The 40406-nt window shown below is 40.1% G+C and carries 35 protein-coding genes, 1 rRNA gene and 2 pseudogenes; 10 read left to right on the plus strand and 28 right to left on the minus strand.

From position 1 onward, the window contains the following. A 16S ribosomal RNA gene (locus tag BUB11_RS24735) occupies positions 1 to 159 on the minus strand; the annotation flags it as partial. A gap of 584 nt (positions 160 to 743) precedes the next feature. Here BUB11_RS24735 and BUB11_RS24740 point away from each other — a divergent pair. Then, the gene (locus BUB11_RS24740) at positions 744 to 1244 is read left to right on the plus strand and encodes a hypothetical protein (protein ID WP_073033118.1); all 501 of its coding nucleotides are present in this window, start codon (positions 744 to 746) and stop codon (positions 1242 to 1244) included. Between the two features lie 123 nt (positions 1245 to 1367). Here the strand turns inward: BUB11_RS24740 and BUB11_RS24745 are convergent, their stop codons facing one another. Both BUB11_RS24745 and BUB11_RS24750 read right to left on the minus strand, forming a co-directional pair. Further along, positions 1368 to 2123: a sulfite exporter TauE/SafE family protein gene (locus BUB11_RS24745; protein WP_073033120.1), complete on the minus strand. Its 756-nt coding sequence runs from the start codon at positions 2121 to 2123 to the stop codon at positions 1368 to 1370. Positions 2124 to 2157: 34 nt separating this feature from the next. Next, the gene (locus tag BUB11_RS24750) at positions 2158 to 3186 is read right to left on the minus strand and encodes a 3-deoxy-7-phosphoheptulonate synthase (protein ID WP_073033122.1); all 1029 of its coding nucleotides are present in this window, start codon (positions 3184 to 3186) and stop codon (positions 2158 to 2160) included. A gap of 237 nt (positions 3187 to 3423) precedes the next feature. On the opposite strand from BUB11_RS24750, the gene BUB11_RS24755 reads away from it, so the two are divergent. Next, positions 3424 to 3810: a nitrite reductase gene (locus tag BUB11_RS24755; RefSeq protein WP_073033124.1), complete on the plus strand. Its 387-nt coding sequence runs from the start codon at positions 3424 to 3426 to the stop codon at positions 3808 to 3810. Positions 3811 to 4265: 455 nt separating this feature from the next. Here the strand turns inward: BUB11_RS24755 and BUB11_RS24760 are convergent, their stop codons facing one another. Then, positions 4266 to 5183: a ketopantoate reductase family protein gene (locus BUB11_RS24760; RefSeq protein WP_073033126.1), complete on the minus strand. Its 918-nt coding sequence runs from the start codon at positions 5181 to 5183 to the stop codon at positions 4266 to 4268. Positions 5184 to 5428: 245 nt separating this feature from the next. Next, a pseudogene (locus BUB11_RS24765) lies at positions 5429 to 5902 on the minus strand (isochorismatase family protein). Between the two features lie 572 nt (positions 5903 to 6474). Between BUB11_RS24765 and BUB11_RS24770 the strand changes: the two are divergent. After that, complete coding sequence (locus BUB11_RS24770; protein ID WP_073033128.1) at positions 6475 to 7020, plus strand: GNAT family N-acetyltransferase; 546 nt, start codon at positions 6475 to 6477, stop codon at positions 7018 to 7020. A gap of 286 nt (positions 7021 to 7306) precedes the next feature. Here the strand turns inward: BUB11_RS24770 and BUB11_RS24775 are convergent, their stop codons facing one another. Then, positions 7307 to 7519 carry a hypothetical protein gene (locus BUB11_RS24775; RefSeq protein WP_073033130.1) on the minus strand — a complete coding sequence of 71 codons (213 nt, stop codon included), beginning with the start codon at positions 7517 to 7519 and terminating at the stop codon, positions 7307 to 7309. 502 nt (positions 7520 to 8021) lie between these two features. On the opposite strand from BUB11_RS24775, the gene BUB11_RS24780 reads away from it, so the two are divergent. After that, a complete protein-coding gene (locus BUB11_RS24780; RefSeq protein ID WP_073033132.1) occupies positions 8022 to 8498 on the plus strand; it encodes a YsnF/AvaK domain-containing protein in 477 nt (158 codons plus the stop codon). A 92-nt stretch (positions 8499 to 8590) separates the two neighbouring features. Further along, the gene (locus tag BUB11_RS24785) at positions 8591 to 9001 is read left to right on the plus strand and encodes a YsnF/AvaK domain-containing protein (protein WP_073033134.1); all 411 of its coding nucleotides are present in this window, start codon (positions 8591 to 8593) and stop codon (positions 8999 to 9001) included. 156 nt (positions 9002 to 9157) lie between these two features. Here BUB11_RS24785 and BUB11_RS24790 read toward each other — a convergent pair whose 3' ends face one another. The 4 genes from BUB11_RS24790 to BUB11_RS24805 form a co-directional block, all read right to left on the minus strand. Continuing rightward, complete coding sequence (locus BUB11_RS24790) at positions 9158 to 10093, minus strand: DMT family transporter (protein WP_073033135.1); 936 nt, start codon at positions 10091 to 10093, stop codon at positions 9158 to 9160. An 83-nt stretch (positions 10094 to 10176) separates the two neighbouring features. After that, positions 10177 to 10974, minus strand: a complete 798-nt coding sequence (locus tag BUB11_RS24795) for an AraC family transcriptional regulator (protein WP_073033136.1) — start codon at positions 10972 to 10974, stop codon at positions 10177 to 10179. A 344-nt stretch (positions 10975 to 11318) separates the two neighbouring features. Beyond that, the gene (locus BUB11_RS24800) at positions 11319 to 12671 is read right to left on the minus strand and encodes an APC family permease (protein WP_073033137.1); all 1353 of its coding nucleotides are present in this window, start codon (positions 12669 to 12671) and stop codon (positions 11319 to 11321) included. Between the two features lie 290 nt (positions 12672 to 12961). Continuing rightward, on the minus strand, positions 12962 to 13780 hold the full coding sequence (locus tag BUB11_RS24805; RefSeq protein WP_073033138.1) for a TIM barrel protein: 819 nt from the start codon (positions 13778 to 13780) through the stop codon (positions 12962 to 12964). Between the two features lie 305 nt (positions 13781 to 14085). On the opposite strand from BUB11_RS24805, the gene BUB11_RS24810 reads away from it, so the two are divergent. Then, on the plus strand, positions 14086 to 14301 hold the full coding sequence (locus tag BUB11_RS24810; RefSeq protein WP_073033139.1) for a helix-turn-helix transcriptional regulator: 216 nt from the start codon (positions 14086 to 14088) through the stop codon (positions 14299 to 14301). Further along, positions 14288 to 14746 carry a hypothetical protein gene (locus tag BUB11_RS24815; RefSeq protein WP_073033140.1) on the plus strand — a complete coding sequence of 153 codons (459 nt, stop codon included), beginning with the start codon at positions 14288 to 14290 and terminating at the stop codon, positions 14744 to 14746. The genes BUB11_RS24810 and BUB11_RS24815 overlap by 14 nt, the downstream gene beginning before the upstream one ends. A 236-nt stretch (positions 14747 to 14982) precedes the next feature. Here the strand turns inward: BUB11_RS24815 and glmS are convergent, their stop codons facing one another. From glmS to BUB11_RS24855, 8 genes are all read right to left on the minus strand, one after another. Then, a complete protein-coding gene (gene glmS, locus BUB11_RS24820) occupies positions 14983 to 16806 on the minus strand; it encodes a glutamine--fructose-6-phosphate transaminase (isomerizing) (protein WP_073033141.1) in 1824 nt (607 codons plus the stop codon). Positions 16807 to 17437: 631 nt separating this feature from the next. Beyond that, the gene (glmM, locus tag BUB11_RS24825; RefSeq protein WP_073033143.1) at positions 17438 to 18775 is read right to left on the minus strand and encodes a phosphoglucosamine mutase; all 1338 of its coding nucleotides are present in this window, start codon (positions 18773 to 18775) and stop codon (positions 17438 to 17440) included. A 99-nt stretch (positions 18776 to 18874) separates the two neighbouring features. After that, positions 18875 to 20476, minus strand: coding sequence for an NAD(P)/FAD-dependent oxidoreductase (locus tag BUB11_RS24830; RefSeq protein WP_073033145.1), 1602 nt, complete (start codon positions 20474 to 20476; stop codon positions 18875 to 18877). Beyond that, a complete protein-coding gene (locus tag BUB11_RS24835; protein WP_084110554.1) occupies positions 20452 to 21717 on the minus strand; it encodes a CdaR family protein in 1266 nt (421 codons plus the stop codon). Before BUB11_RS24835 ends, BUB11_RS24830 begins: the two co-directional genes overlap by 25 nt. Positions 21718 to 21719: 2 nt before the next feature. Next, a complete protein-coding gene (gene cdaA / locus BUB11_RS24840) occupies positions 21720 to 22532 on the minus strand; it encodes a diadenylate cyclase CdaA (protein ID WP_073033147.1) in 813 nt (270 codons plus the stop codon). Positions 22533 to 22637: 105 nt separating this feature from the next. After that, positions 22638 to 23663, minus strand: a complete 1026-nt coding sequence (locus BUB11_RS24845) for a DUF1786 domain-containing protein (RefSeq protein WP_073033149.1) — start codon at positions 23661 to 23663, stop codon at positions 22638 to 22640. A 78-nt stretch (positions 23664 to 23741) separates the two neighbouring features. After that, positions 23742 to 24890, minus strand: a complete 1149-nt coding sequence (locus BUB11_RS24850) for a DUF362 domain-containing protein (protein ID WP_073033151.1) — start codon at positions 24888 to 24890, stop codon at positions 23742 to 23744. Then, entirely contained in the window at positions 24891 to 25622 is a 732-nt protein-coding gene (locus BUB11_RS24855) for a PIG-L deacetylase family protein (RefSeq protein ID WP_073033153.1), read from the minus strand. A gap of 250 nt (positions 25623 to 25872) precedes the next feature. Between BUB11_RS24855 and BUB11_RS24860 the strand changes: the two genes are divergently transcribed. Continuing rightward, positions 25873 to 26757: a CAP domain-containing protein gene (locus BUB11_RS24860; RefSeq protein WP_073033154.1), complete on the plus strand. Its 885-nt coding sequence runs from the start codon at positions 25873 to 25875 to the stop codon at positions 26755 to 26757. Between the two features lie 158 nt (positions 26758 to 26915). Here BUB11_RS24860 and BUB11_RS24865 read toward each other — a convergent pair whose 3' ends face one another. From BUB11_RS24865 to BUB11_RS24900, 8 genes are all read right to left on the minus strand, one after another. Next, positions 26916 to 27122 carry an aspartyl-phosphate phosphatase Spo0E family protein gene (locus BUB11_RS24865; protein WP_073033156.1) on the minus strand — a complete coding sequence of 69 codons (207 nt, stop codon included), beginning with the start codon at positions 27120 to 27122 and terminating at the stop codon, positions 26916 to 26918. 264 nt (positions 27123 to 27386) lie between these two features. Beyond that, positions 27387 to 27797: an Hpt domain-containing protein gene (locus BUB11_RS24870; protein WP_073033157.1), complete on the minus strand. Its 411-nt coding sequence runs from the start codon at positions 27795 to 27797 to the stop codon at positions 27387 to 27389. Positions 27798 to 27802: 5 nt separating this feature from the next. Beyond that, on the minus strand, positions 27803 to 31078 hold the full coding sequence (locus BUB11_RS24875) for a PAS domain S-box protein (protein WP_073033158.1): 3276 nt from the start codon (positions 31076 to 31078) through the stop codon (positions 27803 to 27805). Positions 31079 to 31337: 259 nt separating this feature from the next. Next, the gene (wecB, locus tag BUB11_RS24880; protein WP_073033159.1) at positions 31338 to 32414 is read right to left on the minus strand and encodes a non-hydrolyzing UDP-N-acetylglucosamine 2-epimerase; all 1077 of its coding nucleotides are present in this window, start codon (positions 32412 to 32414) and stop codon (positions 31338 to 31340) included. 80 nt (positions 32415 to 32494) lie between these two features. Further along, on the minus strand, positions 32495 to 33364 hold the full coding sequence (locus BUB11_RS24885) for a YncE family protein (protein WP_073033160.1): 870 nt from the start codon (positions 33362 to 33364) through the stop codon (positions 32495 to 32497). Between the two features lie 317 nt (positions 33365 to 33681). After that, on the minus strand, positions 33682 to 34386 hold the full coding sequence (locus BUB11_RS24890; protein WP_073033161.1) for a glycosyltransferase: 705 nt from the start codon (positions 34384 to 34386) through the stop codon (positions 33682 to 33684). A 119-nt stretch (positions 34387 to 34505) separates the two neighbouring features. Further along, positions 34506 to 35432, minus strand: a complete 927-nt coding sequence (locus tag BUB11_RS24895; protein WP_073033162.1) for an NAD-dependent epimerase/dehydratase family protein — start codon at positions 35430 to 35432, stop codon at positions 34506 to 34508. Between the two features lie 79 nt (positions 35433 to 35511). Next, a complete protein-coding gene (locus BUB11_RS24900) occupies positions 35512 to 36576 on the minus strand; it encodes an NAD-binding protein (protein WP_073033163.1) in 1065 nt (354 codons plus the stop codon). A gap of 185 nt (positions 36577 to 36761) precedes the next feature. On the opposite strand from BUB11_RS24900, the gene BUB11_RS24905 reads away from it, so the two are divergent. After that, positions 36762 to 37757, plus strand: a complete 996-nt coding sequence (locus tag BUB11_RS24905; RefSeq protein WP_073033165.1) for a glycosyltransferase family 4 protein — start codon at positions 36762 to 36764, stop codon at positions 37755 to 37757. A 30-nt stretch (positions 37758 to 37787) separates the two neighbouring features. Here the strand turns inward: BUB11_RS24905 and BUB11_RS24910 are convergent, their stop codons facing one another. Continuing rightward, on the minus strand, positions 37788 to 38363 hold the full coding sequence (locus BUB11_RS24910) for a class I SAM-dependent methyltransferase (RefSeq protein WP_073033167.1): 576 nt from the start codon (positions 38361 to 38363) through the stop codon (positions 37788 to 37790). 135 nt (positions 38364 to 38498) lie between these two features. On the opposite strand from BUB11_RS24910, the gene BUB11_RS24915 reads away from it, so the two are divergent. Then, the gene (locus tag BUB11_RS24915; RefSeq protein WP_073033168.1) at positions 38499 to 39488 is read left to right on the plus strand and encodes a glycosyltransferase family 4 protein; all 990 of its coding nucleotides are present in this window, start codon (positions 38499 to 38501) and stop codon (positions 39486 to 39488) included. Between the two features lie 394 nt (positions 39489 to 39882). Here BUB11_RS24915 and BUB11_RS27935 read toward each other — a convergent pair. Then, a pseudogene (locus tag BUB11_RS27935) lies at positions 39883 to 40406 on the minus strand (DNRLRE domain-containing protein); the annotation flags it as partial.

The raw sequence follows: 40406 nt of genomic DNA on the forward strand, positions 1-40406 counted from the left end.
AGGGTTGTCCCGGCTTTATGGGTAGGTTACCCACGCGTTACTCACCCGTCCGCCACTAAAAACTTCTCTAAGTAAACTTATTGAAATTCTCCGTTCGACTTGCATGTGTTAGGCACGCCGCCAGCGTTCGTCCTGAGCCAGGATCAAACTCTCCAAAAAAAGTTATCTCACTTCAATGAAGAAGATGATTCGCTCATGATTTCTTTTGAAACTCTTTCGAGTCTCTCTCATTGGCTGTCCTTGTTGTTTAGTTTTCAAAGACCATCATTTTCTTTGGCTGTTTAAGGCCGGAATTGTATCTTAGCATTTCCAACTCTCGTTGTCAATAGCTAATTTAACTTTGTTTGGTTAAAAAGTTCAAAGATTTTTAATCTCTTAGCTTTTCAATCCCCTGTGCGTCGTTTTGACGCTTTGTTAGAATATCATCTTTAGAGCGTGCTGTCTACTGTTATTTTTATCCAGGCCAAACGTTTCGTAGAGAGTAGATACCTTTGTCCCCATAAGGCCTCCCCATTGTTTCCGAGGAGCTTAAAAAGAAAATGATGTTCCTTGGATTTAGTTTATTATACATAAACAAACAAAACATGCCAGCCTACATGTTGGGCACTTGGATATATTAAATTACATAGTTTGAGTGAACTCAGTTGAGATACAGGCTTATAATTCATATGAAGGATTATTGTAATGATCAGTGATTACATCTTGCCTGATTTGTCAAAAATAATGGCAGGAGGTTAACATAATTGAAACAAACACAACTAACTATAATGCCGTCAGCCGATCCAGACACCCAACAAATCAATGAAATTCTCCAGCTTTACCGGAATCGCATTTCACTTAATCTATCCCTAGAAGATAAAGAGGGATTGCGGGAGCTCTATTACCAACTGAAAAGCCGACAAATAGATGCCTACGATTATCTAAACGATGCCATAAGTGTATTCGCCAAAAAAAGTAAAGACAAACAACACTTAAGCTATCTCATAGGAATGGTTCGCCATTGGGCCATACTGGGTAAATGGAGTATGCCCACAACCGAAGACCAACAGTTATTGGAAGTATTTAAACAAGAAACAGGAATTGAGCCAAGTGTAGAAACAAGGCAGATCATCATGAGAATGGTCAGTAAATACGGTTCAATAAAACTATCTCAATATATGACCAAGGCATTTAATGACAAAAACGAAATAGATATTTCAAGAATCCTTATACAACGGGTAATCAATCGACTCGAAAAACATTAAAGAAGAAGAGCACCCCACCTACTTAAGGGGTGCTCTTAAGTGAGAACAGGTATCCTCCACGTCATTTCCTACTCAAACTATCATGATTCATTTTCATGACACGAATACATCTTGATGCTTCGTTCACATAAAAAGCCTTATTGATGCAATAGCTGTTATAGCTATTACAATATATCGAAAAATTTTATCGTTGAGCTTTTTTATAATAACCACTCCCACCAAAGCACCTATTGCGATAGCGGGTATCAAACCACAGGCAAGCAGAATATTTTTTATTGAAATATTTTGCCACACAAAAATTTGTAGAGGAAGCTTAGTTAAATTTATAATTAAAAAGAACCAAGCAGTAGTACCCATGAAACTTTCTTTCTTAAAATCTAACGCCAGCAGATAAATGGTTAAAATTGAACCAGCAGCGTTACCAATCATCGATGTAAAACCGACTAGAATTCCGGTTAGCGCATAAAACCACAACTTCTTCGGAACATTCAAGCTGTCCCCCTTTTTTTCGGTATAAACCAAGCTAATTAGACATATTAGAACTATTATAGCTATGAGGGTTTTAAATTGTGAATCATTGATAAATTCCCCCACAATTAAACCCAATACAAGTCCAACTAAAGTCCAAAGCAATAGTTTTTTTATGTCCTTCCACTCGGCATGCTGATGGTAATACCATACCGCAATCAAATCGCCCACTATGAGCATAGGCAAAATAACACCCGTTGATTCCTTTCCTCCAAATACAACGGCCAATATAGGAATGACAAGCATTAACAATCCACTTATTCCGGTTTTTGAAAACCCTATCAGGAATGCCGCAACGAAGATCCAAGTCCACTGGGTAATAGTTAAATTAAACGTCTGTAAAAATTCCAAAGTATGAATCAACTCCACTTAGAATTAATTGAATTTAAACATTTTCAGCAATATTGTAAATTAATTTTTCTGTGCTCTCCCATCCAAGACATGCATCTGTTATCGATTTTCCATAAATATTTTCACCGATACCTTGCTTACCTTCTTCTAGATAGCTTTCAATCATGAGGCCTTTGATCATTTTCTTAAGCAGAGTGTCATATTTTCTACTCATCAAAACTTCTCTTGCTATTCTAGGCTGTTCTGAATAACATTTCATAGAATTTGCGTGGTTTGTATCAACGATAATTGACGGATTTAAAAGTTGTAGTTTTTCATAATCTTGAGCAATACGAATTAAATCTTCATAATGGTAATTTGGAATATTTCTGCCATTAGAATCGACAGCCCCTCTTAAAATTGCATGAGTAAGCTGATTGCCTGTTGTTTCAACTTCCCATCCGGAATATGTAAAAGTATGGCCCTGCTGCGCTGCTATAATAGAATTTAGCATTACAGACAGGTCGCCGCTTGTAGGATTTTTCATACCAACAGGTGCATTAACTCCACTTACAGCTAGCCTGTGTTGCTGATTTTCCACCGAACGAGCACCAATTGCAATATATCCCAAAACGTCTGAAAGATAGGTATAATTTTCCGGATAGAGCATTTCATCGGCTGCAGGCATGTAGTATTCAGATAATGCTCTTAAATGCATTTTTCTTATCGCTTTTATACCTTCAAATAAATCCGGTTTTTTACTCGGGTCTGGTTGGTGGGCCATGCCTTTATAACCTTCACCAGTCGTTCGAGGCTTATTTGTATAGATTCGAGGTATAATCAAAATTGAATCTTTTACTTGTTCCTGAACTTGGGCAAGCTTCCCAATATATTCGCAGACAGAATCTTCATTATCCGCTGAACATGGGCCTATTATAAGGATAAACCTTTCATCCTTATTCTCGAGAATATTTCTTATATCCTTATCCCTGGTTTCTTTAATATCTTTAATGTGATTTGGTAAAGGTATCTCCTCTATTATTTCATCGGCAGTAGGTATTCGTTTAATGAACTTCATACTCATATCATATTCTCCTTTTGCTTTTTGCCTAAGAACAACTACATTCTTCAGTATAGTTTTTTTATACAAGACTAGCAATGATTGTCAGCACAAAAAATCTCCAAATAGCCGTCTCATTATTGAACTGCCCCCTTTCATTAAACATTCTTCCTATTGAAAACTTTCATAATAAACCATAAAGTTCATTTTTTCACTATATCATAGTATAATTAAACAAAAATCATTTCAGAGGTGTTAAAAATGTCCTTAGAGATTGAAGATATAGAAGGAATGATTAAAACCTGTCAAGCTATCTTGGAATCTTGCGAAGAACCTTTTGTCTGGGAAGAAGAAGGTACATATAAATATGGCAACTATAAAAAGCCTTTTAATGTTATTCTACCGCATCCACAGATAGATAACGAGTTGAATAATCTATTTGAAACATTCTCAGGCTCTAGCTATTTGTACGATCAGATTAAAGCGACCTGTACACTTGATGAGGAATGGGTTGAGTCTGGAACTTACGGCTTAGATAGGGATTTTAGTTGTTACTTCAGTAAATTCTCCCTAAAACCGGAATATGTTGAGCAAGTCAAAACCTATTTTAATAATCGTCTTAGCGAATTACAGAAGAGCAAAGGATAGAATCGTAAATCACACAAATAATATATCGATTAATGTTCAATCGATATATTATTTGTGTGATTATTTATTAGTGGATAAGCAAAAACTCTTTAAATAGAACTTCCAAGTTAAGGAATTAGTGTAATCATCAAAAAAACCATATCCCTACAAGTGCATAACTCCGCCGGATAGCTAAACCTGTATTTAACGAGCGATGTATACCCCTTTTTTGCGAGACAGGAGAGTTAGTATAGTTAGTCGAAAGTATTTTGCATAAATAAATCAAAGGCAACCGCTAATCGATCCAGCGGTTGCCTTTGATTTATTTATCTGATTAGTGCAAATCGCGCCTCTGATACATCAAAAATGTGATGCAACAGGATGCTATATCCTAAAAATAGACAACCTGACAATTCCGCCTCTATTGATCTCTGGTAGAAAGTAACGCTAAACACCCATTAGAATATCTTGATTTTCTAAAAGTCCTTTTCCATCTCTAATACTTTATGATACAGCCAATCATTTATTGGTGTTGGTACGTGATATTGCCTTCCCAATTCGATAACTGTTCCTGAAAAAAGCTCTACCTCAGTTTTAGTGTTTACTGCCATATCTTGACGCATAGACGGCATCCCCAGAGGATTTAAGTTGGCTAGGACATTTAACCAATACGTTAAATCTGATTCATCTAAATTTATACCCACCTTGCAAGAGAGGGCGATAACTTCCCTCATTGCAGCTATCATAACATTCCTAGGCTCACCCTCAACTTGAATACCGCCATAATTTGTGGAAAACACTGCTACGGTCTGATTAACTCCTGTATTTAACATGAATTTCCCCCACAAACGATGATTCATATTTATCGGCACCTCATAAGGAAAATCAATACTATTGAAAAATTCTGCAACAATAGTTACTTTCTCAGACCAGACTGTATTCTCTTTCTCACCAAAGCATATCATTCCCATGTTTCTATATGTCAACTTGTTTTCAATTTTTACTGCATCCATCCCTTGAGCAACGCAATAAAGCATTTTTTCCATTCCAAAAGTTTTTCCAATAATTTCTTCACTGGAAATTCCATTAAGTGCCGAAAGAATGATTGTATGCTCTCCCACTTGATGCCTGGCGTCCTCAATCGCTTGTTGCAATTGATTGAATTTCACACAGAAAATCAATAAGTCTGCAGGCTTTTGCTTGCTTTCAGGTAAAACATAATTAAAATTATAACGCTCACCATTACAAAAGATTCCATTCCTCTCATATTTCTGAATGCGGCTTTGATTTGCAATAACACGCACATCATTTTTGGGTAAATTACCGGAAAAATGCTTTGCAAACATTATCCCTAAAGCACCTAAGCCTATAATCGAAACTGTTTTGATCGTCATCTTCCAAGCTCGCCCCTTGCCTATAAGTGTCTTATGCCCCTATACATTCTGTTATAATTCAATTGCTCTTAAGCGATTATGTGTACCATCGAGTAGGCTTCTAATACTCTCCATCTTCAGATGAACTTCCTTATGTTTGATTTTCCGATTGTAATCTTTATTTGTGCACTTAGATAGTATTCATAACATCCCATATGGTTAAAATAGTCACTATTGAATATGACTCGTATGTACCCGAAACAACCCTATTTTATCAGTTTGGAAAGTTCCTTGAATAGAGGCGTTCCCGCTTGCTTAATAAAATCGAAGAATATTGTTTCTGCATTAGTAACTACTGCTCCCATAGACGACATAAGAGATAACCCGTTCAGGTAATTTCTCTTAGTTCGTGAACACACTGCATCACCTACTGCGAAAACCTGGTAACCGTTGGCAAGTAAATCCCTTACCGTTTGAAAAACACAAACATGGGTTTCCATTCCAGTAATAATAAATCTTCTTTCGTCCTAGTCTTTTAGTGCGGAAGTTACTTCACTTGTGCAACCTGAAAAGGTAGTCTTTTCGAAGGTTAACGCTCCCTCGACATTGTTACTTACATCTGAAACAGTTTTGCCTAGGCCTTTAGGGTATTGTTCTGTGACAATTATTGGTACCCCTAATTTTTTGGCAACAGAGACTATCGTATTGGTGTTTTGAATAACTTGTTCTCCATATTTCATAACAGGAACTAATCTGTCTGAATATCGATAATCAATAGAACGGCTTCTTCCAATGTTAAAACGTATTTGTCCAATGTTCACTCTCCTCCTCTTAAACTTATTAGCTTAGACCTCGCATTGAATTCAATCCTTATGCTTTTGCATAGTACGATAAATAGAGTAAATATTATAATTAACAAATATTGTGAGGTGATAAAAATGACTTTTAAAACATCATTTTCTAAAATGCTATCCTATTTTGCCAAGTGTGATCCCTACTCATATTATGTCCCTTATCCTACGGAAGAGAGCGAAAATCAAGCAAATGCTAAAAACGACACCAGGAGTTAGATTAAAACTAAAGGAGAGCCGCCCTCTGGGTAGCTCTTTTTAGTTACTCATTATAGCATAATGTTTACCCAATAACCCTGCAGGTTGGCAATTTTCAATAGAATTAATCCAAAAATAAGTATGTTAGTCGGTAAATAATTATCCAAATATTCTGTTATATATTTTATTTCATTCATATGATATAACATAAAGATTCTTCATCTGAGAGGAGTGGATTATATGTTGTTCAAGAATTGCGTTGTTTGTGGGGAAGAATCAAATCTCATAAAACCAAGCATGGGGTAAATGAATTAACATTCTCAGATTATTGCTTTCCCAACGATCTAAAAGATACTGGGATTTTCGTTTATGAGCCGCCAGCGCTTACGTCGAGAGAGCCAGATATGCTTTTGTTCTACGAGAACGCTCAACTCAAGCTAGAATTTTTAAAAGACGCTTTAAATATAAACTACCAACTTCAATTCGAGATAATGCATTACGGGACTGATATTGTGGTTTTAGATGATCCAAACGAAGAAGACTTTACTCAATTCTGGTTTCATTTTTGCAACGCTAAACAAGGCATTTACGTAGACCTGTTAACATTACCTTCGCAGCTTCTAAGAAAGGGGATTGGAACTTTCTGTATCAAATGGCTTAAAGATTTTGCTAGTGATTTGGGCTTCAAGTACATCGTTCTTGGATCTGTTGCTAAGGCTCGTGCATTTTGGACTAAAATGGGATTTAGACTCCTTAAACCCGAAGAATTACACAACTTCCCAGGTTACCAAGGCCGCTACAGTCGCTAGCGAATACCCTCGCCTTAATTACCAGCGAAATCAGTCATAGTCAGATTACGCTGGTTTATTTTTGACGTTATTCTTCCTTTTCCATTTTGTGTCAAGTAAGGAGGGGAAGAATATTATGTAATATACTGGAAAAGGAGGATGTGCCGATGTTAATATGTTGTGCAGGTATTGGTATCATAGTTATTTCAATTCTTATGCTTATTGCAATGGGTATTGTATTCTAATCGGAGACCTTTTCTATGCTACAAATACCCAACCCTCCCTTTTTTGTGGAGGGTTGTTTTGTTTAACAATGGTCAATGAATTCATACTCAGGCAAATTACTTTGATGATATAACTTTGCCAGTTTTGGATCAGTAAAACTCAACCACCCGCCATCTCGTTTCAAGTTTCCTATTCCTTTATTGTCGGTCTCACTTTTCTTTAGTAAGTAGGTACAACTACTATTCATGTGTAAGGTACACTTCTTAGTTGGTCTATCAACATTGAGCCAAACCATAATAAGTTCCCCCTTCTCCGCTTGACTTGATTAAGTCTAAGTTCAACATGAAGAGTCAGCCAAAATTTACCACTCACTTCAATATTCTTCATCTGTTTCTAAATTCCTCCATAGAATATGCAAGAACGAAAAAAGACGCTGATTCAGCGTCGAAAACATTCATCTTCAAATTCGATGACCATTTTCTGTATGTGATACATTATAATCTAACCCAAACGATCAACACGATATGTTTCCTAACTCTGGCGATAACTCCTTTTTCGTTACATATACAAACGATGTCATTCTCCCTTATCCATCTCAATAAACCAAGCGGAACGGGTATTTATCTGTCCTTATTTTCAATAATAGGACATGGATATATCATACTGCTGTAATTTTATATTTTCACCCACGTTGAGCCACAACAAATGTAACATGCAATTGATTCCACATTACTCGGATAATAGACTTTTTTGAAGGGTATTATATAAATGGATAGAAAGAAGGAGGTATTTAATAAATGGGTATATTGGATGATATTTTTGGAAACGGCGATGCGAAAGATGTGAAAAACGAAGTTGATGAGAACGAAACAAGGACTGAGGAAGCAAAGCTTCTTCTCCGTCAAGAGGAGCTTGATATTAGCAAAAGTAGAGTGCAAACAGGTGAAGTAGAGTTTGGTAAAGAAATTATTGAAGAACAAAAGATTATGGATGTTCCTGTATTACGTGAAGAAATAGTGATCGAAAGAAGAACCTTAAACAATGAACAGAGTGATTCACCTATAACCTCCGAAGAAACCATTCGAATTCCTGTCAGTCAAGAGAAAGTTGATGTAGGTAAACGCACTGTAATAACAGGGGAAGTAATAGCGCATAAACATGATATCGAAGAGACAAAGCATATAGATGAGACCCTTAAACGAGAGGAAGCTCGGATTAAAGAATTTGGTAACCCCGATGTCATTGATAATGTATCCGATCAACAATATCATTAATTAATCATTAAAATAACGCAGAAAACACCTCACCAATTCTCATCCGTGATTGGTGAGGTGTTTTTCCCAATGATTGGAGAGAAAGATATTTAATGGACATACCAATTGACAGAGAAAGTTCCACTATTGATGTGACGCTGCAGCTTAAAGAAGAACAGCTTGTTTTAGCAAAAAAGTGGATACAAACAGGTGAAGTTAAGATTTATAGGGAATCCTTCACCGAGGAAAAAAACTTTACTTTGACTGTAGAATACGAGGAGCTCGTTATAGAGAAGAAACTCCCTTTTTCGGCCACTCCTGAACAAAATGAACCTCCGGATGTTATCCGTATTCGTCTTAGTGAAGAACAGGTTGAGTTTACTAAACGCATGGTTTCTTTAGAGGATGTCTCTATCTATAAGCAACAAATAGAAGAAATACAACATATTGAAGAGACCTTGAGGAGGGAGGAGTCTGCCATTAAAATTCTTGGGTCCCCAATACTCAGAGACGATCAAAATTAGCATATAAATCCGTTTTGATATTTCATAATGACTTCCGTAAGTACAACACTCAGATGTATCTTCCGCTAAGATTATATCAACTAAAATTGCTGTTTCCTAACAATCATCTGCCCGGCTAAAGTCTTACGATGATTTCTAGATCTGCTTACCACATTACTAAGATTGCTTTGATAGGTCATCCGTTTTTTTGACCACAAGCTCATATAACCATTCTGCTTTAAAACCGTATTCAGATATGTATACACCGGTGAGAATTAAGAAACCGCCCGCCACTGCCAAATTTGTAACCTTTTCATTCAATACGAGAATCGAAGTGACCATTGAGATCAGCGGAACTAGATAGATATAGTTACTTGCCTTGATTGTACCAATTATCTCAACAGCTCTGTTCCAGGTAACAAAACATAGAGCTGAAGCGATCAGGCCGAGGAATCCAATATTTAAACTAAACTGAAGGGAAGCTATTTTCTCCGGTATAAAATTCGCATCTTGAAAAATCATGATTGGAATCACTGTAAGAAGTCCATAAAAAAACGTCTTTCTGGTTACAAAAATAGGATTGTAACTATGGTCTACTTTTTTCAACAAAATTGAGTAGAAAGCCCAGGCTAATGGTGCCATCAGTGCCAGAAAATCTCCCAAGGGATTCAAATTCAATACAACCTGGGCGTTAAAAATTACCATGGCCGTTCCAGCGAAGGCCACTAAGAAACCCCAAACGAGCTTTCTGCTAAACCTTTCATCAGTTGTAAAAAAATGTGACACAATTGCCGTCAGAATAGGTACTGTCCCTGATAGAAGCCCTACATTGGCAGCTAGTGTGAATTGCAAAGCTGTGTTTTCTAATAGAAAATATAATGAAACTCCGGATAGTCCCAATCCAAAAAACAATAGTTCTTCTTTCAGTCCTTTTGTCTTGTGGGTCCTCGGGTAAAGCAAAAATAGTGCGCAATACCCTATTAGAAATCGATAAAATAGTATTTCAACTGGGGTTGAATTATCTAGTAAAATTTTCGTGAAAACAAAGGTTGTTCCCCAGATAAATACTGTAAGCAACGCAATCAAATGCCCGTATAACGTTCTCCCGCTCATCCGCTGTCCTCCTTAGCCGTTTTATCATATTTTACGGCCTATATAAAGAAAGAATATAGGAAAAAATTGTTCCAATGTTCTAGTTAAGCCCTTCTATAATAATCCGGTGTAATACCTAAATACTGTTTGAATGTTTTAGAAAAATGGCTCTGATCATAAAATCCTACATTAGCCGCTACTTCAGCAATAGAAATATTTTTAAGCAACTCCTTTTTGGCATGGTTAATCCGCAGCATCGTTAAATATCCATGTGGAGAGATACCACACATTTTGTTGAATAGTCTTATAAGATGATATTTACTTAGTCCAGAGACGTTGGCTAGGTTGTCCAGAGTGATTCTGTCTAAATAATTGTCCTCCATATACTCACGGGAGAGTTTAAGCGCCCTAATATTGTGATTATCGAAGGATTCTTGGTCCCCTTCAAGGAGAAATCCAAAACTAAGCAGTCTGGGTAACTCCCGAATTAGACAACTTTCTTTCTGTATCGTTGGCAACTTACTTAGTAATATTCGAAACAGATTTGTAGTTTGCTTCAAATTATTCTTATCCAACATCTTTACCGTTGAAATATAATCTATGGTTTGTAAGCCGAACGCTACCTTTAGCCATGAAGGACGTATGTATAACATCTTAAATTGCCAACACCCATAACTCTGAGGTGAACACTTATGAATGACTTCCGGAGGAATTATAACCAGATAACCCGGACTTGCTTCAAACATTTGGCCCTCGTACTCATTTACGCTAATCCCTTTTTCAACCAGACCTATTGAAAGCTCTTCATGAGCATGTTTTTTGGAGGAATGAACTGAATCACTACAAGATTTTATTTCTATATCAGGAAATTCACTATCTCGAAAATACCAAACACCAGTCATGAATACCTCCATTAATGATTTTTCTTTCGACCGCATTGTCTGTTTTTATTGTATCAAAATTCACAAATCCTCGCCTTAATGCAAACGTCAAACAGTTTCTACGTTGCCATTTTCCCTTCTACTTATAAATCTATACAAATATCAGGGAGATTTCAAGTGTTGCTTCTATAAAGACCTGTGACTTTGAAAGACCCCCCCGACCTTCTTCCTTCCCCCGCTAAGGAAAGAAACGTTTTTCTTCAAACAAAAAGTTTCCTCAGAACATTCCGTCCAAGGAAACACAAAAGACACTATAACGTACTAAAAATATTACTGTGTTATCTCCTCCATATTCAACCCCAACTTTATTTCTTTTTAGGGGTTATAATCATCCCAAATGCCATAATTACGATGAAAATAATAAGGTAGTAGAACACTGCCTTGCTGTGAGCATAGAATGCAGCGATCACCATGAAGACACAGGCGCAGATCGCAAGTGACGGCATGAGGAAACGTTTAAAAAAGTTCAGAGACTTCTCTTTAACCATCATCATAATGAAAATGGGGATATACATGGCATAGATGGTAACAATGGGGAGTTCAGAACTATCAAAACTAAACGGGCCAAACCAAGGAGCAGGTGTCAGATTTGAACCGAAGAAGTACAACAGCCAAACGCCGCTTAGCAGAAGCCCTAAAATTGAGGAGTTAGTCGGCATATTGGTGTTTACGTCGATGCATTTAAAAACTTTTGGTTCAGGACCCATATCTCGAGCCGCTAAAGAGTAGAAACCGCGGGTGCAACCCATCATCAAACCATTTAACGTTCCTAAGCAAGAAATTACTACGAATACGAAGAGAACTGTACCTCCCATGTTAGAGAATACAGTGGAAAATGCCAGCTTTGCTCCCGTTTCGCCACCTTGCATCATAACGCTGTTGCTAACAGCCCCGGCTAGTCCTGTGTAATACAGGATGTAAATCAAAGCAACAAACATTGTCCCAAAGGTAAGTGCCCGAGGGAGGTTTTTCTTTGCATCCTTTAATTCAGCATTGATACTAGTTGCAATAATCCAGCCTTCATAGGCGAAAGCGGTAGCAACAACAGCAGTAAACAGCGGGTATTCGGTAGTCACATTAGCAATGACCCCACTAGTGAAGTTACTAACCAAAATGCCGTTTCCTAGACCGACAATTATCCCTACAACTGCCATCAAAGCAAGAGGTACAATCTTGATCATGGTAGTGGAGACCTGGAACTTACCAGCAAGCTTTGGAGAAAGTGCATTTAATGCAAAACTTCCAACCAGGTAAAAACCAGAAATGGCCATCGCTTCAGCCCCTACTATATCCCATCCTAGCAAAACACACGTGTATCTGGCAGAGACCCATGCAAGTACAGAGGTTAGAGTTGGGTAATAGATAGCCGCCATGAACCAACCAATAAAATAAGCGTACTTACCGCCAAGAGCAGCTTCAGCGTAATCAACAACACCATTCACTTTCTCATATCTAGTGGCCAGCGTTGCAAAAACATAGGCACAGACAATCATTATTATTCCGCCGATGATCCAGGCCAAGATACCCTGGGGAAGATTGCCACCGGTAGCGGTTAAAACCTTCTCTGCTTTGAAAAATACACCGCTGCCGATTACAATACCAATAACCATCGCTATAGCAGTCATAAGACCGTACTTTTTTTCTAGTCCGTGTTCCATAATTAATCTCCTCATTACCAAATATTTTGTAGGAAAAAATTATATTTGCAATTTAATTACTGTAACATAAAGTCTCAAAAAAATAAATGCTAGTCTCTAATCATTTTTACGAAAGCGCCTTTTATAACCGCTAGTTCAAACATTCTTAGAATACCCAGTGCATTCTCAGCGACAAATCCGCAAACCCTTCGATCACTACGCTCAATTGTATATTCTGCGCAAAAGTGCGAACCCCTAAACAAAAAGTTTTCTCAGAACATTCATCCACCAACGTGCGACGGAACCAACAATCAAAGCCTTTCGAAGGTTTCTTTTAGTAACAGTGCATCTTTTTCCACCATAGGACCTTCAGCTATTATGCAACCTTTTACGTTAAAGTACTTTATAGCCTTTAGGCAATCCACATAATTGAAGTCACTTTCTAACAACGGGAGATGGTTCCGCTCACCTTTTTCATTGTAATTTACGCCTCCCATATGAATATGCAAGTCTTCCAAAGCCGATTTTCCGAGTTCATCAAAGACATACTGAAGTATTATCGCAAAATCATTAAACCCTTTTAGTTTGCCATTGTATCTTGCGTGTATATGTGAAAAATCAATACATAGTTTACACGAGCTAATTTCTTTACACAAAGACACTAGTTCCTCAAGTGTGCCGAATTGCGTTCCCTTTCCAGTTGTCTCTAATCTATAATCCACCCCGGTTAGGGGAAGGCGTAATAAATTGTCCCTTATGGTCTTATACGCATCCTCTTTGGGGACTCCCAAGTAAAAGCCTGGATGAAAGATTAAACTCCTCCCTCCAACTTTGGCCAGACCTTCCAGAGCCTTTAAGATCCTTTCTATGGATTGTTCCTGTCTATCCGATTCATTGGCATTTAAATTTATGTAGTGGGAGCCGTGTGCTGATAAATAAAAATCATTTTTTAACTTAGCTTGTAATATAAGGCCCTTATTGTTATCCGTAACATTAACGTTTCTGACAAAAAGGAGCTCCATTGCATCAAGCCCTATTGACTTAGCATAGTCTATCCCACTAGCATAACTAAATTTGGTGTAACCGTTTCCTAACGGAAGACCAGATATGCCAAATAAAAGTGTATCCATTATAATCATCCTTTTTGACCTCAAGGCGAATCAATTTAACATAATATACAATAAAAGGAGGTTTCAGGCTAATATCTATGTTTACCCAGTTTGTCAAAGCTTATAATCTTAATTATATCTGGATTAACTAGAGGAGCGGGAAAATTTAGAACTCCCTGCAAATACGATTAACCTTGGACCCAATTCAAAGATTTTTATTAAGCTGGACAAGAGCAATTCTCTTGACAATATATTATGTTTACAACTATAATGCGAAGTGTACTTCACGCGAAACACACTTCACATTATAGAAAGTTGGTAAATCGTTGAAAAATAAAATTAAGGAGTTTCGAATTAGTAAAAATATGACGCAGCAACAATTGGCTGATTTGGTTTTCGTTTCAAATAGAACTATTATTTCACTTGAAAAAGAGAAGTACAATCCATCTATAATGTTGGCATATAAAATCGCTTTAGTTTTTAATACTACGATTGAAACATTATATAGCTTGGAGGAAAATCTAAAAAATGAAAATATATAATAAAAAAGGCTTTTGGAGTGGTGTATCCTTTCTGCTAGTAGCAGTTGCTTATTTTATACTTTTAATAAATGATCCGGATGATTTGAATACTGTAAGCAATGTTAAAAGTATCTTCTTCACTATTTTATGTGTACTATTTGGTGTCAGTCAGGTATATAGAGGTCTGAATAGTAAGCGTACTAAAGAAGATGAGCAAAATGCCGATGAAAGAAGAAAATTAGTTACCCTCAAGGCTGAAAGCAGTGCTTTTAAAATCACCTTTAATTTATTTCTTGTACTGACTGCGTTATTGATGGTTGCCATAGGAGTCATAAAATATAATGGCTTAACGGATGCAACAATATATAATGGCTTACTAGGGATTTTTGTTGGAGTGGCAATTGTACCTTCTATTATGGTTGTTGCTTCTATAGGTGCTAATATTTATCATGATAAACGCACTTAACTATATATTGAGACGCTTAACCCTTCAATTTAATCTTAAGGGGTAAGCGTCTTATTATATGACCTTATTACTTTATCAAACTATTCGACGTTTTTCTCAAACTTTTTGATTTCTCACATTCCAGGTGCATATTTATTCATAATTTTAGTCACAGTATTTAGCATCCAGTTACAACATTTATTTTGTAGATACAGTATTTTTTTTGCACCACAACACCAATATAACCCCACAAAACCCTACTCCACCGTCACGCTCTTCGCCAAATTCCTCGGTTTATCGACATCGCACCCTCTAGCAACGGATACATAGTACGATAAAAGTTGTAGCGGTATAACTGTAAGAATCGGTGAAAGCTCATCCATGGTCTCCGGAATATAGATCACATGATCAACTGATTTTGCCATGCTGGTATTTCCTGCGTAGGTTAAGCCGATTACTTTAGCATCCCGGGCTTTTACCTCTTTGACATTGGAGATAGTCTTTTCATACACATCCCGTTGGGTAGCTAACGCAATTACGGGTGTATTCTCCGTGATCAAGGCTAATGTGCCGTGTTTCAACTCGCCTGCCGCATAAGCTTCGGCGTGGATATAGGAGATTTCCTTCAGTTTTAGAGACCCTTCCATGGCGACGGCCCAGTCTAATGAACGACCAATGAAGAAGGTATTCTCTACTTTAGCAAACGACTTTGCTAATTCTTCAATTAGACCAGCCTGATCCAAAAGCTCCTGAACCTGAGCTGGAATTCTCTTCAGAGCAGTGATAATCTCCCCGATCTTCTCAGTGGGCAACGTTCCTTTGACCTGAGCGAGATAGAGTCCCAGTAAAACCATTCCTTCCAACTGGGTTGTATAGGCTTTCGTCGAAGCTACTGCAATCTCTGGGCCGGCCCAAGTAAAGATCACATCATGAGCTTCACGGGATACTGTGCTGCCTACAACGTTCGTGACCGCAACTACACGTGCACCGCGGTTTTTAGCTTCACGCAGGGCCGCTAAGGTATCGGCTGTTTCGCCAGACTGGCTCACGACCACAACCAGGGTATGCTTATCCACAAGGGGGGAACGATAGCGAAATTCAGAAGCAATATCTACTTCAACAGGAAGATGTGCCCACCGTTCTATCAATGTCTTGCCAACCAATCCTGCATGCCAGGCTGTACCGCAAGCAACGATATAAACCTTATTAATTTGGGCTAATTCTTCAAGCGTTAAATCTACTTCCTGAAGAATAACCTTATCTTCTTCCAAGCGTCCTAACATCGTGTCTTTTAGGGCTTTAGGTTGTTCATGGATTTCCTTGAGCATGAAGTGCTCATATCCGCCCTTCTCAGCAGCCACCGCATCCCACTTTACGTCGTAGACTTCTTTCGTACGAGAGTTACCTTCGAAGTCTGATACCTTAACCCCATCTTCTGTAATAACTACCATTTCGCCATCATCTAAAATATAGACTTTACGAGTATAGTTTAAAATCGCTGTGATATCGCTAGCTACAAAAAACTCTCCGTCTCCGAGCCCGACCACCATGGGACTGTCTTTGCGGGCAGCCACCAGCTTATTCGGATCTAGGCGTCTTAAAACGACCATTGCATAGGACCCGCGGATCGTCTTTAGAACCTTGCGCACAGCTCCCTCGAAGTCTCCTTCATAGTAGTCTTCAAGTAAGTGGGCCAAAACCTCTGTATCAGTTTCCGAGGCAAATTTATGCCCTTTTTCAATGAGCATATCTTTTAATTCCAAGTAATTTTCGATAATTCCATTGTGCACTACCACAAAATCCTGTTTGCAATCGCAATGAGGGTGAGCATTGACCTGAGAGGGTCGACCATGTGTCGCCCACCGAGTGTGTCCAATCCCAATGCAAGATTGGGAATAAGCCTGTCCTAGTTCTTCTTCTAAGGCCACTAGCTTCCCTACACTTTTAGAAACCACGATTTTCTCACAATCTAAGACGGCTACCCCTGCTGAATCATACCCTCTATACTCTAATTTCTTCAAACCGTCCACTAAAATGGGAATAGCCACCTGTTTTCCAATATATCCGACGATACCACACATATGTGTTTACCCCTCTCACTCTAAATATTAGTACCTACCATCTTTGTCCTCTTTATGTGCAAACCCAAAGATTTTTCTTTTGAACGCTTCTTACATAAAGCTCTAAAAACAAAACACTTCCCCTGCACCGTTACTCATAATTTAACCTGAAACTTAGGAATCTTCCCTTTGCTCTAAAAAATAATAAAAGCCGGCCTAAGTGGACGACTTTGTTGATTCATATTCTAGGCAACACAAGCAAGGGGGATCAAATTGAACACATCTTCCCCTTGTCTTGTCAGCTTAGCCTTTGTCCCGAAAATTACTCTTCGGTTTTAAGCAAGCTTTACGGTGACAAGCCACCGAGAGGGATCCGCCGAATCATTCGATAACCCTCTTCCTCGTCGACCTTAAATAAATAACCGCTAAGGTCCTGGCGCTTATATTATTGCCTGACTGATTCAACTGTCCATCCAAAAAGCATCCTTACCTATCTATTACGTATAGCATCACCTTCTTTCCAATTAATCGCTCGGCCTGAGATAATATTGCGAACTGGTTAGTTCATGTGCCTCTTATTAAGCTATAATGCTTAACTAAAAAAGGCACATGAATAATTATAAGCGAAATCCAAAAGTTATCTACTGGTATTTTATTCATCACATTGCATAATAGTGTTAATAACCTCTTGGGCTAATTCTTTTAATTTTTGTTGATCCGGACCTTCAACCATTACTCTAATAAGAGACTCTGTTCCAGAGGGGCGAACTAATACTCTGCCTTGACCGTTGAGTATTTCTTCAGCCTCATGTACTTTGGCAAGCACTCTGGCATCTTTCATCAAACGTTCCTTATGTTGAACTCTGGCATTGAGGAGAACCTGAGGTAAACGTTGCATTTGAGAAGCGAGCTTGGATAGCGGAAGTTGTCGTTCCTTGATCACAGATAACAACTGAAGGGCAGTCAATAATCCATCCCCTGTCGTATTGCTGTCGAGGAAAATTATATGACCAGACTGCTCTCCGCCGAGCTGAGCACCGGTTCTGATTAATTCTTCCATAACATAGCGGTCCCCGACTTGTGTCTCATAGATTTGGATTCCTGCCCCTTTTAAGGCAAGGTGTAAGCCTAAGTTGCTCATGACAGTAACCACGACTGCATTCTGAGCTAATTTCCCCTTCGATTTTTGGGCTAAGGCACAAATCAGTATGATGAAATCCCCGTCTAAGATAGTTCCTTGTTCATCTACCACAATGAGGCGGTCGGCATCTCCATCCATTGCTAATCCAAGATCTGCACCGTGTTCCAGAACTGCCTTTTGTAACCTTTCCGGATGTGTTGAACCACAATCTGCATTAATATTTACTCCATCGGGTGTATTACAAATACAGATTACCTCAACCCCAACCTCTTGTAATACTTTGGGACCAACAAACGATGCTGCTCCATTGGCACAATCCAAAACAACCTTAATCCCATCCAGACGCCCGATAGTCGACTTAAGAAAATCTTTATAACGCGATTCTGCATCGGTTACATCAATGACCCGTCCGATCTCTCCACCAATCGGAGTCTGCCAAGGCTTTTCTGTACTTACTACGATTCTTTCAATCTCATCTTCGACAGCATCTGGTAATTTATACCCTGTTGAATCAAAAAACTTAATTCCGTTATCTTGTACAGGATTATGGGACGCCGAAATTACGACGCCGGCACTAACATCAAGAGTACGCGTTAAGAGGGCGATTCCAGGCGTTGGTAATATTCCTACCCGCAAAACATCCGCTCCAACAGAGCAAATTCCAGAGATAAGTGCCGCTTCCAGCATATCTCCAGAGATCCGGGTATCTTTACCGATTATGATTCGGGGGTGTGGATGCTCCTTGCTAAGTACATAAGCGCCGGCTTGACCAAGCCGAAAGGCGAGATCGGGGGTCAGCTGACTGTTCGCCACACCACGCACCCCATCAGTTCCAAAGAGTCGATCCAAATCGTTCCCTCCCTTCCTATCTAGTGTATTACTATTCTTGCAAAATGTTCTTAATCTTCAACATCGTTATTCTTAATGATTAAAGTCAACTACATTAGTTTACTCTATAGGAGCAAATTGCGCCATAAGAAATTCGGCGATTCTTATCCCATCTACGGCAGCACTTGTAATTCCCCCGGCATATCCCGCTCCTTCACCTGCTGGATATAGCCCTGCTAGGTTTAAGGATTCCCCCTGAGCATTTCTTACAATTCGGATGGGAGAGCTGGTTCTTGTCTCGATCCCGGTTAAAGTCGCCTTCTCTCCAGTAAATCCTTTTATTTGCCCATTGAAAACTCGAAGTGCTCTTTCTAACACATCTCCGATAGCATCCGGTAGCACTTCATGTAGATTATACGATACAACGCCCGGCGAATAAGTAGGTATCAAATCAAAACTATTTGTAATGCGCCGCTCCAAAAAGTCTATAACTCGTTGAGCTGGAGCCATGTAAGTTGACCCGCCTGCAATAAACGCCTTATGTTCCCATGATCTTTGGAATTCCAGACCAGCTAGCGGATGCGCAGTGGGAAAATCGTCCGCTCCTACAGTCACAACTATGGCACTGTTGGCAATCTTCGTATCCCGAGCATAGCCGCTCATACCGTTCGTAACAACCCCTCCCTCTTCAGAAGCAGCTGCCACAACCTTTCCTCCCGGACACATACAAAAAGCATAGGCTCCTCGGCCTGTTCGCACATCCTTATAAGTCAGCTGATAGTCTGCTGGTCCGAGATGCGGGTGTTCCTCGACTCCATACTGGGACAGATTAATAAGCGACTGCGGGTGTTCAACCCGCAAACCAATAGCAAATGATTTCTTTTCCAAAGTAAGGTTCATGTCAAATAAGCACTTGTAAACATCCCTGGCACTGTGCCCAATAGCTAGTATGACTGCTTCGGCAGGGATTTCCTCTTCTCCGTTGACGATAATCTTTCTTAGACGGCCTAAAGAGGTCTGTAATCCAGTTACTTTAGCCCGAAAACGAACCTCTCCACCCAAAGACACAATTTCCTGTCGAAGTCTTTTGACCACATCTTTAAGTATGTCTGTCCCAATGTGCGGCTTGGCTAAATATAGAATTTCGGAAGGGGCTCCATGCTTGACGAAGGTCTCTAAAACATCCGAAATCCGTCGATCTTGAATTCGTGTTGTGAGCTTTCCATCCGAGAATGTCCCGGCACCGCCTTCCCCGAACTGTACATTGCTCTCCGTATCTAACTTCCCAGTATCCCAAAATCCCCTAACTTTGAGTGTTCGTTCCTCGACTGAGTCACCCCGTTCCAGTACAAGCGGAGCATATCCCCTTCGTGCTAAGGTCAAGGCAGCAAAATATCCTGCCGGTCCAGCGCCAATCACTACAGGACGATGAATTAGACTATTAGTGGGCTTAGTCCATATAACGGGAACCTCAATAGGTGCTTCCTTTAATCCTGTAACCCGCGCTAAAATTCGATTCCCCTCAGTTCTAGGTACTTCAAGCGAGAATTGAATCGTATAGACGAAAACAAGATGAGGCTTTTTACGAGCATCCAAGGAACGCCGCAGGAAACGAAGACCGCTTATACTATGCTCTGATACTTTTAGCTTACGAGCCATCATAGTCGTTAAGAAAACATCCTCTTCTACAGGGATTCTCAAATTCGACCACACAAAATCCACGTATTTGTCCACTCCCAAGACTCCCACCATAGGAAGGAGTTAACTTGCGGTGTAGTGGGCATTGTTACTCCCGGAGGGAGCTGCCAGAAAACTTTAACCTCTTTATAGCTGCCGGCTGCCTGACCAGAAGCATCTACCCAAAGCTGGATCTGGTCTGCTTTTACGTCTTTTACGCTCTCAGAAAGGCCTTCGATAACAATATCAACAGGAGGAATAGGCTGTTCTAGCTCTAGTCCTTCTCCAATATTATGAATTTTAACCGCAACCTGCGAAATACTCTTTTGAATGGGTCCTGGGCTAATCTGAGCGATAACACTCAAGGTTGTCCCACTCAAAAAGGAAACTCCCGCCGGTAACGTTACTTGCTCGATTGGAATCTGAAATGTTTTATTTTCTGCTAGATTAGTAATGTCTACCGGACCAATATTCACTGAGTCAAATTCTTTTAAAGCTTGAGAAGTACCAAAAACTTGTACACTGGCCGGAGAGGGGACTAACTCCCGAAGTTCCATTCCTGGGGCCGGTATCCCAGTGCTGGTAACTTTCAACGGAATCATCTTTGAAGAAAGTTCCTTCGCTATGATTGGAGCAATCACATCCACACTGCTCGGATAGGCACTTAAAATATCCATGCCCGGGTTCGGTCCGAAAATTGGCTTACCCTCTTTATCTCGAAAACTTACTGGTCGAGAAACCTGAACCGTCTCATTAGCTCCTGTTACACTGACTTCCACAATCACTTTGTCTAGAGTACCCACCATAGAACTGGGTCCGCGTACATTGACTGCAGAAGGTTTAATAATCAGGTTGCCCACTTGATAATCAGTCGCAGGGGTACCTGAAATAATGGCTTGAACTGGAACCGTCTTCTCTTGGACAGAATCTAGCTTTAATTTAATATTGGCTGGTTGAAGGTCAACGACATTAGTTCCTTGGGGCGCATTTACTTTAATGCCATAAGTACTTTCCCCAGGCACTCCGGCGGAAAGATCAACCACCGCATAGATATTTTTGATATTAGCACTGGGATTAATCCCTTGAAAACGAACAAGAACTAAAGGAAGCTGGGTCATAACAACCATATCTTGATTCAATCCGCTGACTACAAGTGGAATAGTCAGAGTCTGCTCAGGGAGTAGCTTATCAGGAGTTTCTTGGTTAAGCACAAATAACCAAAATATGATTGCAAATAAGAACGAAACCACCTTAACGCCGAGGTTTCGCCGAAATATCTCCAGCATGACTACCACCTCCAAAATGGAATGACTGATGAGGAGATAGTTTTAACATCGAGTTCCCTCAGCAATAATTCCTGTAATGTTTTCTCATCTGTGAAACGAGTCAAGGCACCATCTATCCCAATCGATATGGCCCCAGTTTCCTCCGAGACAACGAGAGCCAAGGAGTCCGTAATTTCTGTCAACCCCAATGCCGCTCTATGGCGTGTTCCCAATTCCTTGTTGATATTGGGATTTTCAGATAATGGGAGAAAACACCCCGCAGCGGCTACACGATCCCGCCGAATAATCACTGCACCATCATGGAGCGGAGTATTCGGAATGAAGATATTAACTAAAAACTCAGATGAAACCATGCCATCAATCTTAATTCCCGTTTCAACAAAATCTTGAACTCCTGTTTGTCGTTCAAGCACAATCAAAGCCCCAATCCGATTCTTGGAAAGGACTTGTGTACAACGCACTAATTCTTCTACAACTTGTTCTAAGGTATCCACGCCCGGTGCTGAGGGATGACGCGTAAAAAATCTTCCTCGTCCCAATTGCTCTAAAGCCTTTCTTAGTTCGGGCTGAAAAACAACAGGAATGGCTATGACAAACATCTGAATGAGTTTATCTAACAACCAAGTGATGCTTGTTAGCTGAAAAAATTTCGCCAGCAAGAATACGACTAAAAGGACCATTACTCCCTTAACCAACTGAACAGCACGCGTGCGTTTAATGAGCATATAAAACTGGTAGAAGACCACTGCCACAACAATGATATCAATAGCGCTACGCAGTCCAAAATTACGAAATTGTGATAAGAATTCGGCCATGGTCCTCCCCCGTTTCTAATGTCTCAAATCTGCGAAAGAGAGTGTTTACTCTCTCTGTTAAATTCTCCATTTGTGTAAAAAGTCCTTGCCCTTTTAAAACTTTTTTTACTCAGTGATTCCCATGCCAGCCAGAATTCCAAAACACCCCGTTAACATCATATCCCCATAGGGTGCCGCTTCATACCAGTGAAGGGATTTTGCCATACTTCTTCTGGGGCCGGTAACCACAACAAAATCCCAGCCTGGGCTCATTTCAGGATGAATGGTCGCCCCATGCCCTCCTTGCTCATAGATCTCCGCATTGGTTAATTTAGTTAATTGAAATTGTCTAATAAGATGAGCAAGAGATTCTGGATTGAGCATACTAGTGTGTTGTTCGAATATTCCATACACCCGCTCACCTCGAATAGCGGCGGCAAGAGTATGTGAATTTCCTATATTAACCGCTAAGATTCCTTGATCCAAGTGAGGTTTCACATAGTGATCAGCCATTATTCCCAAGAGTGCCGCTGTCCCGGTATCTGTCAGGACTGCCTCCGGAATAATCTCTCGAACTGCACGCATTCTGGTATATACCTCTGGAATATCCTGAGTGAAAACTAGCTTTCGCAAGTCTCCCCCCTGCATAACGAACTCTTCCCAAAGTCGAAACCGAAGAGTTCGATTACTCTCAGATATGCTAAATCCATGATCTTGGACTGCAACCGCTGCTTTTAATGGATAGTTAAGACTGAATGCTTCAAGCGCTTGTCGCAAAGAGGATGTGTCAACATCTCCCAGCCAAATAGGAGTTGCCGATTCTGGCGCTTCTTCGCAAAGCACGATTCCCATTCCCTCAGCTACAGCCAAATTGTCATTAAAGGTCACTGCCGCCTGAGCAGTTGCATAAGCCTTGAGACCTGCGCCTACATGCTTTTTCAGTGCCGCAGAGCTTGCCCCTCCACCCATCAAATACCCATGCAGAAAGATTCCCTCTCCTCGATCCGTAGCTTTGCGAATCTTGGTTGCTACAATTTGGGTCCGACTAGGAACAATAAACTTCGGACAGTTTTCCAGATTCTTCTCCGGCTGATAGATAAGAATATCCTGGGTGCCTGATCCCACATCAATTATTAGAGCACTTTCTGCCATTTATTAACACCCTCCGCCCAAATACATACTTCTTAATCTAATTCAGATCGATAATCTAGCATTAGCATACCCCGGTATTTACTTTAGCAGTTTTCTCCCCAGCCAGGGTTTAAAGAGCTTTACTGCATGATGTGGACAAAGCTCCTGACAGCAAAAACAACGTATACAAGCTTGCAAATCAACCACAGGCCGCTGATTCTCATCCATTTTCAATGCTTTCGGCGGACAATTATTGACACAGTCTCTGCACCCTGCACACTTCTCGTGCTCGAACATTGGAAAAGGGCGTACACGGTTAACTGCAAAATTCTTTACACTTTGCGGCAAAAGGACCATATCCAGAAAATTAGTGGATACTGCTTTAGGGATTAGAAAATTTTCAATTCGCCAAAGAGAACGCGGGTCCCCTTTCAATTCCAATTCATTGAGTCGGCTTGTAAAACCTCGTGCACGTGCTGCCATCAGCGTGGGAACCTTTTCAGGCTTTAAGCCAATTAGATCTGAAGCTACAACATCTAAGGCGAAAGGGTCAGTACTCATAATCAGTGCTCCAATGTTTCGTGGTTTACCTGATGAGGGTCCATCCCCTTCCATCCCCACAACCCCATCCATGATACTTAGGGTTGGATTTACCCAAGTAGCAATGTCTGCCAAGAGATCTGCAAAATCCGAGATTTTAAACATCTTTAGATGATATTCTGCTTTTAAGAGTCCAGGTATTACCCCGAACAGAACTTTAACTGCACCTGTGAAGGTCATCATGGCATGTGTTTTAAGCTTTGAGATAGGGATAACTACATCCGCATTTAAGACGCAGTTTGTAACAGTTAAACTTTTAATGATTTTTCCTTCAGGATATTGGATCGTTGTTTGCCCAATATCTTCGTTTAGAATTGCGCCAGTCCGCTCTGCAACCTCATGCAGCCCCGATTTTGCATAGATCGTTTGCAGTGCATTTACTGTATAGGGCCCGCCTGGGCTATCCCCTATAATAGGTATCCCACCCGCCTCCTGAACGAGGCGAACCACGGCCTCAACAACGCTAGGGTGGGTTGTGACTGCTTCCTCTGGCCGTTTTTTCATGAGAAGATTTACTTTAAGCAAAACTCTTTGCCCAGGCTTCACAAAGGTAGACATTCCGCCCCATTCCGTTAGTCCTTCCCTCAAACTCTTCTCTACATCCGCTGTATAGTCTGGGCAAAATTTTAGTACTACCTTTTCTTTCACTTAAGAATCCACCCTCTCCAAATCTGCAAGGATATCCTCACCACGTCCAGGAAAGACACTTAATTCAAAATCACATTGAAAATACTCTCGGCTATAATAATTTTGCTTTATTCGTTCGTCCATTGCCTCAAATTTCTGTTGAGAGAACAGTTGCGTTCGATGCTCAATGATTGCCTTCTTTTTCTTCTCAGCCCATTGTTCGATCGAGATAATATAGTCAATTTCCTGTAATACATCCTCCGAAAGCCTCCATCCGGACTGAACATAGCAAAGTCGAGGCAAAATATACGGGGTTCCCCATTCCGGCTCTATGAGTTCTTTGGCCAGTCGAATGGCAGCCTTCGTAAAGTAATGGATCGCCCGATGGTCGCGGTGTCCCGAGGCACCGTCTGCTCCAAAGGTAATCACAACTTGGGGACGAATTTTACGTATAACTCGAACAAGCTTCTCTACTATTTCCAGGGGCGGAGAGAGTGGAACTTCTTTATCTTTATATCCTAGAAAGATGACCTCAGAGATCCCCAAGACGTCTGCAGCACGCCGAAGTTCCTGCTCTCGAACTAATCCTAGTTCTTCCGGTTTACAAATCCCTGCCGCTTTACCAGCCTCTCCTTTGGTCGCAACCACTAGGGTAATCCTTATCCCTTGTTCGGCGTATTTAGCAATCGTTCCGCCTAAGGCAAAGGATTCATCGTCAGGATGAGCAAAGATGAGTAGCATCTCTTTTGCCATACTTATACTTCACCCTTTCTTTTCCTTTATTCCAGTAACCTTGAACAGAAGTTTAACTTATGTAAATCAATTACGTAAATAATTAATTACTAATTAGTATCTGTTTTATTATAGCGCTTTTTATTGCTCGAGGGAAATTAATAGAGGTTAAAAGGTCTGATGCCCCTTCTATAATATACCAGTTCCAGGAGGCAACTTGACATGGTATACTGCAGTTGTCTCGAATATACAAGCACAAGGAGGTACATAAGTGAAAAAAGCAGCAAAGGTATTAATGGGAATTCAAATTGGGGTGCTGATGACGACGGTAGCTTTACCGGTCCAAGCCGCTCTGATTATTGGCGCTCCTCGTCAATTATCAGGCTCTGTTATTACGCTGAAATCTTCTGCGCCTTTAACTACTCCGGCTCCAGTTCCGGCTCCAACCCCAACCCCAACTCCAACTCCAACTCCAACTCCAACCCCAACTCCAACTCCAACTCCAACTCCAACTCCAACTCCAACTCCAACTCCAACCCCAACTCCAACCCCAACTCCAACCCCAACTCCAACCCCAACTCCGGCTCCGGCTCCGGCTCCGACTGTGTCATCACCAACGCATGTCAATATTGGACCGTTACCATCCAACCAGAGTGGAAATGTTATTTCCTTAAAAAATTATCAACAAATAAGCCCCGTTCCAGTTACTCCTGCTCCCGCACCTGTTCCTCCAACTAATCAAACGGGCAACTCAATTCCTCCTGTCTCAGCATTAACGGCTGACGAACAACTCATGGTGGACATGATCAATCAGGAACGGATTGCCGCCGGTTTAAATCCGGTAATTGCAGACCTGCGCCTAACTGCAGTGGGGAGAGCTAAGGCAAACGATATGAAAGTTAACAACTACTTTAGTCATACCTCTCCAACCTACGGCAGCCCCTGGGCCATGATGCAGGAAGCAGGCATTACAGTACGTTGGGCCGGAGAAAACATTTCCGGCAATACATCCGTACCGGGTTCAATGGCCGCACTTATGCAAAGTCCGGGTCATAAAGCTAATATCCTAGATCCCCGCTTTACACATGTGGGCGTTGGAATAGCCTATGGAAGTGCTTATGGGAACCTTTATGTTCAGGAATTTTTACAACAGTAATTTATAAAGGGAGTGTCGCAAAACTACTTTTCTAGTAGTCAGCGGCACTCCCTTCTATTTTGTTTCAGGCTTACATACTATGTTCTTACTAAACTAATGCCTGGCTAGAACTTCCCGAAATCTTTATCGCTCAATACAATTTTTCGTCTGCGAGCATTTCAGCCATGTCCACATTTTCCTTCTTTATCAAATGCTGTTATCTTATGTTTAACCTGTCCTTTTATCAGTTTTTGGGCTGCTAAAGAGCTTTTCATATATTTTACGATTTCCACATCAAGCTCCTGACTAGCTTTTAGTATCTCTTGAGAAGAACCTTTCTCCCAGGCTAAATAAAGCTTATACCTTAATGATTCAATGCTTGACATGTTATCACCAACCCTCTCTGAAATTTCGTTTAGCTCTAGTCTTATTACTTTATTCTAGCTGAGACTAAAGCACCTCTACAGTACCATAGGTCATTGAATCAAATGCTAAAGGCATAATAATTCTAAAAGCAGATCAAACCACATGTTAATTTCATAAAAGAACGGCTTCTTAAAATAAACCTTTCTGGTTATTTTAAAAAGCCGTTGTAATTATTTTGATTTACATATTTTATAAAAATATATTAAGTCTTAACCAAAGCTGTTTTACTTAAAATAGCAGACAATTTCTCTAACTGCCTCATCTATTCCTTCATTCAGTTCTGATACATAAGTATTAATGTTTTCAAGTTCCTGGTTCTTTAACTTAACATCCAAGTTCCTTGCACTCTCAAAGACATTCAGAGTTCGATAACTGCTGGCAATACCTTTTATATTGTGTACAGCTTTTCTAAGTTCTCCAACTTCTTCATCTCTTAAATGTATATTCACCGCTTCTTTCTCTTTTTTTATCTCATCTGCGAAAATCATATACAATTCTTTTAGCGTCTCAAAATCCAGACCGACGTCTTCTTTAAACCCGGCTATATCGACTATTCTCTGCCTCATTAATTGAATTCCCCTTTTGTTTATCTCTATATTATACAGCCCTAATGTCAAATGCCTATTAAGTGCCAACAGCACTAATCTCCTAGCCATTTTTTTAACATTTTATCAAGTTTATTCATACTTATTGGTTTGCTAAAATAATCATCCATCCCTGAATTAATGCATTTTTCACGATCACCCGCCATTGCATGAGCAGTCATGGCAATAATTACAGTTTCTCTATTCAACCCTTCATTTTTCTTTATTATGGAAGATGCTTCATATCCATCCATTAATGGCATTTGGCAATCCATCAAAATTATATTGTATTTTTTAATATTACACATCTCAACTGCCTTCTGCCCATTCTCAGCCAGATCAGCATTATAGCCCAATTGCTTTAACATAACAGTTGCCAACTTTTGATTTGCTAGAGTATCCTCTACAAGCAATACATTGTACTGTTCTTTTGATGCCGATTTATTGGTCATATCTTTATTTGTATACTTTTCGTCTATACAGTCTTCGAAAGATCGTGCCTGCGAGCCAGAACCACTGAAAGCAGTTTCAAGCAGCTCCCTTCTTATCATTTGAGTATTGTCCAAATTGAGTATGCTCCATGGATTATATCTTTTTAAATCTAGTTCTATATAGAAAGTTGAACCCTTACCAAGAACACTATCTACATATATTTTTCCATTCATTAAATTAATAATTCGATGGGAAATTGCTAACCCCAGACCTGTACCTCCATATTTCCTGGTTGTTGAGGCATCTGCCTGGGAAAATATAGTAAAAAGTCTTGGCAATACTTCTTTATCTATTCCTATCCCGGTATCACTAATTTGAAATTGGATCTTAACATTTTGTGCATTATCCTCTACAAGGATAAGCTTGACATTTACTTCCCCTTCTTCAGTAAATTTAAGACCATTACCTATTAAATTATTTAAAACTTGTCTCAATCTTCCCGGATCTCCGTACAGTACCTTCGGGACATCTGAAGCGATGAACAGATTGATTCGGATACCTTTATCATTTGCTCTAGGTACAAAAAGGTTCACTGATCCTTCTACTAGAGAATGAATATCAAACAGGATATTTTCCAGTTCCAGCTTATCCGCTTCAATCTTAGAATAATCTAATATGTCATTGATAAGCAGGAGCAGTGCGTCAGAAGCTGATTTTATTTGCCCGAGGAATCCCCATTGTTCTCTTGTTAAATCCGTCCTGAATAGGAGTTCAATAAAACCAATAATTCCATTCATAGGGGTTCTGATTTCATGGGACATATTCGCAAGAAACTGGCCTTTTAGAATACTGGCTGTCTCTGCAGCCTTTTTCGACTTCTCCAACTCTTCATTTATTATGCTTCTCTCGACAGCTCTTTCCAAAGAATTTGCAAAAGCTCTTAATACAGAAAATTCAGCCTCCGACCAATTTCTTTCATATGTGCAATCATCAAAACCCACAAATCCCCAGAAATTCCCTCTGATAAAAATAGGAATTACTGCTATCGATAAAATACCCTTGGCCGCAAGAACTTCTCGGGTTCTGTCATTCTTAAGTTCTCTTACGATTCCAAAATAGGCTTCTCCATTTATAAGTGGTTCTATAAAGCCATCTATCCTGGTAAATGGAATACCTTGCAGGTCCCAATTGTTGAGCAAAGGCTCACACAGGCTTGAATGCCATTCAACTTTTTGATTTGTATACTGATTTCCTGCCAGATCAAATGTATTTTGAAACAGATTAATTCTATCTACCTGTGTAGCAGAACCGAGCAATTCAAAGGAATTCTTTACGGCAACCAGATAATCACTACAGTCCAAAAACTCTTTGATAGACATTGCAACTGCAGAGAGTATTTTTTCTTTTTTATTTAACTCCTCTTCGGCATGCTTTCTCTCAGTAATATCAATTAATACAGCAAGAACAGCCGACTCATTTTCATACGTTATAGCCGATGTTTTAACGATTAGATTGGTAACTGCACCTGTTTTATTGATAAATTCTATCTCGAAATCTCCAATTGTTTCTCCTTGTATCCTTCGTTTCATGTTAGCTAGAATCAGCTCGTTAGACTTTTTCGATATGAATTTCTCAACATTATGTCCTATTACTTCATTTTTTTCGTAGCCTGAAGCACTTAAGCCTGCATCATTTACAAAGACAATCGTTCCCATTTTGAATATTGCCACTATCTCGGGAGCACAGTTCACGATCGCAGAATATCTTTCCTCACTTTCGCGCAGCTGTTCCTCTATTTGTATTCTATCAGTGATATCATCAAAACACTCGATCCCACCAGTGATTTCCCCTGTCTCATCTCTTAAAAGAGCCGCATTTTTAGAAATATATCTCGTTGCACCTTTTTTATTTCTAATTGTACATACCTTCCCAATAACTGGTTCTTTCAAGTACAATCCACATTTTTCATTACAAGGACTATTGGAAAACAAGCTACAGTCTTTTCCAACGACTTCATCCTGCGAGTAACCGGTTAAATGTTCAGCCCATTTATTCCAACTTAATATCTTTTTATTGTTATCAATTGAAAAAACCGCACTTGGAACAGTATTTAAAAGCATCTCTGCATATTCCGTTTGCACCTTCAATTGCTTTTCTACGCTTTTTCTAACAGTAATATCTCGAGCAATGCCAATAAGCCCTGCTATTTTGCCACTCTCATCGTAAAAGGGTGTTTTTACTGTTTCAACATCAGCCATACTACCATTAGCCATGGATATTCGCTCTTCGTTAATCCTCGTTTCTCCTGTTTCAAATACTTCGTTATCTCTCTGATGGAAAAGTTCAACAAGCCCTTTATCCTTAGCAAAATCCATATCGGTTTTACCTATAATTTCTTTTTTACTTAATCCGATACATTTATCAGAAAAAGCATTATTGCATCCTAAAAAGACACAATTAGTATCTTTGAAAAACACAAGATCAGGAGTTGCATCAATCATAGAACTTAACAAGCGCTCTTGGTTTTTTAAGCTGGAAATATCTTTACAGATTCCAAAAGCTACGTTTTCGCCCAGCCATTTCCCAATGAATACGCGAGTTTCTACAAGAATATATTTTCCTTCTTTTGTGAAAAGAGGGATCGTATTTTTGTATAACTTGCCTTCCATCATTTCTCGAACAGCACTAAAAGCCTCATCGTGTCGCTCAGGAGGATAAATGAGCAAAATATTTGCTCCACGCAATTCCTCAATAGAATATCCCAGCTTTTGCGTTGCAGAATTATTCACCTCAATAATTGTTCCAGACTCGCCGACAATAAACACATAATCTTCGATTATGTTAAAGAGAGTCCTTAAGGTATCCATTGTTTCATCCATCATTTCTCGGTGATTAGACATTAATGCCCCTCCATAAATTGATGCAATATGACAAGGAATAATATTTATTATGGTTAGAATTTCGATATTCTTTGTTATAATTCCTTTAATTCTTTAATCGTATTTCATGAATCATTATTTTTCGTTCATTTTCGCTTTAGATCTAAATCTTTCATCTTATATTATTTACCCTACAAAAAGAAAAAACCGTTTCCTTATAAATTTATTTCGTAAGGAAACAGCTTCATATTTATAGAAAGTATTTATTAATCCAATATACCTAACGACCCATTAGGATTTTTATAACTTTTCTACTCACATTTTGTTTCATGTATTCTTGTGGAGGCTTCCAGTCATACCCCTGGCTCAAAACCGTTTTTACTGCTCGCGAGATGTCTGTTGGTTCGCAACCAGCAATTAGGTTACTTCCAGCCTCTATTGTTTCCGGTCGCTCAGTCACATCCCTTAACGTAACATTTGGAACTTTATAGAGACAACATTCCTCTTGAACTGTTCCGCTATCACTGAGAACACAGAAGGCATTTTGCTCTAAAGAAACAAAATCAAATAGCCCTAACGGTTCTACGACCTGAATTCCAACCCCCGCAAGAGTCTTACTTTGTTTCTCCAATTGAGAACGGGTACGAGGATGCAGACTGCAAATAAGTGGCATCTCATATTCTTCATATAATTTATGCAAAGCAGTTATGAATTTGGTCAAGCGTTCTTGGTCGTCCACATTTTCGGCACGGTGCAACGTCACTAGGAAGTAGTCTTTAGTGCTGACCCCCATCGTGTGTAGAACTCTGCTTTTTTCAATTTTGTCTGCATAATAACCGAGAACCTCGCCAATTGGGTTCCCAGTTACATAAATGCATTTTCCGTCGATCCCTTCCTTCAATAGATTAAATCGACTTCGTTCCGTGTAAGGCATTAAAATATCACTGCAATGATCGATTACCCGACGATTGACTTCCTCTGGCACCCGGTCATCATAACAGCGGTTACCCGCCTCCATGTGGTAAACCGGAATGCGCAACCGTTTGGCAGCCATCGCCGCCAAAGCACTGTTAGTATCCCCTAAAATAAGCAAGCGGTCAGGCTTCTCTTTGAGCATTACCTGTTCACACTTGCGGAGTATCTCACCGATTTGCCCCATTAAGCTTAATGCTTCGCAATTTAATACGTAGTCCGGAGATCGCAATTCTAAATCAGAAAAAAATATATCATTTAAAGTACGGTCGAAGTTCTGCCCAGTATGCACTAAGATATGGTCACAAAGTTGATCTAAGAGCGGAATAATTCGGCTTAAGCGAATGATTTCCGGACGAGTACCTAATATTGTCATAATCTTCATCACAGGATTCCCCTTCAGTATAAAACAATTAATTAAGACAAAACAAGTTTTTCTTGCCCTTTACTATGCAAATCCTTAGTTTAGATCCCAAGATTTATGATAGTTTTGACCACATTATTGCTTCCGTCGATGACTGAAACATTGTTGCTGCCATGGTTTGTGATATAGATTAGGTTCGTTGCTGGATTCACATTCACCCCTTCTGGAGATGCATCTACCATAATGGTTGAAATAACAACATGGGTCAATCCATCAATAACTGAGACACTGTTACTACCCCAGTTCGTTACATATATCCTATTGGTGGCAGGATTTACACCCAGACCTACCGGATTGGAACCCACAGTAACTGTGGTTATAACCATATTAGAGTTCCCGTCAATGACTGAGACATTATTGCTGCCAAAGTTTGCCACGTAAATTCGGTTCGTAATAGGATTAACACCTACACCGAAGGGCCCTGAACCAATTATTACATTACCCATGAAGGTATTGGAGATTCCGTCAATAACTGAGACATTGTTGTGGCTAGAGTTTAGAACGTAAACTCGGTTAAGGGCGGTGGGAATCGTCATTTTCGACTCTTCCTTTGCTATTCCTTCCATACCTATTGGAAAAAGTTGTGCAGGCAACATATTATAAACTGCGGTCAAACCTCCAGCATCACTCTTCCCTCGAACTGAGATTTCTACATAATCAGAGATAGAGATAAATTGGAATTCAAAAACATCAAAATTTGCGTAAAAGTTATTATTTGCAATTTCTCCGGGCGCCACAGTTAATAAATCTAAAACGTACTCTTTCTTATCCATTCCAGTCCAATAATAACCACTTATTCGAACAGTAGCGCTTACTAGGCTGGTATTAGAAATTGTCGCTAAGAGCGTCGTACAGGGTCGCACACCGGAAACTCCAGTATTCTCAATCAATCCGGTTGTTAACGAAACCATTATATGCCTCCTTACTATGGTAACTGAGGATACTAGTTTTAAAGCGGATTATCCTCTTCAGTTACTACCTGGATACTTATACATTTAGAAGTTCTTTAACACAATCTATTCGATAAATAATCAAATAGATGATCTTCAAGTTATATAGTATATGTTTAAAGTACATGTAAGGGAACGTATTTTTGGCAGTCTCAGTGATGTACTTACCTGTCCCCTTTTTTGTTCCTAATATCATTATTGCTCTATGTAAATCTGTGGACTAAAGAAGAATGATGGGAATGCGAATCATACCGCTCCCCATCATTCCACTTCCGATATTAAGTTAACCACTCTGGAAATAACCTTTTTGCTCTCTCTTGAACAATTATAGAACATGCTTCATCAGGATGTACGCTCATATTTTTACCATGCCAGCGGTAAGCTAAAAGAGATTCCGCCAGAAACCCGCAGTTATAATGCCGAAGGAATCGAAGCCACAAATCATAATCATGTGCTTGAGGCAGGCCTTCGTCGAAATTCCCTACTGTCTTCAACGCTGAACTGCTCATCATTACGGAAGATCCGTTTATAAAACAACCCTCCATAAGCTTTGTAACCATTTCCTGTTTGTTGGGATAAAAAGTTGAATTCACATCATATTGTTTTGTACCATTAGCATCAATAACGACAAAGCTAGTGTAGCTAAATCCCAATCCAGGATCACTTTCCATCAGCCCTACCTGTTTAGAAATCTTGTCCCCTATTAAACCGTCGTCGGCACTGACCCAGCAAATATACTTGCCGGTTGCCACTGATAAACCAAGATTTAAAGCGCTGGGCGTTCCTCCATTTGCCTTATAAATATAGTTAATTTTTGAGCTATAATTCTTCACTACTTTAGATGTTCCATCTGTGGATCCATCGTCTATTACTATCACCTCAAGATTTTTATAACTTTGATAAATGACACTTTCTATAGCATAGGGAAGATACTGGGCGTGATTGTATGTGGGGATAACGACACTAACTTTTGGCGTTAGCATTAGCGGATTCCCTCCTTATTTATAGATAACTTACTTTGGATGAAGCTTCAAACTCCATCCAAAGTTTAGTTGAACTAATCCAAAGGCTTAGCGCACTTAACGATCTGCTTCTAGGAGTCTTAGTGGAGGTTAGTCATCGGATATATCTTCTTCATCCACTCTACGGTCTTGGGCAATCCTTCTTCTAAAAGCACTTTAGGGCCGTGTGCAAGATCTGTTTTTGCTTTGCTGATATCTGGCCGTTTGCTAACCGTATTGTGTTTATCTTCCGGAAGATATTTAACCAATTTTGGGTTACCGTCAGTATATTTTAGAACTAAATCACTTAAATCTTTGACGCTGCGATATTCAGTTCCCCCAATATTATAAACCTCACCAGGTTTAAAGTTATGAGCTGCGTTAGCTATGGTAGGAATTAGATCATCTACATACATAAAGACACGGTAGTAACCTTCAAAAACTTCATATGGGATTGCCTGTAATGCTCGATAAATAAAGAGGCAAACAACACTGCGATAGGAATGATAATATTCCCCAGGACCATAGGCGTTGAATAACCGCAGTCTAACAATAGGAGATTCGAATTTCTTTTCAAAGTTGATTACTTGTACTTCGTTTGCCCACTTGGTTAACGCATAATCATTATGCTGAATGATTGTCTTTTTCAAAGGCAAATCTTCAGTTAATATGGGCTCCATTGCTTCCCCGTAGATTTCAGAAGAACTTGTAAAGATTAATTTGAAGCCCTTCTTCAATTGCCATTCTAAAATGTTGCGCGTTCCAATAACATTTGTTTTCCATAGTGTGTCATAATAATGCTCTCCATTAATACGGCCAAATTCAGCCGCCAAATGGAAAACATAATCATAGTCTTGATCAAATACCCGTTCTAACTGGCGATACTCAGAGATGTCCGCCCTAATATATTTATCTCCAAGATGATGTTGCAAATCAACTTCCCAAACATCATGTCCCCGATCTTGGAGTACTTCTACTAATCGTGAACCTAGGGTTCCTTTACTGCCCGTTACTAAAATTTTAGCCATGTCACTTCTCCTTTTTCTACCATTTTGTAGCCACAAAGAATCATAATGCTTACAAGTCTTTCGGATCCTTTGACCCCTATCATTTAATCTCTAAGGCCTTTTGCCGATCCAATATTACCCTGGTTGCTAGGTGATTCTCATTTTTGTTATCATAATTGCCCTTTAACTCATCAATGGGATTAAAGCCTGCTGCACTTAGCTCATCCGGCGAAAATAAGGGATCTTCTACCCTGACAGTATTACCGGAAGCTTCTAAAGCTCTGACCAAATCAACCCCCCTGCTATGCGCAAGATCCTTGACTCCCGTTTTATAGCTCAAACCTCTGACCCAGACTTCTTTGCCACTGCCCACCTGTTTAACGATCCGCTCCCTATAGTCCTGATCCGCTTGTTCTGCCCCTTCCAACAACGCTGAGGGACACACCGTTCTTAAGAAATTCATGTCTTTAGGCAGACACTCCCCTCCAATTCCCCAGTCAGTGGCTAGAAGTTCGACGTTGTTCTTACTATTGACAGCCATTCTTAGATCATCAAAACTCATTCCATTCGTAACGCAATATCCATATATTTCTTGGGCAAAAGCTACATCAACATAGCGTTTTACATTCTCAACCACTTTTGACAATTCCGCCACTCTGACATCCGCAATTTCAACCAGAAGGGGAACCAATGGATTATAAAACTCACGCCCCTTTTCAAGGCATGCTCTGGTAAAGGCCCCCATAACTCTTGGGGTATCACAAACGGTTTTGTCAACTCCAAACATTACCCGATGAGGAACATGAATCAAAAAAAGATCTGTTCCTAATTTAAATCCTCTTTGCTCTAAGAATTCTCGAATGCGCATCATGGTACCTGGAGGTAATGTCGATTCAATGGAAATTAAAGAACCCGGACAGATGATCATATGCTCTAAGGCAGAAAATAAATTTTGACCTTGATTACCGGTGGAAGGAGCCATTAACCAAACATCAATCCCTGTTAAAGCCCTATAATCAGTGGTCACCCTATGACCCTTACGTCTTAATTCGTTAACCCTACTCTCATTCACATCTACCCCGATGACCTCTCCAGAGAATTTTTGGTCTAGATAGGTGAACAGATTAAACCCGATATTACCCAATCCAACGACACAAATTTTCATTATTGGATCCATCCTCCCCCAATATCATCACTATAAGTTATGGCAGTCCACTCCTTGTTGACACAACAGAGGATGTATCTCTCAGAAATAATCCCTTTAACATTCGATTTGGATGTCAGATTTTGCAACCTTGGTGCTGGGTGTGACATACACTAAAAAGACAATAAATTTATGGAGGACAAATTATGAAACTAGTTATTCCAGTTGTAAGTTTGGAAACAGGAGGGACACGCTTTATTTATCAGTTGGCAAATGAAATGGTTGATAAAGGGCACAGCGTAGAAATTGTGCTTCCTGAAAAGGCCTCTGTAGCTTGGCCCCTGCGAGCACAGGTTACCCGTGTTAAAGAACTTACTACTGATAGTATACCGCCTGCAGATTTCATACTTCCCAATTTTTATCCCACTGTTTTCCCTGCATGGGCATCAAAAAAAGGCCGAGTCGTTCGACTGAGCCTTGGATATGAGCCTTTATGGGTGCCAGAAAGGGAAAAAGCCTTAGCTTCTTACCATATCGATGCTCCGATCATTTCTATATCTGAATGGCATCGGCAATTAATTTTACAAGGAACTGGGAAAAACAGCACCATTATTCCTGGAGGGGTTGATAGCTCTGTTTTTTGTCCCAGCCCCAAAAAGTCTCTTTCTAGAGGACGTTATTCACTAGCTTATATCCTTCGTTCCAAGGAACATGGCTATACTTGGAAAGGTGCCGAAGATTTTTGGGAAGCCTGCCAGCGCTTAACTCAGTTAGTTCCTCCCTTTGACATTCTGGTTGTAGCTCCGGAAGGGGCAAATTACCCAGCACCCCTTCCCTATGAAATAGTGAATGCGCAGTCTGACAGCGAAATGGCCCGCTTCTATGCTCAGGCAGATATTTTTGTTTCGACCTCCTACTTCGAAGCCTTTTCAATGCCACCTTTAGAGGCGATGGCCTGTGGTACTGCGGTCGTAACTACGGATAACGGGGGCAACCGTGACTATACCATAAATGGACAGAACTGTTTACTTGTTCCCCCCAGCGATATTCAGCAACTAACCCTTGTATTGGCTCATCTATTAACTCAAGGAACTTTAAGGAATCAACTTGCCCTTAACGGCTTACATTTCGCCCAGTCCTGGACATGGCGGCACGCTGCTGATAAATTAGAAGCCTTACTTTTTCAGCTAGCGCGCACCTAAATTCAATATTTGCACCAATAATACTTCTGTCTAACAATCCTTCCAAGCTAAGAGGGCATCGACAGGCTCAGCGTCTTTTCCGTATACTTCTAAAAACGCTTTATTACTCTGATCATGGAACTTACTAAAGATTATAGTATTATAGCCATACTTTTGAAAATCCTCCACCTCCCATCCTGATCGATGCCGTTGGAAGCTTTCTCCCCCTAAACCATAATGGTCAATGTCGAGCTGTTTGAAGAAACCTCTTGGAGTAAAGATGATAACCCTTTTAGAAGCAATCTCTTCAACTTGGCTCAGGACATCCCAAGCAACGTTTTTCTTGAAATGCTCAATGACATCAATCAACGTTACACTATCTATTGACTTAGGCAGAAACAGTTCACTAAGGCGTTCTGCCATGAAATTAATTTTTAAGAACTGCTCACCCGATTTAGCATTCTCTAGGTAAGGGCGATGAGCATCAACCCCGATTTTTATTGGGCAACTAAATTTTCCGAGGGTCTCACCTATTCCGCAACCAACATCTAGGACCGTATGAGAATTCGATAGAAGTTCATTAATCGCACCAAGGAAATCCTTATGATTTACGACATTGACTGTCACAGGCTGAACATCCTTCCATCTTAATTTCTGTCTCTATTATGGTATTCAAAATTTTCCTTAAAGTACCATCTGACACACAAATCGCCTACTTGATTGCATAATATGTAGTACCGTAAAGTAAAGGGAGGACAAACTATGAAGATCGTGTTTCCTGTTCTCAGTTTAGAAATGGGCGGCGGGGCGCGTTTTATTTATCACCTGGCTAATGCCCTTGTTGATAAAGGACATGATATTGAAGTCATTATGCCCGAAAAGGGCCTCCAAGTCTGGCCCTTGCGTGCCAAACTGAGACGAGTAAAAGAACTTACCCCTTCCTCCATTCCTTCAGCCGATTTCATAATCCCAAATTTCTATTTAACTGTTAAGCCTGCATTCGAGTCTAGAAATGGCCTGGTAGTACGCTTAAGTCTAGGATATGAACCTCTTTGGGTTCCTGACTCGAAAATCGCAAAACAGAGTTATTTAATCGGCGCTCCAATCATGTCAATATCGGAGTGGCACCGCCAACTTCTATTCCAACAAACTGGTCTGCAAAGCACAGTTATCTCTGGTGGAGTAGATACTTCGACATTCCGTCCTTACCCTAAACCGTCTGAACAAACGGGTATCAAGAAGATTTTTTACATCATGCGTGACCCTACCTCAGGGTATACGTGGAAAGGCGGCTCAGACTTTTTAAAAGCTGTCACCCGTTTAAAGGAACAGATTAATTTCGAGTTAACCGTATCCCTTCCAGAGGGTGCCCAATTTTCCAGCCCTGTGCTTTGTCGGGTTAAAACCTCGACAACAGACCAAGAGCTTGCCCAGCTCTATGCAGAGGCAGACCTCTTCGTTTATACCTCTTACTTTGAAGCATTTGGCTTACCACCCCTTGAAGCAATGGCTTGCGGTACAGCTGTAGTAACCACAGATTGCGGCGGAAATCGTGATTACGCTAGCAACGGTGAAAACTGTTTGTTAGTTCCCCCAAGTGACATCGATCAGCTAAGCTCAGCAATCTATTATCTATTGACCCAGGATACTGAACGCCAGCGGTTAGCCGCCTCAGGCCATCTTTTCGCCCAGGCCTGGTCTTGGCAACGCACTGCAGCTCAAGTAGAAGCTTTCTTGCTGAGCCTAAAGTAATCTCTAAAGCAGTAAGGATTTTCATTTATAGAAAGTCTTTACTGCTTAATTTTTTTAATATTTTTTCCTTTATTACCAACTCATCTAGTGCGAAACGACAATAGGTAACCTCCCACATATCTCATCAATAGTTTGGTTTAGACTTTTAATCCAAACTATTGATAAGATATGTGCTACCGATAAATATTTTCCTTGCTCTAGGCGCTGGGCGATGCGCACAATCGTACACAAACTGATGGTTATCTACTAATCGGCCATCTTTCCTTCCACATTCATAGATATGATTTTAGCTATAGCATTCGACTAAACAATAAATGAAAGTTTCCGACACTAGATAGTACAGAAAAAGGAGTCCCAACGTTAGGGACCCTCTTTCTGTACTATCTTGTAATTATCATCCAAAGATAAGGACATTTAGTGCTCTAGTAAGCGCAACCGCGCTTGTAAGGTTTGTACCCGTAACTGTAATCCTGATTTCGTAGGTGTGAGATCCGGCAGTCGGGGTATCAATCCAAGTCAAGCTAGGGATTTCACCAAATAGACGTGCAGTTGCCGATTGGCTATCAGTGTCTTTTTCAACTGTTACTGTAGCAATAGATGCTCCATCCAGGAAAAGTTCATAGTTAATAGTATATTGATAATTAGTGCTAGCGGTTGTTGTTATTTCTACTTCTGACATTGAGTCCAATTTCAATGTCTGTCCTGTCGTAGTGGTTACTGGAAGGGAAAGAACAGATACTTCAGTGGTAATGGGAAGAGCTAACGAACTACTGGATTGGGCTGATGATAATGTGCTTCCGGCTCCGGTGGCACCCGTTACTCCAACTTCTCCTGTTGCCCCAGTTGCTCCTGTCGCTCCAACTTCCCCTGTAGCTCCAGTTGTTCCTGTCGCTCCGACTTCCCCTGTAGCTCCAGTTG

The sequence above is a fragment of the Desulfosporosinus lacus DSM 15449 genome, assembly GCF_900129935.1.
Lineage (GTDB): Bacteria > Bacillota > Desulfitobacteriia > Desulfitobacteriales > Desulfitobacteriaceae > Desulfosporosinus > Desulfosporosinus lacus.

Bases quoted from the DNA above. Each gene is read 5' to 3' on its own strand.
- BUB11_RS24780 (WP_073033132.1), top strand. From the start codon at position 8,022: ATGGGTATATTGGATGATATTTTTGGAAACGGCGATGCGAAAGATGTG.
- BUB11_RS24800 (WP_073033137.1), bottom strand. From the start codon at position 12,671: ATGGAACACGGACTAGAAAAAAAGTACGGTCTTATGACTGCTATAGCG.
- BUB11_RS24890 (WP_073033161.1), bottom strand. From the start codon at position 34,386: ATGCTAACGCCAAAAGTTAGTGTCGTTATCCCCACATACAATCACGCC.
- BUB11_RS24750 (WP_073033122.1), bottom strand. From the start codon at position 3,186: ATGAGTATGAAGTTCATTAAACGAATACCTACTGCCGATGAAATAATA.
- glmS (WP_073033141.1), bottom strand. From the start codon at position 16,806: ATGTGTGGTATCGTCGGATATATTGGAAAACAGGTGGCTATTCCCATT.
- BUB11_RS24760 (WP_073033126.1), bottom strand. From the start codon at position 5,183: ATGACGATCAAAACAGTTTCGATTATAGGCTTAGGTGCTTTAGGGATA.
- wecB (WP_073033159.1), bottom strand. From the start codon at position 32,414: ATGAAGATTATGACAATATTAGGTACTCGTCCGGAAATCATTCGCTTA.
- cdaA (WP_073033147.1), bottom strand. From the start codon at position 22,532: ATGGCCGAATTCTTATCACAATTTCGTAATTTTGGACTGCGTAGCGCT.
- BUB11_RS24885 (WP_073033160.1), bottom strand. From the start codon at position 33,364: ATGGTTTCGTTAACAACCGGATTGATTGAGAATACTGGAGTTTCCGGT.
- BUB11_RS24790 (WP_073033135.1), bottom strand. From the start codon at position 10,093: ATGAGCGGGAGAACGTTATACGGGCATTTGATTGCGTTGCTTACAGTA.
- BUB11_RS24895 (WP_073033162.1), bottom strand. From the start codon at position 35,432: ATGGCTAAAATTTTAGTAACGGGCAGTAAAGGAACCCTAGGTTCACGA.
- BUB11_RS24915 (WP_073033168.1), top strand. From the start codon at position 38,499: ATGAAGATCGTGTTTCCTGTTCTCAGTTTAGAAATGGGCGGCGGGGCG.
- BUB11_RS24775 (WP_073033130.1), bottom strand. From the start codon at position 7,519: ATGGTTTGGCTCAATGTTGATAGACCAACTAAGAAGTGTACCTTACAC.
- BUB11_RS24905 (WP_073033165.1), top strand. From the start codon at position 36,762: ATGAAACTAGTTATTCCAGTTGTAAGTTTGGAAACAGGAGGGACACGC.
- BUB11_RS24795 (WP_073033136.1), bottom strand. From the start codon at position 10,974: ATGACTGGTGTTTGGTATTTTCGAGATAGTGAATTTCCTGATATAGAA.
- BUB11_RS24785 (WP_073033134.1), top strand. From the start codon at position 8,591: ATGGACATACCAATTGACAGAGAAAGTTCCACTATTGATGTGACGCTG.
- BUB11_RS24865 (WP_073033156.1), bottom strand. From the start codon at position 27,122: ATGTCAAGCATTGAATCATTAAGGTATAAGCTTTATTTAGCCTGGGAG.
- BUB11_RS24815 (WP_073033140.1), top strand. From the start codon at position 14,288: ATGAAAATATATAATAAAAAAGGCTTTTGGAGTGGTGTATCCTTTCTG.
- BUB11_RS24855 (WP_073033153.1), bottom strand. From the start codon at position 25,622: ATGGCAAAAGAGATGCTACTCATCTTTGCTCATCCTGACGATGAATCC.
- BUB11_RS24755 (WP_073033124.1), top strand. From the start codon at position 3,424: ATGTCCTTAGAGATTGAAGATATAGAAGGAATGATTAAAACCTGTCAA.
- BUB11_RS24805 (WP_073033138.1), bottom strand. From the start codon at position 13,780: ATGGATACACTTTTATTTGGCATATCTGGTCTTCCGTTAGGAAACGGT.
- BUB11_RS24875 (WP_073033158.1), bottom strand. From the start codon at position 31,078: ATGTCTAATCACCGAGAAATGATGGATGAAACAATGGATACCTTAAGG.
- BUB11_RS24845 (WP_073033149.1), bottom strand. From the start codon at position 23,663: ATGGCAGAAAGTGCTCTAATAATTGATGTGGGATCAGGCACCCAGGAT.
- BUB11_RS24835 (WP_084110554.1), bottom strand. From the start codon at position 21,717: ATGCTGGAGATATTTCGGCGAAACCTCGGCGTTAAGGTGGTTTCGTTC.
- BUB11_RS24900 (WP_073033163.1), bottom strand. From the start codon at position 36,576: ATGAAAATTTGTGTCGTTGGATTGGGTAATATCGGGTTTAATCTGTTC.